Genomic DNA, 42,809 nt, shown 5'->3' with positions numbered 1-42,809 from the left:
CTTTTGCCAGTCGTTGTTGAGCGCGGCCCAGCTTTGGCTGTCGATACCGTCGATGAACAGATTGGGGTCGAAGCCCGGCTTGGACAGAAAGGCCAGCACGCCGCCGCTTTGCGGGTCGATGGCCACCAGTGCGCCACGGCGGTTGCCGAACAGCTTGTCGGCCACTTCCTGCAGGCGGATGTCCAGCGCCAGCTTGAGATTATTGCCATTCACCGGCGGCGTGCGGCGCAGGCTGCGGATGGCGCGGCCGCCGGAGTCGGTTTCCACTTCCTCGAAACCCACCTGGCCGTGCAGGTCATCCTCGTACACCGCTTCCAGGCCGGTTTTGCCGATGTAATTGCTGCCTTTGTAATTGGTGGTTTTATCTTCGTCGTCCAGCCGCTCCTGGTCTTTCTGGTTGATGCGGCCGATATAGCCCAGCACATGGCTGGTGAGTTCCTTGTAGGGGTAGTCGCGGAACAGGCGGGCCTTGACCTCGACGCCGGGATAGCGCCAGGCATTGGCGGCCACGCGGGCGGCTTCCTCCTCGGTGAGCTTGACCTTGAGCGGGATGGATTCGAAATCCTTGGACTCGGCCAGCAGTTTCCGGAACAGCTTCTCGTCACGCGGCGTGATGTTCACCAGCTTGGCCAGCTCGGCAATGGTGGCGTTCATGTCCGGCATCTTGCTGGGCACCAGTTCCAGCGTGTAGGCCGAGTAGTTTTGCGCCAGGATCACCCCGTTGCGGTCCATGATCAGGCCGCGGTTGGGCAGGATGGGCAGCAGGGAGATGCGGTTGTTCTGTGCCAGCGTGGCAAAGTGCTCGTACTGGTAGACCTGCAGCCAAACAAAACGGGCAATCAGGATGCAGAACATCAGCAGCATGAAGCAATAGGCCACGATCAGCCGAAGCTGGAACTGGCCGTCTTCAGCCTGCGGATTCTTGAAGCGGGTAGGGCGCACGTCTTACACCGAATGATGACGGTAAGGCAGCAACAGCAGCTTGGTCAGCAGCGGCCACAACAGCGCGCCGATCAAGGGCGGCAGGAAATAGCTCCAGCCGACAAAGGCCGAGCCGCTGAGCATGCGTGCCACCACCATGATGCTCTGGTTGCACAGCATCAGCCCGAGTACGGCCAGGGCTTGCTGGCCCAGATTGAACATCACCAGCTGGCGCTGGCGGCTGAGTGCCAGATAAGCGGTGGTGGAATAGGCCAGTGCATGCTGTCCCAGCATGCCGGCGGTGGCGATGTCGGCCACCAGCCCCATCAGGAAGGCGATGCCGACATTGACCCGGCGCGGCTGGTTGATCAGCCAGTACAGCAGCACCAGGCTGATGAAGTCGGGCAGCCAGCGGGTTGAGCCATGCGGCAGCGGAATCATTTCCACCAGCACCGCCAGCAGCAGGGTCATGAAAATGAAGCGGCGCTTGACCGGCTTGAGCAATTCCTTGGGACGGTCGAACGACATGCTTACTCCGAATCGGCGGGCTTTTTGCCCTTGGTCTTTTTCACCGGCACAACCGGCTCGGCCGGACGCGGCGGCGTCTGGCCCTTTTGCTGCAGTACCAGCACGAAACGGGTTTGCTGCACGCCAGCCACCGGCTCGGTGGTGATGCGGCTGAAAGCCGCGCCGGCATTGCGTTCCACCTTGCTGACCCGCGCCACCGGCGTCCCTTCCTGATACAGGCCGTCGATGCCCGAGGTCACCACCATGTCGTTTTCACGCACATCGGCATGCAGCGGCAGATAGCGGATTTCCACGCCGCCGCCATAGCCGTACAGGATGGCGCGTTCGCCGGTACGGGCAATCATCACCGGCACCATCTGGTTCTTGTCGATGATCAGCGACACTTCGGCGGTCAGCGGCTGCACGCGGGTGATCTGCCCCAGCAGGCCACGGCCGTCCACCACCGGCTGCCCCGGCTGCAGATGGGCGTCGGCACCCTTGTCGATGATGATCTTGTACGAAAAGGGGTCGCGCCCGGTATACAGCGTTTCGGCCAGCTGGGCGGCATCATTGCGGCTGGCCTTGATGGCATTCAGGCTGCGCAGCTCGTTCAGCTCGCGCTCCAGTGTTTCCAGCCGGGCCAGCCGGGCCGACATTTCCAGCTGGCGCGTGCGCAACTGGTCGTTTTCGCTTTTGAGATCGGCCTGCACGGTAAAGTAGTCGCTGACATGGCGCACCAAGCCCAGTGGCAGGTTGACGGCGCGCTGCAGCGGATACAGCACCAGCGACATGCCGTCGCGAGCCTGCTCCATCAGCCCATAGCGGCTGTCGCCCACCAGGAGTGCGATGGAAGCCAGGGCACAGAGAAGCAGGCGCGTGCCAGGCTTGGGCCCGGAGCGGAAAAAGCTGGGGGTGTTGGCGAAGTCCATCAGGCGGTATGCCGCCCCTTGACGGGGCAGCCGCAGGTCCGTTTAGGGAAGAATCAGGGTACGTTGGTGAAGATGGTGCCGATCTTGTCCATCTTTTCCAGCGCCTTGCCCGAGCCGCGTACCACGCAGGTCAGCGGTTCTTCGGCCACGAATACCGGCAGACCGGTTTCTTCGGCCAGCAGGCGGTCGATGTCCTTGAGCAGCGCACCACCACCGGTCAGTACCATGCCCTTGTCGGCAATGTCGGCACCCAGTTCCGGCGGCGTCTGTTCCAGCGCGATCTTCACGGCGGAAACGATCTGGTTCAGGGGTTCGGTCAGCGCTTCCAGGATTTCATTGGACGACACGGTGAAGGCGCGCGGAATGCCTTCGGCCAGGTTGCGGCCCTTGACTTCCATTTCACGCACTTCGGCACCGGGGAAGGCCGAGCCGATGGTTTTCTTGATTTCTTCGGCGGTGGTTTCGCCAATCAGCATGCCGTAGTTGCGGCGAATGTAATTGATGATGGCTTCGTCGAACTTGTCACCGCCCACGCGTACCGAGTTGGAATACACCACGCCACCCAGCGAGATCACGCCCACCTCGGTGGTGCCGCCACCGATGTCCACCACCATGGAGCCGGTCGGCTCCTCTACCGGCAGGCCGGCACCGATGGCGGCGGCCATCGGCTCTTCGATCAGCTCCACGCGGCGCGCACCGGCGGCCAGGGCGGAATCGCGGATCGCCTTGCGTTCCACCTGGGTGGAGCCGCAGGGCACGCAGATCACGATGCGCGGGCTGGCAGCAAAGAAGCGGTTGGGGTTCACCTTCTTGATGAACTGCTTGAGCATCTGCTCGGTGACGGTGAAGTCGGCGATCACGCCATCCTTCATCGGACGAATGGCCTGGATGGAGCCCGGAGTACGTCCCAGCATGCGCTTTGCTTCCAGGCCGACGGCCAGGATGGATTTCTTGTTGGTGGGCACATCGCTGTGAATGGCGACCACGGATGGTTCGTCAAGCACGATGCCCTTGCCACGCATGTAAATGAGGGTGTTGGCCGTGCCAAGGTCGATGGCAAGGTCGTTGGAGAAGTATCCGGTGAGCGAACGAAACATTGGGCGGTCCTGGTTCAGTTTCCGTCAGTCGGGCGCGATGCGCGTCCGGCAAATTCTTGCATGGGCTTGGGTTCCCGGTTCCCGTCGCAGCGCACGCCCAGGCTGGCCTGAGGCGGCGGACGGCGGCCTTCCGGGGGACATCATTGTTGCATCACCTCGCATAAATAAACAGCAAGGCCGGCTGGCAGAAAACCCTAGCCCGGCAGCAGGATTCATGGTGCGAAGTGTGATGTCGATCTTGGGAGAATCAAACCCGTTATGATACCCTATAAAGCTTGAAATATTAAAGGTTTTAACGAGGACGCCATGTCTCTGACCCACCAGGATGTCGCGCGGATTGCCAAGCTTGCCCGCATCAACGTAAGCGATGAAGAAATCGCCGAGGTTGGCAACCAGCTTAACAATATTTTTGGCCTGATCGAGAAGATGCAGGCCGTCAACACCGATGGCATCGAACCGATGGCCCATCCGCAGGATGTAAGCCTGCGTCTGCGTGAAGACATCGTGACCCAGACCAACCAGCGCGAGGCGTTTCAAGCGGTCGCCCCGCAGGTGGAAAAGGGCCTGTTCCTCGTTCCCAAGGTGATCGAGTGAGTTTCAGAGCAGCACGGTTTTGGATGGTTCCCGTTGGGGAATGGCTTTTTTCCGCCCTCGTGCTGCCGGCCTGCCATGGCAGGCACACCCGCTCACTGATCCCAGCTTAACCGGATATCAAGACAAAATGACGAACGCCACCCTCAAGCAACTGTCGCAACAACTGGCGGCGGGCGAGGTGTCGAGCGTGGAATTGGCCACGCACTACCTCGACCGCATCGAGGCGCTGAACCCGCAGCTGAACGCCTTCATCACCGTGGACCGCGCCCGCACCCTGGCCGATGCCGCTGCCGCCGACGCCGCCCGTGCTGCTGGCCAGGCCGGCCTGCTCACCGGCGTGCCGATGGTGCACAAGGACATCTTCTGCCAGCAGGGCTGGAAAACCAGCTGCGGCTCGAAGATGCTGGACAACTTCATCTCGCCTTACAGCGCGCATGTGGTGGAGCAGTGCCATGCCGCCGGCCTGGTGACGCTGGGCCGCGCCAATATGGACGAATTCGCCATGGGCTCGTCCAATGAAAACAGCTACTACGGTGCGGTGAAAAACCCGTGGGACCTGAACGCCATTCCGGGCGGCTCGTCCGGTGGTTCCGCTGCTGCTGTCGCTGCGCGCCTGACCCCGGTGGCCACCGCCACCGATACTGGCGGCTCCATCCGCCAGCCGGCCAGCCACTGCGGTGTGACCGGCATCAAGCCGACTTATGGTGTGGTGTCGCGCTACGGCATGGTGGCCTATGCCTCCTCGCTGGATCAAGGCGGCCCGATTGCCCAGACCGCCGAAGACTGCGCGCTGATGCTGAACGTGATGGCCGGTTTCGATGAGCGTGACTCCACCAGCCTGGAACGTGCGCGCGAAGACTACACCCGCGAGCTGAACCAGCCGCTGTCCGGTTTGCGCGTGGGCCTGCCGCGCGAGTACTTTGCCGACGGTCTGGATGCCGACGTGGCCAAGGTGATCGAAGACGCGGTGGCCGAGCTGAAAAAACAGGGCGCGCAGGTGGTGGAGATCAGCCTGCCCAATACCGAGCTGTCCATCCCGGCCTACTACGTGATTGCCCCGGCCGAAGCCTCCACCAATCTGTCGCGTTACGATGGCGTACGCTACGGCCATCGCGCCGCCGAGTACAAAGACCTGGTGGACATGTATGAAAAGACCCGTGCCGAAGGCTTTGGCGCCGAGGTCAAGCGCCGCATTCTGGTAGGCAGCTATGTACTGTCGCACGGCTATTACGATGCCTACTACCTGAAGGCGCAGAAAATCCGCCGCCTGATTGCCAACGATTTCAAGGCCGCGTTTGAGCAGTGCGACGTCATCCTGGGGCCGGTGGCACCGACTGCCGCCTTCAATATCGGTGAGAAATCCGGCGATCCGGTGCAGATGTATCTGTCCGACATCTACACCCTGTCGGTCAACCTGGCCGGCCTGCCCGGCATGAGCGTGCCGGCCGGTTTCGACCGCCGTGGCCGCCCGGTGGGTCTGCAGATCATCGGCAACTATTTTGGCGAAGCAAAAATGCTGAATGTGGCGCACCAGTTCCAGTTGGCCACCGACTGGCACACCCGCGCCCCCGCCCTGTAATCAAGACCGTAGCGGGGGCGGCGCAGCGTCCGTCCCTGTCGGCATAGCAAAAGGATTTCTCCGCGATGAAATGGGAAGTCGTCATCGGTCTTGAGGTGCATGTGCAGCTCAACACCGCTACCAAGATTTTTTCCGGCACCAGCACCGCCTTTGGTGCCGAGCCGAACACCCAGGCTTCGGCCGTGGAACTGGCCTTTCCCGGCGTACTGCCGGTACTGAACAAGGCGGTGGTGGAAAAAGCCATCCGCCTGGGCCTGGCTTTGGGTTCGAAAATCAACCAGAAGAACGTGTTTGCGCGCAAAAACTACTTCTACCCCGATCTGCCCAAGGGCTATCAGATCAGCCAGATGGAGCTGCCGATTGTCGAAGGCGGCGCGCTGCCGATTCTGGTGGGCGAAGAAGAAAAGCTGGTCAAGCTGACCCGCGCCCACATGGAAGAAGATGCCGGCAAATCGCTGCATGAAGACTTCAGCGGCATGACTGGCATCGACCTCAACCGTGCCGGCACCCCGCTGCTGGAAGTGGTGTCCGAGCCGGACATGCGCTCGCCGGAGGAAGCCGTGGCCTATGCCCGCGCCCTGCACAGCCTGGTGATGTGGCTGGGCATTTGCGATGGCAATATGCAGGAAGGCAGCTTCCGCGTGGATGCCAACGTCTCCGTGCGCCCGTTCGGCCAGCAGGAATTCGGCACCCGCCGCGAAATCAAGAACCTCAACTCCTTCCGCTTCCTGGAGCAGGCCATCAAGTATGAAATCCAGTGGCAGATCGACACCCTGGAAGATGGCGGCCGCGTGGAGCAGGCCACCGTGCTGTTCGACCCGGACAGCGGCGAAACCCGCATGATGCGCAGCAAGGAAGACGCGCACGACTATCGCTACTTCCCCGATCCGGACCTGCTGCCGGTACGCATTGCCGACGAGCAGATCGAACGCATCCGCAGCGAAATGCCGGAACTGCCGGCCGCCATGAAAGCCCGCTTTGTCGAAGCCTTCGGCGTGTCGTCTTACGATGCCGCGCTGCTGACCGGCAGCCGCGCCACGGCGGAATACTTCGAAGCGGTGGCCCAGGCCTCGGGCCAGGGCAAGCTGGCGGCCAACTGGGTGAATGGTGAAATCGCCGCCCGGCTGAACCGCGAAGGCAAGGATATTGACGAATGTCCGATTGCCGCCGAGCGTCTGACTGGCCTGATCCAGCGCATTGCCGACAACACTCTGTCCAGCAAGCTGGCCAAGCAGGTGTTCGATGCCTTGTGGGAGAGCGACTTGTCCGCCGATGCCATCATCGAGCGTGATGGCCTGAAACAGGTGTCCGACGTCGGTGCCATCGAGAAGATGGTGGAAGAAGCCATCGCCGCCAATCCCAAGGCGGTGGAGGAATACCGTGCCGGCAAGGAAAAGGCGCTCAATGCGCTGGCCGGTCAGGTGATGAAGGCTTCCAAGGGCAAGGCCAATCCGGCTCAGGTGCAGGACATCCTGAAGCAGAAACTGGCCTGATCCAGCCGCCGCCACCCCCTGGCGGCGGTGTTGAGCGAACGGCATGCGGCAGCATGCCGTTCTGTTTTTGCAGTTTAAATAGGCAATTTCAACTGCGGGCCGGCTTTTTTTGCAGACTGGCGACGGCCGTGCATTTGATTGTCATGAAAAATCATTGTGTTGTCTTCCCGCACCATTTCAGCTCACAGCTCACTTTGACTGCCGGTATTAACCCACTGATTTGACACGGAAAGCGCTTTTTGAGGCTGTCGCTAAGTCATTGTCGCAAAAGGTGAATTAGCGCCGAGTGATGTTGACCGTGGTGAAGTTCTTTCTTATAGTGGCGAAAAGTGGGGTGAAGTGGGTAAATGTGGGGCGACGGCCCCTCAACTTTCAGCGGTGGTGTCCAGCTCATGATCGGCGGCGTCAGTATTGTCTCTCTTGATAGCAAGGGTCGTTTGGCCATTCCGGCCAGACACCGTGAGACACTGCTGTCCGCGTTTGGCCACAAGCTGGTCGTCACCCTCGAATCACCCGACCATCTGCTGATTTACCCCGAACCCAACTGGCGTCCGGTCGAAGCCCGCCTGCTTGCACTTCCCACCGGCAATCCCACGCTGAAACGCTACCAGCGCCTCGTGCTTGGCCACGCAGAAACGCTGGAAATGGACAGCGCCGGACGCATCCTGCTGCCTTCCCGCCTGCGCGAACTGGTCGGTCTGGACAAGGACGTGGCACTGGTCGGCATGGGCAACCGCTTCGAGCTGTGGAATGCCGAGGAATGGGACAGCCAGACCACGGAAGCACTGGCCATCGACCAAGCCGATCTGGCACAACATCTTGGAGACTTTACCCTGTGAGTTCCACCCCGTACGTGCACCGCACGGTGCTGCTAGCCGAAGCTGTAGCCGCGCTCGCCATCAAGCCTGATGGCGTGTATGTGGACTGCACCTTCGGTCGCGGTGGCCACAGCCGGCTCATCCTGTCGCAGCTGGGGCCGCATGGCCGCCTGATTGCCTTCGACAAGGATCTGGAAGCCATTGCCGAAGCGGAGAAGCTGGCGGCAGAAGACAGTCGTTTTACCATTGTTCACAACGGTTTCGAGACCCTGGGTCAGGAGCTGGCCCGTCTGGGCGTGGCCGTGGTGGACGGTGTATTGATGGATCTGGGCGTGTCCTCGCCACAGATCGACGACGGGCGTCGCGGCTTCAGTTTCCGCTTCGACGCGCCGCTGGACATGCGCATGGACACCACCCGCGGCATCACTGCCGCGCAGTGGCTGGCCACTGCGGAAGAAGACGAAATCAAAGAGGTCATCAAGACTTATGGTGAAGAGCGGTTTGCTCGCAAGATCGCAGCAGCCATTGTTGCGCAACGGGAGCTCGCTCCCATCCAGACCACGCGTGAGCTCGCCCTGCTCGTTGGGCAAAACGTCCGTACTCGGGAACCGGGTCAGGACCCAGCCACGCGGACCTTCCAGGCGATCCGGATCTTTGTGAACCGCGAGCTGGACGAGCTGAAGGCGGTATTGCCGCAAGCAGCCCGTCATCTGGCTGAAGGCGGCCGGCTGGCCATCATCAGCTTCCACTCGCTGGAAGACCGTATCGTCAAGCAATACCTGCGTGATGCCAGCAGCGTGGAAAAGCTGCCCAGCTGGGTCATGGTGCGTGCCGACGACATGGCGCGGCCGCCGCTGGAAACCGTGGGCAAGCCGGTGCGCGCCAGCGAGGAAGAGGTGCGTGAAAACGCCCGTTCGCGCAGTGCCATCATGCGTATCGCCGAACGCACCGCCGCGCCGTGGCGCGAGGGGGATGCATGAACCGTCTGTGCGCGATCCTTCTGGTGCTGGTCGTGGTGTCCGCCTGGTCGGTGGTCACCTCGCAGCACGTATCGCGCAGGCTGTACAGCGACCTGCAGAAAGAGCAGAAATCCGCCCAGCAGCTGGAAGTGGAATTCGGCCAGCTGCAGCTCGAGCAAAGTACCTGGGGTGCCCACGCGGTGATTGAAAAGGCTGCCAGCACACGGTTGGGCATGCACACGCCGGATCCGCGACAGATCCAGGTGCTTTCTGCGCGGGGAGGTGCCTGATGCGCACCAGCTACTCCGCCCATCAGCGTGAACGTCTTGCCGATGCCAGCCCTGCCCTGAAAATGACGGCAGGGCGTGTGCGTTTTGTACTGGTGATGCTGGGCATGCTGTTCCTGGCGCTGATTGGCCGGGCCATTTACCTGCAAGTGGTGCAGCAGGACTTCCTGCAAGGCCAGGGTGAGGCGCGTTTCCGCCGGGCGATGACGCTGGAGGCCAACCGCGGGGTGATCACCGATCGCAATGGCGAACCGCTGGCCATCAGTTCGCCGGTGCAGACCATCTGGGCCAGCCCGGCCGACATGGAGCCGGTGCCGCCGGCCAAGCTGCGCGAGCTGGGCAAGCTGCTGGACATGTCGCCGGAAGAACTGGCCACCAAGCTGTCCGACCGCAAGAAAGAATTCGTCTACATCAAGCGTCAGATCAATCCGGAAGTGGCGGACAAGGTGATGGCCCTGGGCATCCCCGGCATTGCCAAGCAGCAGGAATACCGCCGTTTCTATCCGGCTGGCGAGATCATCTCCCACATCATCGGCTTCACCGGGGTGGACGGCAAAGGCCAGGAAGGCGTGGAGCTGGCGCGTGAGAAAATGCTGTCCGGCAAGGATGGCCGCCGCGTGGTGATCAAGGATCGTCGTGGTCACATCATCGAGGATGTGGCCGCCATCGAGCCGCCGCGCGATGGCCAGACCCTGGCGCTGGCCGTGGATCATCGCATCCAGTACCTGGCTTATCGCGAAATCAAGGCCGCGGTGGAAGAGAACAAGGCCAAGGCAGGCAGCGTGGTGGTACTGGATGCCAAGACCGGCGAACTGCTGGCGCTGGCCAACTACCCCTCGTTCAATCCCAACAACCGGGTCGGCACCACGCCGGAAATGCTGCGCAACCGGGCGGTGATCGACCTGTTCGAACCCGGCTCCACCATGAAGCCGCTGTCGATCTCGCTGGCACTGGAACACGGCAAGGCCAACGTCAACACCGTGCTGGACACCCACAGCTACATGATCGGTCCCGCCACCATCCGCGACGTATCGGCCCAGCCCAGCCTGAACATTCTGGGCATCATCCAGAAATCCTCCAACGTGGGCACCAGCAAGCTGGCGCTGCTGAGCTCGCCACAAGATTTCTGGACTTATTACGATTCACTGGGCTTTGGCCGTGCGCCCAATACCGGCTTCCCCGGCGAGGCGGCCGGGCGCTTGCGTGACTGGAAAAGCTGGCGACCCATCGAGCAGGCCACCATGTCTTTCGGCTATGGCGTGTCGGTCAGCCTGCTGCAGATGGCGCGGGCTTATACCATTTTCACCAATGACGGCGTGATGCTGCCTATCTCGCTGTACAAGACCAGCACCCCCATGCCCGGCAAGCGCGTGCTGAGCGAAAAAACCGCGCATGAAATGCACGACCTGCTGGTAGCCAATAGCGAACCGGGTGGTGGCGCTGTCGGTGGCCGCATCATCGGTTACAGCATCGGCGGCAAGAGCGGCACCGCGCGCAAGCTGGAAGGCCGTACCTATGTGGCCAACAAGCACCGCGCCCTGTTCATCGGTTTTGCCCCGGGCAAGAGCTCACGATTGATCGTGGCGGTGATGATCGATGAGCCCACGGCCGGCAAATACTACGGCGGTGCCATTTCCGCGCCGGTGTTTTCCCAGGTGGCTGGCGGCGCGCTGCGCGTGCTGAATGTGCAGCCGGACGAGCCGTCCAACAACAGCTTGCTGCCGGACTCGACCCCGGTCCCTGCGGATTTTTAAAGAAACAGAACATGAAAAGTCGCCTGACAAGCTTGCCGGACTGGGATCCGGCACAACTGAACCAGCTGGGCCTCCCCATCAAACGGGTCGAGGCTGACAGCCGCCGTGTGCTACCCGGAGATGTCTTCCTGGCCTGCCACGGTGAGTATGCTGATGGCCGCGACTTCATTCCTGCTGCGCTGGAAAAAGGCGCGGCAGCCGTGCTATGGGACAACGCTGACGGATTTGCCTGGAATCCGGACTGGACCCTGCCCAACCTGCCGGTGCCGGCGCTGCGCGAACGCGCCGGCATGGTGGCGGCGCATGTCTATGGCCAGCCCAGCCTGGCGATGACGGTGATCGGCATTACCGGCACCAATGGCAAGACCTCGATTTCCCACTGGCTGGCGCAGGCGTTTTCGCTGCTGGGGCAGAAAGCCGCGCTGATCGGCACCGTGGGCAATGGTTTTTATGGCGAACTGACCGAAACCACCCACACCACGCCGGACCCGGTCACCGTGCAGCAAAAGCTGGCGGAATACCGCCGCCAGGGCGCACATGTGGTGACCATGGAAGTGTCCAGCCATGGGCTGGACCAGTCGCGTGTCAATGGCGTGAGCTTTGCCACCGCGGTATTCACCAACCTGACCCGTGACCATCTGGACTACCACGGCAGCATGGAAGCCTACGGCGCGGCCAAGGCCAAGCTGTTCCACTGGGAGGGCCTCAAGCACGCTGTCATCAATGTGGACGACCCGTTTGGCCGCCAGCTGGTACAGGAGATTGATGCCAGACAGACGCAGGTAGTCAGCTACGGACTGACCCAGGGCGATGTGCGGCCGCTCAGCCTGACGGCCAATCTGGACGGCCTGCAGTTGCAGGTGACTACACCCTGGGGTGAGGTGGAAGTACGCACCGGCCTGGTGGGCCGCTTCAATGCCAGCAATCTGCTGGCCTGTCTGGCCACGCTGTGCGTCAACGGCATCAGCCTGGCCGATGCCGCCGCGGTGATGGCACGCATCCAGCCGGCGCGTGGCCGCATGCAAAGCATAGGCGGCAGCCACGAACCGCTGGTGGTGATCGACTATGCCCACACCCCGGATGCGCTGGAAAAGGCACTGGCCACGCTGGCCGACATCCGTCCGGCCGGCAGCCGCCTGTACTGCGTGTTCGGCTGCGGTGGCGACCGCGATCCGGGCAAGCGCCCGATGATGGGGGCGATCGCCGAGCGCATCGCCGATGTCGCCGTCGTCACCAGCGACAACCCGCGTACCGAAAATCCGCAAACCATCGTCGACCACATCCTGGCCGGCATGAGTCATCCGGGCCATGTCGAGCTGGACCGCGCTGCCGCCATTCACTGGGCAGTCAGCCGCGCCCAGGCCGGCGACATCGTACTGATTGCCGGCAAGGGCCATGAGGAATACCAGGACATCGCCGGGGTCAAGCACCCCTTCTCCGATTTCCGCATCGCCGAAGAAGCGCTGACGGCCTGGGGAGACCAGGCATGATGACCCTGCAACAGGCGGCGCAACTGGCTGGCGGCATCCTGGTGGGTGGCGACGGATCGGCGCGTCTGGCCCGCGTGGTCACCGACAGCCGCGCCGTGCAGCCGGGCGATCTGTTTGTCGCGCTCAAGGGCGAGCGCTTCGATGCCCACGATTTCGTGGCCGATGTACTGGCGCGCGGTGCGCTTGCTGCGCTGGTAGACGAAGGTTTTGCACTGGAAGCTGCCAGCCTGATCAAGGTGGACGACACCCGGCTGGCGCTGGGCCGTCTGGCTGCCGGCTGGGCTGCCGCCCTGCCTGCCGTGCGGGTGGGCATCACCGGCTCCAATGGCAAGACCACGGTCAAGGAAATGCTCACCGCCATTCTCAAGGCCCATGCCGGAGATGCCGCCGTGCATGCCACTGCCGGCAACTTCAATAACGACATCGGCCTGCCGCTCACCCTGCTGGGGCTGAAGCCCGCCCATCGCTATGCGGTGCTGGAAATGGGCATGAACCATCACGGCGAGCTGACTTATCTGAGCAGCCTGGCCCGGCCGCAAGTGGCGCTGGTCAACAATGCCATGCGCGCGCATATCGGTTATTTCGCCGATACCACCGATGTGGCCCGCGCCAAGGCGGAAATCTTCTCCGGCCTGCAGGCGGGTGGTGTGGCCATCGTCAATGCCGACGACGCCAATATTGCGCTGTTCCGCGCCGCTGCCGGCAGTCATCGGCAATGCAGCTTCGGCTTGCAACAGCCAGCGGACATCCGTGCGCGCGACATCAGCCTGCAGGCGCTGGATAGCCAGTTCATCCTGTGCTGCCCGCAGGGTGAGCAAGCCATCAGCCTGCCGGCACCGGGCGAACACAATGTACGCAATGCGCTGGCTGCCGCCGCCATGGCGCTGGCGCTGGACGTGCCGCTGGCGGCCATTGCTGCCGGTCTGGCGGTGTTCGGCAATGCCAAGGGCCGTCTGCAGCAGAAAACCGGCCTGCATGGTGGCGTGGTGATCGACGACAGCTACAACGCCAATCCGGATTCGATGAAAGCCGGCATCGATGTACTGGCCCGCCTGCCGGCACCGCACTGCTTTGTCATGGGCGATATCGGCGAACTGGGCGAGTCGGCCGTGCAACTGCATCGCGAAGTGGGTGAACACGCCCGCCTACGCGGCATTGCCCAACTGGTGACGCTGGGCGAGCTCAGCCATCACGCCGCGGCCGCCTATGGCGAGGGCGCGCACAGTTTTGATGATTTCACGGCGCTGGCCAGCTGGCTGGGCGCCAATTTGCAAGCGGGAGCCTCAGTGCTGGTGAAGGGTTCGCGCTTCATGCGTATGGAACGGGTGGTGGAACACCTGACGACCGCAAAACAACAAGAAGAGGGAGTGTAAGGTGCTGCTCTGGCTAGCTGAATTGCTGGGTTCTCATATCCGGACCTTTAACGTTGTGTTCTACGTCACCCTGCGGGCGGTGATGGCAGCGCTGACTTCGCTGACCATCTCGCTGCTGCTGGGGCCGTGGGTCATCCGCAAGCTGACCGAACTGAAAGTCGGCCAGGCGGTGCGCAACGACGGCCCGCAAAGCCATCTGGTCAAGGCCGGAACGCCGACCATGGGCGGTTCGCTGATCCTGCTGTCCATCACCATCACCACCCTGCTGTGGGCTGACCTGTCCAACAAATACGTCTGGCTGCTGCTGGCGGTGATGCTGGGCACCGGCGCGCTGGGCTTTTACGACGACTGGCGCAAGGTGGTGTACAAGGACCCGAAAGGGGTGTCGGCCAAATTCAAGATGGTATGGCAATCCACCATCGCCATTGCCGCGGGCATCTTCCTGATCGCCACCGCCAAGCTGCCGGCCTCCACCGAATTCATCGTGCCCTTCTTCAAGACCGTGGCCTATCCGCTGGGCGTGGTGGGCTTTTGCGTGCTGACCTATCTGGTGATCGTCGGTACCTCGAATGCGGTCAACCTGACCGACGGTCTGGATGGTCTGGCGGCACTGCCGGTGGTGATGGTGGCCTCCGGCCTGTCGATCTTTGCCTATGTGGCTGGCCACGTGGTGTTTTCCCGTTATCTGGGCCTGCCCTTCATTCCCGGCGCGCATGAGGTGGTGGTGTTCTGCGCCGCCATCTGCGGCGCCTGTCTGGGCTTTTTGTGGTTCAACGCCTATCCGGCCCAGGTATTCATGGGCGATGTCGGCGCACTGGCACTGGGCGCGGCACTGGGCACCGTGGCGGTGATCGTGCGTCAGGAAATCGTGCTGTTCATCATGGGCGGCCTGTTCGTGATGGAAGCGCTGTCGGTGATGATCCAGGTGACCTCGTTCAAGCTCACCGGCAAGCGCGTGTTCCGCATGGCACCGCTGCATCACCACTACGAATTGAAGGGCTGGAAAGAAACCCAGGTGGTGGTGCGTTTCTGGATTGTCACCATGATGCTGGTGCTGGCTGGCCTGGCATCGTTGAAATTGCGTTAAGGAACAGGGCTCATGGACTTTGCTGATCGACACATCGCGGTAGTGGGGCTGGGAGGCTCGGGGCTGGCTGCCGCGCGCTATCTGGCGGCCCACGGTGCACGCGTGGTGGTGGCCGATAGCAAGCCCGCGCCCGAGCGCGTGGCCGAATTGCAGCGCCATGTGCCGGATGCCGAACTGCGCGTCGGCGCATTCGATGCCAGCACCTTTGCCGGTGTCGACATGCTGGTGCTCAGCCCCGGCGTACCGTTGAAGAACCCGGCCGTGGATGCTTTCCGCCGTGCCGGTGGCGAAGTGGTGGGCGATGTGGAACTGCTGGCCCGCGCCATCAAGGGCAGCGGCAGCAAGGTGATTGCCATTACTGGTTCCAATGGCAAGACCACCGTCACCAGCCTGGTGGGCCATCTATGCCAGCAGGCCGGGCTGGATACCATTGTCGCCGGCAATATCGGCCTGGCGGTACTGGAAACCCTGCTGGAACGCGAACAGTCCGGCAAGCAGCCGGACGTATGGGTGCTGGAACTGTCCAGCTTCCAGCTGGAAACCACGTACAGCCTCGCGGCCGATGCCGCCACCGTGCTGAATATTTCCGAAGACCACCTGGACCGCTACAACGACCTGCTGGACTACGCCCACGCCAAGACCGCCGTATTCAATGGCCTGGGTGTGCAGGTGCTGAACCGCGACGACATCCTGGCCCCGGCCATGGTGCGCCCCGGCCATCAGGTCAAGTGGTTCTCGCTCAAGCAGCCGGTGGAATACAGCCTCACCCGGCAGGACGGCCAATACTGGCTGAGCGCGCAGGGCGAGGCCGTGCTGCCGCAAGCCAGCCTGCAACTGCAAGGCCTGCACAATGCCGCCAATGCACTGGCGGCGCTGGCCTTGTGCGACAGCATCGGACTGGACCGTGCCGCCCTGCTGCAAGGCTTGCAAAGCTTCCAGGGCCTGGCGCACCGCGTGGAGCTGGTGGACGAATTTGATGGCATCGCCTGGATTGACGATTCCAAGGGCACCAATGTCGGCGCCACCGAGGCCGCCCTCAATGGCATGACCCGCCAGGTGGTACTGATTGCCGGTGGCGATGGCAAGGGCCAGGATTTCAGCCCGCTGGCACCGGCTTGCCAGCGTATTGCCCGCGCTGTGCTGCTGATTGGCCGCGATGCTGGCCGCATCCGTACCGCCCTGGCGGATAGCGGCGTGCCGCTGCACGACTGCGCCACGCTGGAAGAGGCCACACGCTTTGCCGCCAGGCTGGCCCAGCCGGGCGATGTGGTGCTGCTGTCGCCGGCCTGTGCCAGCCTGGACATGTTCCGCAACTACGCCCATCGCGCCCAGGTGTTCATCGACACCGTGGCACAGATCAAGGCCGTATCCGGAAAGGGGCTGCCATGATCGTGCACTCGGCGCGCCGCTACACCGCCATCAAACCCTTCGACGAGGCATTGGCCTGGGCCCTGGCCCTGCTGCTGTCCATCAGTCTGGTGATGGTGTATTCGGCGTCGATTGCCTATGCCGAGGCCGATGCTGCCACGCAAAACCGCTACTTCTACCTGATCCGTCACATCATCTTCATGGTGATCGGCCTCTGTGCCTCTTACATCCTGTTCCAGGTGCCCACCCGTATCTGGCAAAAGTACGCCGGCAAGCTGTTCCTGCTGGGCATCGTGTTGCTGGTACTGGTGCTGGTGCCCGGCATTGGCCGGGTGGTGAACGGTTCGCGCCGCTGGATCAACCTGTTTGTGCTGAACCTGCAGCCGTCCGAGATCATGAAATTCGCCACGGTGATCTATGCCGCTGACTACACCGTGCGCAAGACCCACAAGCTGCACAGCCTCAAGGAAGGCTTTGCGCCGATGTTCGCCGCCATGGTGGCCGTGGCCTTCCTGTTGCTGCGCGAACCGGACTTCGGCGCGCTGATGGTGGTGATGTCCATTGCCATGGGCGTGCTGTTCCTGGGCGGCATCAATATGCGCATTTTTTCCGGGCTGGCGGTGATGGCGGCCGTGGCCATCGTGCTGCTGATCATTTCCTCGCCATACCGGCTCAAGCGCGTGCTGGGCTTCATGGACCCGTGGGATGACCCGTATGGCAAGGGCTACCAGCTGTCGCACTCGCTGATCGCCATTGGTCGTGGCGAATGGTATGGCGTGGGGCTGGGCTCCAGTATTGAAAAGCTGTTCTACCTGCCCGAGGCGCACACCGACTTCATCATGGCGGTAATTTCGGAAGAATTCGGCTTTGTCGGCATCTGCGTGGTGATCGGCCTGTATGCCTGGATTGTACGGCGTGCGTTTCACATCGGCGTGGAATCGAAAAAGCTGGAGCGTTTTTTCCAGGCGCTGGTGGCACAGGGCATGGGCATCTGGCTGGGGATTCAGGTGTTTTTCAACATCGGCGTGAACATGGGCCTGTTGCCCACCAAGGGCCTGACCCTGCCGCTGATGTCGTTTGGTGGTTCGGCCATGTTGATGAATCTGGTAGCCATGGCCGTACTGCTGCGGGTTGATTATGAAAACCGCCGCATCATGCGCGGCTACAAGGTTTGATGAAGATGACGAACAGAACGGTCATGGTAATGGCAGCCGGTACGGGTGGACACATTGTCCCCGGCCTTGCCGTGGCCAAAGAGCTGCAACAGCGCGGCTGGAAAGTGGTGTGGCTGGGTACCGAGCGCGGCATGGAAAACAAGCTGGTGCCGCCCACCGGCATTCCGCTGGAGCGGCTGGCTTTTCATGGCGTGCGTGGCAAGGGCCTGCTGGGTTCGCTCAAGGGTGTGCTGCAACTGTGCGGCGCCTTTGTGCGGTCGGCACAGCTGTTGTTCCGTCACCGTCCGGACGTGGTGCTGGGCATGGGCGGCTATGTCTGCCTGCCGGGCGGGGTGATGAGCGGCCTGTTGTGGAAGCCGCTGGTGCTGGTGAATGCCGATGCCAGCCTGTTGCTGAGCAACAAGGCATTGCTGCCGTTTGCCCGCAAGCTGGTGTGCGGTTTTGACGGCAGCGCCGCCAAGAGCAGTCCCAAGGCGCTGGTGACCGGCAATCCGGTACGCCAGGAAATCGAAGCCCTGCCCGCTCCGGCACAGCGCATGGCAGGCCGTAGTGGCCCGCTGCGGGTACTGGTGGTGGGTGGCAGCCTGGGGGCGCGGGTGCTGAACCAGACCCTGCCGCAGGCAATGGCGCAGTTGCCGGCAGCACAGCGGCCGCAGCTGACCCACCAGACTGGCGAAGCCAACTTTGCCGAGGTGCAGGCCGCCTATCGTGCCGCCGGGCTGGAACAGGAGGTGACGCTGTTGCCGTTTATCGATGACATGCCCAGCCGCCTGGCCGATTGCGACCTGATCATCTGCCGCGCCGGGGCCATTACGGTAAGCGAGCTGTGCGCCGCTGGTGTGGCCAGCATTCTGGTGCCGCTGGTGGTGTCCACCACCGCGCATCAGCGCGACAACGCCAAGTGGATGGCGGCAGCAGGTGCGGCGATTCATCTGCCGCAAAGCGAACTGACAGCACAAAAGCTGGCAGACGTGCTGGCCGGTCTTGACCGGCCCCGTCTGCTGGAACTAGCCAGCCACGCCCGTGCATTGGCCAGACCGGGCGCGGCCGCCCGGGTGGCCGATGTGTGCGCCGCCCTGGCAGACGAACAGTAATACGGCAGCCACAAGCGGCCGGAAGCAACGAGAAAGAACATGAAACACAGGGTCAAACACATTCACTTCGTCGGCATCGGTGGTGTCGGCATGTGCGGCATCGCCGAGGTTCTGCTGAACCTCGGTTACAGCGTGTCCGGTTCGGACATGGCTGATGGTGCCGCCACCCAGCGCCTGGCGGCGCAGGGCGCACGCGTGTTTTTTGGCCATGACGCCACCTATATGGAAGGTGCCGATGTGGTGGTGACCTCCACCGCGGTGAAGGCGGACAATCCGGAAGTGCTGTGCGCCCGTGAGCGCCGCATTCCGGTGATCCCGCGCGCCATGATGCTGGCCGAGCTGATGCGCTTCAAGCAGGGCATCGCCATTGCCGGCACCCACGGCAAGACCACCACCACCAGCCTGACGGCTTCGGTGCTGGCGGCAGCCGGGCTGGACCCTACTTTCGTGATCGGCGGCAAGCTGACTGCCGCGGGGACCAACGCCAAGCTGGGTTCCGGGGAATTCCTGGTGGCCGAGGCCGACGAATCGGACGCGTCTTTCCTGCACCTGACGCCGGTGATGGCGGTGATCACCAATATCGACGCCGACCACATGGACACCTACGACCACAGCTTTGACAAGCTCAAACAGGCTTTCGTCGATTTCCTGCACCGCCTGCCGTTTTATGGCCGGGCCGTACTGTGTGTGGACGACCCGAACGTGCGCGAAATCCGCAGCCGCATCACCAAGCCGGTGACGACTTACGGCCTGGACGATTCGGCCGACATCTATGCCGAAAACGTGGTGGCTGCCGCAGGCCAGATGCATTTTGACGTGGTGGTCAACAATGGCAGCCAGCAGCGTTTCCCGGTAGTGCTCAACCTGCCGGGTCGTCACAACGTGCTGAACGCCTTGTCGGCCATTGCCATTGGTCTGGAATGCGGCGCGGACATCCCTTCCATCCAGCGCGGACTGGCCGAGTTTGCCGGGGTGGGCCGCCGCTTCCAGCGTTATGGCGAAGTGGCCCTGCCGGATGGGGGCAGCTTCACCCTGGTGGACGATTACGGCCACCACCCGGTGGAAATGGCTGCCACGCTGGCGGCGGTGCGTGGCGCCTTCCCGGACAAGCGACTGGTACTGGCCTTTCAGCCACACCGCTACAGCCGCACCCGTGATCTGTTCGAAGATTTCGTCAAGGTATTGAACGGCGTGGATGCGCTGTTGCTGTCCGAAGTCTATGCCGCGGGCGAAACCCCCATCGTGGCGGCGGATGGCCGGGCCCTGGCGCGCGCGGTGCGCGTGTCCGGCAAGGTGGAGCCGCTGTTTGTCGAGCAGATTGCCGACATGCCGCGCACCATCATGGACATCGCGCGGGACGGCGATGTGGTCATCACCATGGGTGCCGGTTCCATTGGCGCGGTGCCAGGCAAGCTGGTGGCGGGCAAGCTGTAAGTAGCAGGCGAATTTTGGCGGGAGGGGGCAGACCCTCCCAGTAAGGAAGAGCAATGAAGCAGTACGGCAAAGTGGCAGTGATGATGGGCGGCAGCTCCGCCGAGCGGGAAATCTCGCTGATGAGCGGCAATGGCGTGTTGAACGCGCTGCGTTCGCGCGGCGTGGATGCCCACGCCTTCGACCCGGCTGACAAACCGCTGTCGGCACTGAAGGACGAAGGCTTCGAGCGCGTGTTCATCATCCTGCACGGCCCGTTTGGTGAAGACGGTACCTTGCAGGGTGCGCTGGAAACGCTGGGTATTCCGTATACCGGCTGTGGTGTGATGGCTTCGGCCATCTGCATGGACAAATGGCGCACCAAGCTGTTGTGGCGCGGTGCCGGCCTGCCGATTCCGGAATTCGAACTGCTGGACGAAAACAGCGACTTTGCCGCCGTGGAAGCACGCCTGGGCCTGCCGCTGTTCGTGAAGCCGGCAACCGAAGGCTCCAGCATTGGCGTGACCAAGGTAAAACAGCCGGGCGAACTGCAAGCCGCGTTTGAGGAAGCCCGCAAGTACGACCCGCTGGTATTGGCCGAGCGCTTTGTCGGTGGTGGCGAATACACCTGTGCCGTGATAGATGGCCAGGCTTATCCCACGATCAAGATCGAGCCGGCTACCGAGTATTACGATTATCAGGCCAAGTATTTCCGCGACGACACGGTCTACCGCTGCCCGTCCGGCCTGAGCGAAGAAGTGGAACAGCGCGCCCGCGCCCTGTGCCTGCAGGCTTTCCGCGTGCTGGGCGGCCAGGGCTGGGGCCGGGTGGATTTCCTGATGGACGAGGATGGTGGCATCTATCTGCTGGAAGTGAATACCAATCCGGGCATGACCAGCCACAGCCTGGTGCCGATGGCGGCACGCGCCCAGGGCATCAGCTACGAGGACCTCTGCCTGAACGTGCTGGATATGGTGCATGTGGGATAACCATCAGCTGCTGAAAGGCCTGGCCAATTTCCTGCTGGGCGCCTCGCTGCTGATGCTGATGTATGCAGGTGGATTCTGGGTGACGCATGCGCCGGTGTTTCCGGTGAAGAAGATCCAGATCCAGGGACAGATGAAAAGGGTGACGCCGGAACAGCTGCGCTTCATTGCCGAGCATGAGCTGACCGGGACTTTCTTCACGCTGGACATCGACAAGACGCGGGCCGCATTCGGCAAGCTGCCCTGGGTGCGGGATGCCCAGGTGCGGCGGCGCTGGCCGGATGCCCTGGAAATTGCAGTGGAAGAACATGTGGCGCTGGCGCGCTGGGGCGAAAACGGGCTGGTGGACAGCCACGGCGACCGCTTCGATGCCGCCAGTGATCAGCAACTGCCGGTGTTTTACGGACCGGCAGGCGCAGAAAAGGACATGACAGCTATGCTGGCGCGTTTGCGCCAGGGCCTGAAACCGACGGGGCTGGCCCCCAAGGACATCTGGCTGTCGCCACGCCGTGCCTGGCAGGTCGGGCTGGATAACGACATCAAGCTGGACCTGGGTCGTGGCGACGTGGATTTGCGGGTGGAGCGATTCGCCCAGTACTGGAAAGACAAGCTGGCAGCGCTGCCCTACCACATCGATTACGTGGACATGCGCTACCCCAATGGATTTGCCGTGCGGATGCCTGATTACAAGGCGCCGCCGGCTCAAGTGAAAAAGTAATACCAAGCTGGAGCGACAGGTGAGCAAACCTAAGGAAAGCAAGAACATGCTGGTCGGCCTGGACATCGGCACATCCAAGATCGTGGCGATTGTCGCGGAGGTCCTGGATGACGGCCAGCTCAACATCATCGGCATGGGCCAGACCCCGTCTCGCGGTCTGAAGCGCGGCATGGTGGTGAACATCGAATCCACGGTGCAGGCCATCCAGCGTGCATTGGAGGAGGCCGAGCTGATGGCCGACTGCAAGATTCACGAGGTGTTTGCCGGCATTGCAGGCAGCCACATCAAGAGCATCAACTCGCACGGCATGGTGGCCATCAAGGACCGCGAAGTCATGCAGATGGACATCGAGCGCGTGATTGAAACCGCCCGCGCCGTCACCATCCCGCCGGATCACCAGGTGCTGCACATCCTCACCCAGGAATACAGCATCGACGGCCAGGAAGGGGTGCGCGAACCCCTGGGCATGAGCGGTGTGCGCCTGGAAGCCAAGGTACACATCGTCAGCGGTGCGGTGTCTGCCGCGCAGAACGTCACCAAGTGCGTGCGCCGCTGCGGGCTGGAAGTGTCCGACCTGGTGCTGCAGCCGATGGCCTCGGCCATTGCCGTGCTGTCGGAAGACGAAAAGGAACTGGGCGTGTGCCTGATCGACATCGGTGGCGGCACCACCGACATCGCGGTGTATGCCAACGGTGCCATCCGCCATACCGCGGTGATTCCGATTGCCGGTGACCAGATCACCAACGACATCGCCATGGCGCTGCGCACCCCGACCAAGGAAGCGGAAGACATCAAGATCCAGCACGCGGTGGCACTGGTGACCATGGCCGATCCGGGCCAGATGATCGAAGTGCCGGGCGTGGGCGAGCGCGGTCCGCGCCAGATGTCGCGCGCCACCCTGGCCGAAGTAGTGGAACCACGGGTGGAAGAACTCTTCCAGCTGGTACAGCAGGAGCTGCGCCGCAGCGGCTTCGAGGACTTGCTGTCCTCCGGCATCGTGCTGACCGGTGGCGCCAGCCTGATGCCGGGCATGGTGGAACTGGCCGAAGAGGTGTTCCACATGCCGGTGCGCGTGGGCGTGCCCAAGTATGTAGGCGGCCTGGCCGAAGTGGTGAAGACCCCGCGCTTCTCCACCGGTGTCGGTCTGTTGTTGTACGGCAAGGACCAGATCCAGACCCATAGCGGCCCCAAAGTGGAAAGCGCGGGTGTCGGTCATCTGTTCGGCCGCATGAAGGCCTGGTTCGCCGGGAATTTTTAAGCCCGGGCGGCCGGGTGGCCGCCGGGCTGTCGTGTTTTATCGGGCAGCAGTAAATATCGGAAATGCAAGCTCATCTTAAACTTGAGGAGAGGCAAATGAGCGGAATGGTTTTTGAAGTCATGCAAGAGACCGCCAACGCGGCCGTGATCAAAGTGATCGGCGTGGGTGGTGGTGGTTGCAATGCCATCGACAACATGATCAGCAGTCATGTGCATGGTGTGGAATTCATCTGCGCCAATACCGATGCGCAATCCCTGCAGCGCAACAAGTCGCCGCAGAAACTGCAACTGGGCAACAACCTGACCCGTGGTCTGGGTGCCGGTGCCAACCCGGAAGTGGGCCGCAGCGCCGCGCTGGAAGACCGCGAACGCATCGCCGATGCCCTGCGCGGCGCCAATATGGTGTTCGTGACTGCCGGCATGGGCGGTGGTACCGGTACCGGTGCCGCCCCGGTGGTGGCCGAAGTGGCCAAGGAACTGGGCATCCTCACCGTAGGCGTGGTCACCCGCCCGTTCGACCACGAAGGCAAGCGCCTGAAAGTGGCCCAGAGCGGTATCGAAGACCTGAAAAAGCATGTCGACTCGCTGATCGTCATCCCCAACGAAAAGCTGATGGAAGTGCTGGGCGACGATGTCACCATGCGCGAAGCCTTCCGTGCCGCCGATGACGTGCTCAAGGGCGCGGTAGCCGGTATCGCCGAAGTGATCACCTGCCCCGGCCTGATCAACGTCGACTTTGCCGACGTACGCACCGTGATGTGCGAAATGGGTCTGGCGATGATGGGTTCGGCTTATGCATCGGGTATCGACCGTGCCCGCGTGGCCGCCGAGCAGGCCGTGGCCAGCCCGCTGCTGGACAACATTACCCTGGAAGGTGCCCGCGGCGTGCTGGTGAACATCTCCACCGCACCGGGTTGCCTGAAGATGAGCGAATACCGCGAAATCATGGGCATCATCCGTCAGTACGCCGACGAAGATGCCCAGATCAAGTTCGGTACTGCCGAAGTGGAAGAAATGCCGGAAGACACCATCCGTGTCACCCTGATTGCCACCGGCCTGGGTCAGCAAAAGCCGGTACGCGAAGAGCGTCCGGAATACATCAAGATCGTCAAGACCGGCACCGACGACCGTGCTGTCGAGGTCATCAACTACGACGATTTCGATACCCCGGCCATCATGCGTCAGGGCCGTCGCCGTGCGGCGCCGTCCACCGACTTCTCCAACCCGGAAGTGAGCGACAGCTACGATATTCCGGCCTTCCTGCGCAAGCAGGCAGATTAAGAAAGGTCTGCCAGGATAAATAGTTAAATACTATTAACGTGTGACGAGCAATCAATAAAGCATGGCGCAAGCCTGTGCTAGAATCGGGTTTTCCCGATTGCCTGAAAGCTTCACATGATATTCCAGCGCACGCTGAAACAAGCGATCAGCGCCACAGGTGTCGGCTTGCATTCTGGCGAGCGGGTGAAACTCACCCTGCTGCCGGCAGCACCCGACACCGGCATCGTCTTTCGCCGCACCGACTTGCCCGAGTCGGAGGATGTGAAAGCCGAGCCTGCGCTCGTCAACGACACGCGCCTCTCCTCCACGCTGGTGACCGCCACCGGCGTGCGTGTCGGCACGATCGAGCATTTGATGTCAGCCTTTGCCGGCTTTGGCATCGACAACCTCATTGTCGAGGTGACGGCGGCGGAAATGCCCATCATGGATGGCTCCGCCGCCCCCTTCATTTACCTGCTGCAAAGTGCCGGGGTGGTCGAGCAGACCGTGCCCAAGCGCTTCATTCGCGTCAAACAGGTGGTGGAAATCGTCGAAGGGGACAAATGGGTCAAGCTGGAGCCGATGGATGGCTTCAAGATCACCCTGTCCATCGAGTTCAACCATCCCGCTTTCAATCTGGCACCGCAAAAAGTCACGGTGGATTTCGCCAGCAGCTCTTATCTGGACGAAATCAGCCGCGCCCGCACCTTCGGCTTCATGCACGAAGTGGAATACATGCGCCAGCACGGGCTGGGGCTGGGCGGCAGCCTGGATAACGCCATCGTCATCGATGACGAGTACGTGCTGAATCCGGAGGGACTGCGTTTTCCCGACGAATTCGTGCGCCACAAGATTCTGGACGCCATTGGCGACCTCTACATCATCGGCCACCCGCTGATTGCCGCCTTCTCCGGCCATAAATCCGGCCATGCGCTCAATAACAAATTGCTGCGCAAGCTGCTGGATACGCCGGATGCCTGGGAATACGTCAGCTTTACCGACCCGCTGGATGCCCCGTCCAGCTTCCACCGCCTGCCCGAGGTGGTGTAGACATGCTGGCGCTGTGGCGGCTGTGGGCCATTGTCATCATTCTGGCTTTTGGCTGGTCCGCCATCAGCTATGCGCTCACCCGCAACCCGCGTTATTTGCATATCAGCCTGCGTCTGTGCAAGTGGACTGGCGGCCTGGGCCTGCTGCTCACCCTCTTCTGGCTGATTGGCAAACTGCTCCGTTAACCGCACACTGCCAGCCATTTCAATCTGCTGGCAGCCAGCGGCTGCCACTTGCTGGAGGTTTACATGTCCGGACTGACCCATTTCGATGCCAGTGGCCAGGCCCATATGGTGGATGTCGGTGACAAAGAGCACACCCGCCGCCGTGCGGTGGCCAGCGGCAGCATCCGCATGCTGCCGGCCACCCTGCTGCTGATCCGCGATGGCCATCATAAAAAAGGCGACGTGCTGGGCATTGCCCGCATCGCCGCCATCATGGCCTCCAAACGTACCGCCGACCTGATCCCGCTCTGTCACCCCATCTCCCTCACCCGCGTGGCTGTTGAATTTGCGCTGGACGAAGCCAGCAGCAGCGTCAGCATTACGGTGACTGCCGAGTGCAGCGGCCAGACCGGTGTGGAAATGGAAGCGCTGACAGCTGCCAGCGTTGGCCTGCTCACCATTTACGATATGTGCAAGGCGGTGGACCGTGGCATGGTGATTTCCGCCGTGCAGCTGCTGGAAAAAGAAGGCGGCAAGAGCGGGCACTGGCAGGCGGGGGCCTGAGCCGCCGGCATATTCATGCCTGCCTTGTGGCGTTTTATTGCAAAGCAGGGCAGTCCAGATCGCCTTCCTGGCATTGCAGCAGTTTTTGCAGCTCCTTGATGCGGTTCTCCGTCTTGCCGGTCAGGCACTGTAACCAGATGGTGGGGAAAATGCTGCCACCACTGACCTGGGCGGTTTCAAAGCGGCAAGCGGCATCCCGGTAGCCTATCCAGGCACGCTGGGCGATGGTCAGCCGTTGCTGGTCGTCGGCAGCCAGCCGTTGGCGATACTGTTGGTAGAGGCTGTTCAGCTGCTTATCTGCCAGCTCATGCGCCTTGGCCGCGCACACATTCATGTCCGCCTGCGTCATGGCATGCTGGCAGCTGTCGCCGGCAGCCTGCACCAGGTTGCTACACAGTCCTGCCAGCAGCAGGGCGGTCAGACCGAATTTCATTGATGCTTCCTCCCGTATCACCCGGTTTCAGTCATGTAGCTCGGTCAGCTGCACCTGCTCCGGCCGTGCTTCGCGGCTGATCAATACCACCGCGGCCAGAATCAGCGCGCCGCCCACGGCCTGGCTCCAGCCCAGCTGCTCGCCCAGCAATAGCCAGGCCAGCAGGATGGTGACCACCGGCTCAGCGGTGGAAATCAGCGAGGCCTGGGTGGCCCCGGTACGCGCCAGGCCGGACAGGAACAGCGCCAGCGCCGCCACCGTGCCAAAACAGGCAATGCCCAAGACCGCCAGCCAGCCGTGCAGGCTGGCCGGGCCATGAAAACCGGTGATGCCCAGATAGATGCCATAGCAAGTGGCCGCGGAAAACACCACCACGCAAGCCGAAGTCAGTGGATCACATGCGCTGGTATAGCGGCTGCCGGCCAGGATATACAGCGAATAGATCAGCGCCGAGGCCAGCCCCAGCAGCAGGCCCAGTGGCTGGGCCGACAGTTCCAGGCCGATGGTGATGGTCAGGCCGCCCAGCGCCAGCAGCAGGGCCAGCAGTCGGCGCGTGCTGAAGCGTTCGCCCAGCAGCAGGGTGGACAGCACCAGCACGATGGCCGGGAACAGGTAGAGCAGCAAGGCGATAGTGCCGGCACTGGCATAGTGCAGGCCGGAAAAATAGCAGGCCGCCATGCCGGCATAACCCAGGCTGCCCATGCCCATCAGCACCAGCAGGGCGCGGCCGCGTGGCCAGGGCAGCTTTTTCCAGAATACCCATGGCAAGAGCAAGAGCCCGGCCAGGAAAAAGCGCAGGAACAGCAGGCTGGCGGTGGACACGCCGTCGGCATAGGCAAAGCGCGCCAGGATGGCCATGCTGCCAAAACCGATGGCGGAAAGCAGGATCTTGAACTGGGCCAGCGTCAGGGCGCTGCGTGGGGAGGGGGCAGGTGAAGACACAATACGGCCAAAGAATGGGTAAAGCCATATTGATAACCCAAATTCACTTGCTTGTCATGACCAATGCACCGGGCTGGTGCAAGCAGGGCAATAGCCGTCGGGGATGACGGATATTGCCCTTGCGCTGTTTGGTGCCGTGTTGTTGTCAGCGCCAGGGCGCGGCGCGCAACAGCTTGACGGCCTGTTCGGCGGATTTCGGTGCGGTCTTCTCCACGCACAGGTCTTCGCGCAGGGTGCGGCGCGCCTTGTCGTCGTAGGCAATCTTGCGCCAGTCGGCACGCATGGATTCGATCCAGCGCTTGTTGATGCTGTCGCCAAAGGCGTAGCTGCGATACGTACCCTCGGCGCACTGTATGCCTTCCACGCTCAGGTTTTCCGCACCGGACGGGCTTTGCACGCGCAGAATCAGCCGGATCACGCCATCTTCACCCACCGTCATGCTCTTGCTGTCGGCAAAGTATTTGTTGGCTACTTCCGGGCCGACATAAAAGCCGATCCAGTCCGGTGCTGCCGGATAGTCGGGGATGCTGAACTTGCCTTCGGCCCATGGCTGAACATCGTCCAGCGCGTAATTGGTATTGTTGAAGCTTTTGCTGTATTCGCTGGCCTGGGCGTTCAGCGCCAGCAGCAGTCCGGCCACGGCCAGACCATATCGGGACAATTTCAAGCACGTCTCCTGCTTCAAAGCTTGGCCGGGTGTTGTACCTGCCCCGGCCGGATGGTGTAACGGCGGCGGCCGGCTTCGCGGCCGGCCAGCCCCCAGGAAAGTTCGGACAAGCTTACATCACCGCGTGCGGATACGTTGAGCAGCATGGAAGAGCGGGTGCCGTAGTCGCGGCCCTGAATGAATACCGGCGACAAGACTTTTTCCAGTGCCAGTCCCACCCCGGTATTCGGCAATTGGCCGGGTCCGGCGGCGGTGGCATCGGCCAGCCAGGCAAAGGCTTGCTCTTCGGTGGGCGGACGGCGCAGGCCGCGCAGATGCTCGGCCAGCCGTTCGCTCTTGAACCAGGGCGTGTCCAGCGTGGCATTGGACAGGGTGTGTATGCCGGGTGTCACGCGGGCGATGCGGGCGCCGCGGCTGTGAAAGTGGAACAGGTCGTCCACCTTGCCGTACAGCAGGTTGAACGGCGCATAGTGCTGGTGGTTGTCGCGCAGCCAGTCGGCAAAGGCAAACGGGTCGTCATCACCGGTGACAAAGCGCTGCACCAGCTCGCCACGCGAGCGCTCGCCGCTCTTGCCATAGCCTTCGCGAAAATTGGTCAGCGCAGCAAAGCGGCCACGGCCATCCACCATCAGCCAGCTGCCACCCGCCTGCAGGTCACGCCCGCCCAGGGTGTCGGTAAAGCCATCCCACCAGTCCAGCGCTGCGGACGGGCGGGCGTAGTATTCGTCGCGGTTGGCCAGCAAAACCAGCTGGCCCAGGCCGGGCATCTTGTAGGCAAAGGCAATCACGCACATGGCGGGTGTCCCGATTTTGGGGGGCTTGACGAGTGGCGTACACTAAGCGGATACAGAGCCGGTAGAATACCGCCTCCGATTGGCATTGTAACGTAAGACTGAGCGAAACCCCCATGACTCCCGACCGCCTGATTGACCTGTCCGGCCTGAACTGCCCCTTGCCCATCCTGCGTGCCAAGAAGGCACTGGCGGAAATGGACAGCGGCACGGTGCTGGAAGTGATTGCCACCGATCCCGGTGCGCCCAAGGATTTCGAGGCCTTCTGCCGCCAGACCGGCAATGCCTTGCTGGAGTCCACCACCACGGCGGCAGGCAAGTTCCGCATGGTGTTGCGCCGCAAATGATGTGGGCGGCGGCGCACCCGGTCGGTGGCCGCCTGCCTGTCCTGATCCCGATAGCCCAGCGATAGAGCGAAACCGCATGCAGACCCTTACCCTCATCCGTCCCGACGACTGGCACTTGCACCTGCGCGATGGCGCAGCCCTGGCGGCCGTGCTGCCCGACACCGCGCGCCAGATGGGCCGCGCCATCATCATGCCCAATCTGAAGCCGCCGGTGACCACGGTGGAAGCTGCTGCTGCCTACCGTGAGCGCATTCTGGCCGCACTGCCGGCCGGCAGCCGTTTCGAGCCGCTGATGACGCTTTATCTCACCGACAACACCAGTGCCGAGGAAGTGCGCAAGGCGCGCGCCAGTGGTTTCGTGCATGGCATCAAGCTGTATCCGGCCGGTGCCACCACCAATTCAGACTTTGGCGTCAGCAGCATCGACAAGGCCATGCCGGCACTGGAAGCCATGGCCGACTGCGGCATGCCGCTGCTGGTGCATGGCGAAGTGACCGATCCGGCCATCGACATCTTCGACCGCGAAGCGGTGTTCATCGAACAGGTATTCCAGCCGCTGCTGGCGCGCCTGCCGTCGCTGCGCGTGGTGTTCGAACACATCACCACCAAGGATGCCGCCGAATACGTGGCCAGCGCGCCGGATAACATTGCCGCCACCATTACCGCCCATCACCTGCTGATGAACCGCAATGCCATTTTTGTGGGCGGCATTCGCCCGCATCACTATTGCCTGCCGGTACTCAAGCGCGAGCTGCACCGCCAGGCGCTGCTCAAGGCCGCGACATCCGGTTCGGCCAAGTTCTTCCTCGGCACCGACAGCGCACCGCATGCCCGTCACGCCAAGGAAGCCGCCTGTGGCTGTGCCGGCATGTATACCGCCAATGCCGCCATCGAGCTGTATGCCGAAGCCTTTGAAGCCGCCGGGGCGCTGGACCAGCTGCAAGCCTTTGCCAGCCTGAATGGCCCGGCTTTCTACGGCCTGGCCCCCAATGCCGACACCATCACCCTGGTCAAGGAAAGCTGGACCGTGCCGGCCGAACTGAGCTATGGCGATGATGTGCTGGTGCCGCTGCGTGCCGGCGAAGCCATTCACTGGCGCATGCAAGACTGAAGCCGACCGGCTGCTCCTGCTGATGAAAGCTCCCTGCGGGGAGCTTTTTTCATGGTTTTTTCGCCTGGTATTGTCGGGCAATCCAACGCCTTGCCGGCGAATGGCCGCGGTTTGCCATGGCATGCCGTAGTGGTCGGGAGCCTTTTACCGTGGGCAATCCGGCAGTATTCAGCTTGTTATCGTACTGATATTTAGTCTCAGTCAACGGCTGATTAATATGCTGCCGGCCTGAATGGGCAAATGAAAGTCGCGGCTGGCGCCATATCTGCCGCTTAAATCAGTCCATGCATGCAAGATAATAATACCTGCCAATATAATTACTCATGGCAGGGGTGGTAAATTTTGTGGTTCAGCCGAAAATCCTGTGAAAAATTGCTGGCAAAAGCGCTAACGTCGTTGAAATGACACGGGTTTTGCAAAACGCTTGTCATATTGTTCTGATTCACACTTGAAGAATTGAAAAACGCTGGCGCATAATGGCCCGGCCCGTTTCGGACAGTTAATCGGGAAGTTCCGGACATAATTCGGATAAAAGAATTTGCGCACCCGCAATAAGCGGGGCTCTACAGAACAGGAGAATAGGCGAATGTCACACAATAAATCGCTGCGCGTGGCCGCGGCAGCCGTAGCCCTGGCACTGGCTGGTACGACCGGTTTCGCCATGGCCGCCCAGGTGCCGGCTGGCGTCAAGCTGGCTGCCAAGCAGGAGCTGACCCGCAACACCGGTTCCGAGCCGGAGTCGCTCGATCCGGTACTGGCCGAATCGGTACCGGCCAACACCATTACCGCCGACCTGTTTGAAGGCCTGACCGCCACCGACAGCTTTGGCAAGGTGGTGCCGGGCGTGGCCGAGTCCTGGAAGCAGACCAGCCCCACCACCTGGGTATTCAAGCTGCGCAAGAATGCCAAGTGGTCGGATGGTTCCGCGGTGACCGCAAGCGATTTCGTGTATGGCTGGCAGCGTTTTGTCGAGCCCAAGACCGCCTCTCCCTATGCCTCCACCTATGGCATCTTCATCCTGAACGGCAAGGAAATCACCGAAGGCAAGAAGCCCGCTTCTGCCCTGGGCGTGAAGGCCGTGGACAAGTACACGCTGGAAGTGCAAACCCCCTACCCGGTACCGTTCATGCCGTCGCTGGTGGCCAATACCCAGCTGGCACCGCTGCCCAAGGCCACCATCGACAAGTTTGGCAAGGACTGGACCAAGCCGGGCAAGATGGTCTCCAACGGCGCTTTTGCGCTGAAGGACTGGCAGGTCAACAGCAAGGTGGTGGTGGAAAAGAACCCGCAGTACTGGGATCTGAAGAATGTGCAGCTGGGCAAGATCACCTATCTGCCGATCGAAGACCACAATGCCGATGTGAAGCTGTATGAATCCGGCGAAAACGACTGGGTGCTGGAACTGCCGTCCGGCACTTACGACAAGTACAAGACCCAGTATCCGAAGGAAATCCGCAATGCGCCCTTCCTGGGCCTGCGTTACTACTCGCTGAACAACAAGGACCCGCTGCTCAAGGACGTGCGCGTGCGCAAGGCCCTGTCCATGGTGATCGACCGTGACATCCTGGCCAAGAAAGTGACCGCCGACGGCCAGGCTCCGGCCTACAGCGCCATCGTGGCCGGCACTGCCGGTGCCGATGTCACCAGCTACGACTGGGCAAAATGGCCGATGGCCAAGCGGGTGGAAGAGGCCAAGAAGCTGCTGGCCGAAGCGGGCGTGAAGCCCGGCACCAAGCTGAAGTTTGCCTACAACACCAGTGACTACCACAAGAAGATGGCCATCTTTGCCGCTTCCGAATGGAAATCCAAGCTGGGCCTGAATACCGAGCTGGAAAGCCTGGAATTCAAGGTGCTGCTGAAGAAGCGTCACGATGCCGACTACCAGATCGCCCGCAATGGCTGGGTAGCCGACTACAACGACGCCACCACCTTCCTGGCGCTGGTGCAGTGTGACAACGACCAGAACGACAACAAGAACTGCAATGCCAAGGCCGAAGCCCTGATCAAGCAGGGTAGCGATACCACCGATCAGGCCAAGCGCAAGCAGCTGTTCACCCAGGCTGTGAAGATGATCATGGATGACTATCCGATGATCCCGCTGCTGCAATACACCGCACCGCGTCTGGTGAAGTCCTATGTGGGTGGCTACGGCAAGAACCCGATGGACCGCTACCGCGGCAAGGACCTCTACATCATCCAGCACTAAGCCTTGCGCTTGACTGAGTGATGCAAGAGGAGGGGGCTGCGGCCCCCGGTTGAACAGAGGCCGGATGTCCGCCAGACGGACATCCGGCTTGTGATGTAGAGCATCATGCCGGAGCTTCGCCCTGCAGGCGCGTTGACCAGACGTGCGCCCTGCCGGCGGCTGCCCCTGGCTGGAGTATCCCCATGTGGTCCTATACTTTCCGACGCGTGCTGGCCACCATTCCCACGCTGCTGGCCGTCATTACCGTTTGCTATCTGCTGCTGCACCTGACGCCGGGCGGCCCCTTTGACGGGGAGCGCAAGGTGTCTGCCGCGGTGCTGGCCAATCTGCAGGCCAAATACCATCTCGACCTGCCCTTGTGGCAGCAATACCTGTATTACATCAAGAGCCTGTTGCAGGGCGACCTGGGCGCTTCCTTCCGCTATGCCGACTGGAGCGTGAACGATCTGGTGGGCAAGGCCCTGCCGGTATCGGCGGCCATCGGTGGTGGTGCCATCGTCATTTCGCTGTTTATCGGCGTGGCGCTGGGCATTGTCGCCGCACTGCGCCAGAACAGCCTGATCGATTACTTCGTCATGCTGCTGGGCAATATCGGCGGTGCCTTTCCGTCCTTCGTGCTGGGTCCGGTGCTGGTGATGGTGTTTGCCATTGGCCTGGAATGGCTGCCGGCCGGCGGCTGGGATGATTTCTCGCTGCGCTACATGGTGTTGCCGATTGCCCTGCTGGTGTTCATCAACATCTCCACCATCGGCCGCGTGATGCGCGGCAGCATGATCGAGGTGCTGGGCAGCAATTTCATCCGTACCGCCCGCGCCAAGGGCTTGCCCATGCGCACCATCGTGCTGCGCCATGCGCTCAAGCCGGCGCTGATGCCGGTGGTGTCGGTGATCGGCCCGCTGGCCATTTCCTCGATTACCGCTGCCGTGGTTACCGAAACCGTGTTCGGCCTGCCTGGCCTTGGCAAGCTCATCGTCAATGGCGCCGCCAACCGCGACTACACCCTGGTGCTGGGGCTGGTGGTGCTGGTGACGGTGATTACCGTTGTTCTCAACCTGCTCGTGGATCTGGCCTATGCGCTGCTGGACCCGAAGATTCGCTACTGAGCGGGAGGAAGCAATCATGATGCAAAGCAAACAGAAAGCCATGACGGCTGCGCTGGACAATGGCCTCGCCGATGCCGCCGTGGAAGGCCGCAGCCTGTGGCGCGACGCGCGCCTGCGCTTTTTCCGCAACAAGGCCGCCGTGCTCAGCCTGATCGTGCTGGCCTTTATCACCCTGGCCTGTGTGTTCGGGCCGATGGTGTTGCCGCACACTTATGAAGACACCGACTGGGACGCCATGGGCATCGCCCCGACGCTGGCCAATACCCACTGGTTCGGCACCGATGCGCTGGGCCGCGACCTGCTGGTGCGCTGCCTGATCGGCGGACGCATTTCGCTGATGGTGGGCGCGCTGGCCACCATCGCCTCGGTGGCGCTGGGCATCGTCTGGGGTGCCACTGCCGGCTTCATGGGCGGCAAGGTGGACGCGCTGATGATGCGCGTCGTCGACATGATGTATGCCGTGCCCTACCTGCTGATTGCCATCCTGATGGTGACCCTGCTGGGCCGCGACTTCTACCTGGTGGTGCTCACCATTACCGTGTTCTCGTGGATGGACATGGCACGGGTGGTGCGCGGCCAGACGCTGGCAATCAAGTCCAAGGAATATGTCGAGGCCGCCCACGCCATCGGCGTGTCCACTCCCAAGATCATCTTCCGCCACATCGTGCCCAATCTGCTGGGCATCGTGGTGATCTACACCACCGTTACCGTGCCGGGCGTGATCCTTACCGAATCGGTGCTGTCCTTCCTGGGCCTGGGGGTGCAGGAGCCGATGACCAGCTGGGGGGTGCTGATTCAGGACGGTGCCGGCGTGATGGATGCCAGTCCGTGGATTCTGCTGTTCCCGGCCGGCCTGCTGTCGGTCACCTTGTACTGCGCCAACTATATCGGCGACGGCCTGCGCGATGCGCTCGATCCGAAAGATCGTTGAGGTAGCAACAGATGAGTCTATTGAAAGTAAGTAATCTGGGCGTGCAGTTCCAGACCAACGACGGTGTGGTCAGTGCCGTCAACGGCGTCAGCTTCGAGCTGGAAAAAGGCCAGACCCTGGGCATCGTCGGCGAATCCGGTTCCGGCAAGAGCCAGACCGTGCTGGCCGTGATGGGCCTGCTGGCCAAGAACGGCAAAACCACTGGCGAGGCGCTGTACCAGGGCCAGAACCTGCTGGCCATGAGCCCGGCCGAACTCAACCGCATCCGCGGCGACCGGCTGGCGATGATCTTCCAGGACCCGATGACCTCGCTCAATCCCTATCTGACGGTAGAACGCCAGATGACCGAGGTGCTGGAGCTGCACAAGGGCATTAGCCGCCGTGACGCCAAAAAGCGCGCCATCGAGCTGCTGGATGCCGTGCGTATTCCGGAAGCCGCCCGCCGCATCAATATGTATCCGCACGAATTCTCCGGCGGCATGCGCCAGCGGGTGATGATTGCCATGGCCCTGCTGTGCGAACCGGAAGTGCTGATTGCCGACGAACCGACCACCGCGCTGGACGTGACGGTACAGGCGCAGATCCTCACCCTGCTCAAAGACCTGCAGCGTGATTTCGGCACCTCCATCGTCATGATTACCCACGATCTGGGCGTGGTGGCCGGGCTGTGCGAAAAAGTGATGGTGATGTATGGCGGTCGCGCCATGGAGTATGGCAGCGCCGACAATATCTTCTATCAGCCCAGCCATCCCTACACCATCGGCCTGCTCGGCGCCTTGCCGCGGCTGGATCACGATGGCAGCGAGCTGGTGAGCATTCCGGGCAATCCGCCCAATATGGCCAGAATGCCCAAGGGCTGCCCGTTCTCCGAGCGTTGCACCCATGCCAGCAGCCGCTGTGCCAACGAACTGCCGGCACTGGCTGCCAGCAGCGTCAATCCGCAGGTGCTGCGCGCCTGTCACAAACCGGCAGACGAATTGCAGCAGGCAGCACAGGAGGTGGCCCATGTCTGAACAAAGCAAGCAGCCGATTCTGTCGGTACGCGATGTCAAGGTGCACTTCCAGGTGAAGGGCGACGGCAAGTGGCCGTGGAGTGCCAAACGCACGCTGAAGGCGGTGGACGGGGTCAGCTTTGACCTGTATGCCGGCGAAACCCTGGGCGTGGTGGGCGAGTCCGGCTGTGGCAAGTCCACCCTGTCACGCGCCATCCTCAACCTGATTCCGGCCACCGCGGGCGAGATCGTGTGGATGGGCAAGGACCTGACCCGTGGCACGGACAAGGACTGGCACGCGGTGCGCAAGGATATCCAGATGATCTTCCAGGATCCGCTGGCCTCGCTCAACCCGCGCATGACGGTGGCGCACATCATTGGCGAGCCGCTGCGCGTGCACAAGCCGGAGCTGTCGGAAGCCGAGGTGATGAAGCGGGTACGCGCCATGATGGCGCGGGTGGGCCTGCGCGAGCAGATGATCAACCGCTATCCGCACGAGTTCTCCGGCGGCCAGTGCCAGCGTATCGGCATCGCCCGCGCGCTGATTCTGGAACCCAAGCTGATCATCTGCGACGAGCCGGTGTCGGCACTGGACGTGTCGATCCAGGCGCAGATCATCAATCTGCTGAAAGAGCTGCAACGCGAGATGGGGCTGGCGCTGATCTTCATCGCCCACGATCTGGCGGTGGTCAAGCATATTTCCGACCGCATCCTGGTGATGTATCTGGGCCGCGAGATGGAACTGGCGCAAAAGCATGCCTTGTATGATGCGCCGGCGCATCCTTACACCCGTGCGCTGCTGTCGGCCATTCCCATCCCCGACCCGAAGCTGGAAAAGGGCAAGGTGATCCAGATCCTGCAAGGCGATCTGCCCAGCCCGATCAACCCGCCGTCCGGCTGCGTGTTCCGCACCCGCTGCCCGCAGGCCGAGGCGCGTTGCGGCACGGAGAAAATCCAGCTGCGCCGGATCAGTGAGCAGAGCCAGAGTTCCTGCCTGCTGGCTTGATTCGCTTCTGCAAAAACCAACGCCCGGCCTGTTGCCATGCCGGGCGTTTTTTATGGTCTGCCGGATGTTTCAGTTTTTCTTTTTCGCCTTGGCCAGCTGCTTCAAGGCATGCGACACCGCCACCAGGCCAAAGCTGGCGGTCACCACCATGCCCGCGCCAAAGCCGGCGCAGGACAGGCCCTGCGGGCCACGGCTGCTGTCGGCATCGCAGCTTTGCGTGTCGGGATAAACCAGCTGTTCGGTGGAGAACACGCAGGGAACCTGCAGCTTCTTGCCAGCATCACGCGGGAAACCGTGATAACGGCGCAAGTTGTAACGCAGCTTGGACAACAGCGGGTCGTAAGTCACTTCACCCAGGTCAGCCAGCTGGATCCTGGTCGGGTCCATCTGGCCACCGGCACCGCCGGACACGATAAAAGGCTGACGATGGCGCACGCACCAGGCCGCCATGGCGGTTTTCACCCGCAGATTGTCGATGCAGTCGATGATGAAGTCGAAGCCCTGGCCCAGCATGGCGTCCAGATTGTCTTCGGTAACGAAATCCTCGATTTCCTGCACCACGCAGGCCGGATTGATGGCGCCTACCCGCTCGGCCAGCGCCGTCACCTTGGCCATGCCGTAGTGCGGGTCCAGCGCCGGCAGCTGGCGGTTGGTGTTGGACTCGGCAATATTGTCCAGATCAATCAGTGTCAGGCGGCCGATTGCGCTACGGGCCAGCGCCTCCACCGCCCAGGACCCCACGCCGCCCACGCCGACCACGCAGACATGAGCCTGCTGGAAACGGCTTAGCGCCTCTGCGCCATACAGGCGGGCAATACCGCCAAAGCGGCGTTCAAGATCAGCATCGTGCGACATCGGGACATCCGGTACGGAAAAACGGCCAAGCATAACCAAGCCGGGGCCGGCTGACCAGCGCTGTGGCAGAAAAACGGCTGCGTCCTGCCTGCAACAGTGCACAGTGGCAGCTGCTGAACAAGCAGCTGATTTATTGGAACTTTCCCCGGCCTTGCCTATCCTTGTCTGTGGGCCTGTCAAGAATGCATGTCGGCATTCCTCTGATCCGGGCCAGCCTGTGTGATCTCAAGGGAGTTCCCCATGAAGCACCCGCGTTTCGATATCGATCTGGACAAGCATTACAACGCCACCGTGGTGATTGCCTGCGTGGCCTGCGGTCATGAAAACCGCCATCATCTGAAAGCCCTGTCCCCCGACCATACCCTGCGCTGCCAGTGCGGCAGTGATATCTCGATGAACAGCACGGCCATGCTGGCCGCCCAGCGCCGCGTCAGCGAACTGAAGCAGGCATATCGAATACCCTGATGGAGTGATTCCCACAACCCGCGCAATACCCCCGGCAACCCGTTTGCTGGCACAATCAGGCAGGGCCTGATTCATCATTTTCCCCATGCGGCGGCCTTCTGGCCGCCGCTTTCATTTGCAGGAGCACAGCATGCAGTGGATTGATATGCGCAGCGATACCGTCACCCAACCCACCCAGGCCATGCGCCACGCCATGGCCCACGCCGTGGTGGGCGACGATGTCTATGGCGACGACCCGACCGTGGTCGAACTGGAAACCCTGGCAGCCCGTCTGCTGGGCAAGCAAGCCGCGCTGTTTGTGCCCACCGGCAATTTTGGCAACCAGCTGGCCATTTTCACTCACTGCCAGCGTGGCAACGAGGTGATTCTGGGCGACGACTGCCATATCGTCTGGCATGAAACCGGCGGTGCTGCGGTGATCGGCGGGGTACAGCTGCGCACCATCGCCAGCAACAAGGGGGTGCTGGACCCGGACGAAATCGAAGCGCGCATCCGGGTCGGGCAGGATGTGCATTGGCCCAAAACCGGGCTGATCTGCCTGGAAAACGCCCACAGCAATGGCCGGGTGATTCCACTGGACATCATGCAGCGCACCGCCGACATGGCCCGCCGCCACGGTGTGCCGGTGCATCTGGATGGTGCGCGCGTGTTCAATGCCGCGACGTATCTGGGCTGCAATGTGCAGGACATCACCCGTCATGCCGATACGGTGATGTGCTGTCTGTCCAAGGGCCTGGCCGCACCAGTCGGTTCCATCCTGGCCGGTTCGGCCGAATTCATTGCCCGCGCCCGCTACAATCGCAAGCTGCTGGGCGGTGGCTGGCGTCAGGCCGGCGTGCTGGCGGCACCCGGCCTGCTGGCGCTGACCGAGATGACGCAACGCCTGGCGGAAGACCATGCCAATGCCCGCTATCTGGCCGAGCAGCTGGCTGGCATGCCGTGTATTGAAGTCGATCTGGATGATGTGCACATCAATATGGTGTGGTTCCGTTTTCTGGCCGATATTGATGTCAGCGAACTGATGGCCGCGCTGGCCGCGGCCGGCATCAAGGTTAACCCGCCCGAGGCCGGGCGCATGCGGCTGGTGACACACTGGCAGGTCGGTCGTGAAGCCATTGACCGCGTGCTGGAGGTGTTTCAGCGGGTGTTGAGCGACTGAGCAGTCGCGCCGGGTGCGGCTGGCGAAACAGGAGGGGCGAGATGAAAAGCGTATTGATCTGCTTGCTGGCATTGTGTTGTGGCCGGGCGCTGGCCGATGAACAGATGCTCACGCTCAGCACCCGTCCCGGCGTGACGCAGCGGCTGTTGTTGCTGGAGCCGCCCGGCCAGCCGCTGGCCAGCCTGATCCTGTTCACCGGAGGCGAGGGCACGCTGAAACTGAGCGATGGCGGCCAGCTGCGCGCCGGTGCCGGCAATTTTCTGGTCAGGACCCGCCAGCGCGGGGCCGGGCAGGGTTTCCAGGTGGCGGTGGTGGATGCGCCGTCCGACCATCCGGACAATATCAGCCGTAACGATTTTCGCAGCAGCGCCGAGCATGCGGCAGACATGGCGGTGGTGATCGATGAGCTGCGCCGCCGGGCGGATGTCCCGGTATGGCTGGTGGGTACCAGCCGTGGCACCACCTCGGCGGCGGCCATCGGCATCCGTCTGCAAACGCGTGTGGCCGGGCTGGTGTTGACCTCCACCATCAATCACGACCGGGGCAATGTCGCGGCCATGGATTTGTCACAGCTCACCCTGCCGGTCCTGCTGGTGCAACACCGGCATGACCAGTGCAAGGAAAGCCTGCCGGCCAATGTGCAGCCGGTACTGGACGGGCTGCTCAAGGCCAGGCCGCGCGCCCTGCTGGAGTTTGATGGTGGACAGGACCGGGGCGACCCCTGTCAGGCCTGGGCCGCACACGGCTATAACGGCATAGAGGATGAAGTCATCAGCCAGGTCGCGGCCTGGATCAAACAGCATCAGCCCTGAGCTTGGCCTGGCCGTCGTCATCCGTGGACGAGCAATCGGCAGTCATGCACAGGGCTGGTCATGGTGTGTTCAGTCGTACACCACGGTAACGATGGCCTTGGCCGGGCTGACCGTCAGCGTGGTGCTGGTCATGGATGCCGGGATATAGCGCGAGACCCGCACCGACTGGGTTGCCGCCGGGCCGGCACAGCTGGGATTGGCCGCGGCCGTACGGGCCATTTTGTAATTGGCCGGGTGCTGGGCGTAGTTCATCCAGGTTTCAGCCGGGATGACGCAGGGTGTATTGACGATGGCGCCACGAAAAGTAATGGTGCCACTGCTGGCCGAGGCAGCATGGCTGAATAACAGGGCAAGCAGGCTGCAGGCAATCAGAATGTTTTTCATGATTTTTCCAATACTTTAAGTAAATAGATAGATATATAAAGAAATTTCTGAACGATTTATAGGAAAATAATCAAATTACCGCCAGCTATTGATTGTTTGTGTTTTCCTATAAATTCTTTTATTCGTTCATATCAAAAACGCGGCTTTAGGTTTTGTATTTACAAAGACGCTGTTATTTGACATCGATGGCTTAATAATTAGAGCGTAAATAGGGCTGATGTGTTGACCCTTTTGCAAGAAATAGAGTTTTTGCACGGAAAATGCCGTACTAAAGGATTGTTTTTCGCCGCCATGCTGTCGCGTGTTTGATTCATGCCGGCCAGGTGTCGGTGCTAAGCTGTGCGCCTGTTAGCATTTCTGGTTCTGTCATGTCCCACCTTCCCGATCCCCATCAGTGGCTGGAAAGCCTCGACGACCCTGCAGTCCTGCAATGGGTTGCTGCGCAAAACAGCCGTACCCAGGCCCTGCTGGATGCCGATGCGCGCTATGCCCCGCTGCAGCGCGACATCCTGGCCCACCTGCGCGATACGCGGCAGATTCCCTTCTTTTCCGAGCACGCCGGCTGGCTGTACAACTTCCATCAGGACGAACACCACCCGCGTGGCATTTACCGCCGCAGCACGCTGGCGGCTTACCGTGCAGGTAGCCAGCAGTGGCAGACGGTGCTGGACGTGGATGCGCTGGCGGCGGAGGCTGGCAAGGACTGGTATCTGGATGGCGTGGCGCATTGCACGGTCGCCCCGACGCGGGTGCTGGTGCACTTGAGCGAAGGGGGCGGTGATGCCAGCCTGGCCTGGGAATACGATCTGGAGGTCGCGGCCTGGGTGGAACAGGGCCTGCGCTTTCCCAAGGGCAAGAACCATATCGCCTGGCGCGATCCGGACAGCGTGCTGGTCTGCCCGGGCTGGCAGGGCGCACCGCTGACCCGCTCCGGTTATCCCTGCGAGGTATGGCTGGTGGAGCGGGCGGCCGATGGCCAGCATCAATGGCAGCAGCTGTTTGTTGCCCCCAAGGGGGCGATGATGGTGGCGGCCTGGCGCTATCTGGATGGCACGGACGGCGTCCTCGACCTGATCGAAGCGGCCGACGGCTTTTACAGCAAGACCTATCATCTGATCGATGCCGAGCTGCAAACCCGACCGCTGCCGCTGCCGGCCCGAGCGGATATCGAGGGCTATCTGCATGGCCAGTTCATCGTCAAGCTGGCAGAAGACTGGTCGTGGCAGGGCGTGCTCCATCTGGCCGGCAGCCTGCTGGCGGTGCCGCTGGACCACTTGCTGGGCGGTGATGGCAGGGTGCAGTGCCTGGTGCAGCCGGCGCCGCGGCTGGCCATCGAGTCGGTGGAAACCACCCGCAGCAGCGTGGTGGTAAACCTGATCGACAATGTGCGCAGCCGTCTGCTGGCCTTTGACCTGCATGGCGCGCAGTGGCAGCCGCGCAGCCTGCCGGTGCCGGATTCCGGGGTGATCGAGTTTGCCGACCAGCCCTGGGACAGCGAAGTGCTGTGTTATAGCTTCAGCGATTTTCTCAATCCCACCGGCCTGTACCGGCTGGATGTGGCCAGTGGCCAGCAGGAATGCCTGCGTCAGCAGCCCGCCGCCTTCGATGCCAGCCGTTTTGTCGCCGAGCAATGCTGGGCGACGGCACCGGACGGAGTGGCCATTCCCTATTTCGTGGTACGTGCCCGCGATATGGTGCCGGATGGCAGCACGCCCACCTTGCTGTATGGCTATGGCGGTTTCGAAGTGCCGATGATGCCCTACTACGTGGAAAACTTTGGCGCACACTGGCTGGAAAAGGGTGGAGCTTTCGTGCTGGCCTGCATCCGTGGCGGTGGCGAATTCGGCCCCGCCTGGCATCAGGCTGCGCAAGGCGTGAAGCGCCCGGTTTCCTTTGATGACTTCTGCGCCGTGGCCGAAGCGCTGATGGCCAGCGGCCTCACTAGCCCGGACAAGCTGGGTATCGAAGGCGGCAGCAATGGCGGCTTGCTGGTGGCCGCCTGCATGCTGCGCCGACCCGAGCTGTTCAAGGCCGTGGTGTGCGAAGTGCCGCTGCTGGACATGCTGCGCTACACCGAGCTGCTGGCCGGTGCCAGCTGGATAGACGAATACGGCGATCCGGCCAATCCGGAGGAGGCCGCCGCGCTGGCCGCCTACTCGCCTTATCACCAGATCAAGCCAGGGGCGACCTATCCGCTGGCGCTGTTTACCACCAGTGCGCACGACGACCGGGTACACCCCGGCCATGCCCGCAAGATGGTGGCGCGCCTGCAGGAACTGGGCCACGCGGCACTGCTGATCGAAACAGCTGCCGGCGGCCATACCGGCAATGCCGGTCAGCAACAGACGGCCGAGGAACTTGCGCGGGTGCTGGTGTATCTGTACCAGCAACTGATGGACTGAAGCCATCGTCATCCTGCGCCGGTGGTGCTAGTCTGAACGCCTTGCCACCCCGCGGAGTGCTGCCCGTGATCACCCTGTATGTGTTTGGCCCGGCCTTTGGCTTGCCCGATGCCAGCCCCTTTGTCATCAAGGCCGAAATGCTGCTCAAGCTGTCCGGACTGCCATATCGCAAGCAGCCCGGCAGCATGCGCCGGGCGCCCAAGGGCAAGCTGCCTTATCTTGATGACGATGACCGGCGCGTGCCGGACTCCACGCTGATCCGCCTTTAT

Annotated in this window: 42 protein-coding genes and 1 pseudogene; 33 read left to right on the top strand and 10 right to left on the bottom strand. The window is 62.1% G+C overall.

Annotation, left to right across the window (positions count from 1 at the left end; translation table 11 throughout):
* The 4 genes and pseudogenes from JHD64_RS15275 to JHD64_RS15260 form a co-directional block, all read right to left on the bottom strand.
* Nucleotides 1-942, bottom strand: a pseudogene (locus JHD64_RS15275) (penicillin-binding protein 2); the annotation flags it as partial.
* A 3-nt stretch (nucleotides 943-945) separates the two neighbouring features.
* Nucleotides 946-1,449, bottom strand: a complete 504-nt coding sequence (mreD, locus tag JHD64_RS15270; protein WP_059284574.1) for a rod shape-determining protein MreD — start codon at nucleotides 1,447-1,449, stop codon at nucleotides 946-948.
* A 2-nt stretch (nucleotides 1,450-1,451) separates the two neighbouring features.
* Nucleotides 1,452-2,357 carry a rod shape-determining protein MreC gene (gene mreC, locus JHD64_RS15265; protein WP_110313056.1) on the bottom strand — a complete coding sequence of 302 codons (906 nt, stop codon included), beginning with the start codon at nucleotides 2,355-2,357 and terminating at the stop codon, nucleotides 1,452-1,454.
* A 53-nt stretch (nucleotides 2,358-2,410) separates the two neighbouring features.
* On the bottom strand, nucleotides 2,411-3,454 hold the full coding sequence (locus tag JHD64_RS15260; RefSeq protein WP_103522960.1) for a rod shape-determining protein: 1,044 nt from the start codon (nucleotides 3,452-3,454) through the stop codon (nucleotides 2,411-2,413).
* Between the two features lie 306 nt (nucleotides 3,455-3,760).
* On the opposite strand from JHD64_RS15260, the gene gatC reads away from it, so the two are divergent.
* From gatC to moaC, 21 genes are all read left to right on the top strand, one after another.
* Nucleotides 3,761-4,048, top strand: a complete 288-nt coding sequence (gatC, locus tag JHD64_RS15255; protein WP_199053911.1) for an Asp-tRNA(Asn)/Glu-tRNA(Gln) amidotransferase subunit GatC — start codon at nucleotides 3,761-3,763, stop codon at nucleotides 4,046-4,048.
* A 127-nt stretch (nucleotides 4,049-4,175) separates the two neighbouring features.
* On the top strand, nucleotides 4,176-5,627 hold the full coding sequence (gene gatA / locus JHD64_RS15250; protein ID WP_199053909.1) for an Asp-tRNA(Asn)/Glu-tRNA(Gln) amidotransferase subunit GatA: 1,452 nt from the start codon (nucleotides 4,176-4,178) through the stop codon (nucleotides 5,625-5,627).
* A gap of 65 nt (nucleotides 5,628-5,692) precedes the next feature.
* Nucleotides 5,693-7,120, top strand: coding sequence for an Asp-tRNA(Asn)/Glu-tRNA(Gln) amidotransferase subunit GatB (gatB, locus tag JHD64_RS15245; protein ID WP_199053907.1), 1,428 nt, complete (start codon nucleotides 5,693-5,695; stop codon nucleotides 7,118-7,120).
* Between the two features lie 392 nt (nucleotides 7,121-7,512).
* Nucleotides 7,513-7,959 (top strand): division/cell wall cluster transcriptional repressor MraZ, encoded by a 447-nt coding sequence (gene mraZ, locus JHD64_RS15240; protein ID WP_059284570.1) that lies wholly within the window; start codon nucleotides 7,513-7,515, stop codon nucleotides 7,957-7,959.
* Complete coding sequence (gene rsmH, locus JHD64_RS15235) at nucleotides 7,956-8,918, top strand: 16S rRNA (cytosine(1402)-N(4))-methyltransferase RsmH (protein ID WP_059284569.1); 963 nt, start codon at nucleotides 7,956-7,958, stop codon at nucleotides 8,916-8,918. Before mraZ ends, rsmH begins: the two co-directional genes overlap by 4 nt.
* Complete coding sequence (ftsL, locus tag JHD64_RS15230) at nucleotides 8,915-9,187, top strand: cell division protein FtsL (protein WP_199053904.1); 273 nt, start codon at nucleotides 8,915-8,917, stop codon at nucleotides 9,185-9,187. Before rsmH ends, ftsL begins: the two co-directional genes overlap by 4 nt.
* Nucleotides 9,187-10,938 (top strand): penicillin-binding protein 2, encoded by a 1,752-nt coding sequence (locus tag JHD64_RS15225; RefSeq protein ID WP_059284567.1) that lies wholly within the window; start codon nucleotides 9,187-9,189, stop codon nucleotides 10,936-10,938. Before ftsL ends, JHD64_RS15225 begins: the two co-directional genes overlap by 1 nt.
* Before the next feature lie 11 nt (nucleotides 10,939-10,949).
* Nucleotides 10,950-12,428, top strand: coding sequence for a UDP-N-acetylmuramoyl-L-alanyl-D-glutamate--2,6-diaminopimelate ligase (locus JHD64_RS15220; RefSeq protein WP_199053897.1), 1,479 nt, complete (start codon nucleotides 10,950-10,952; stop codon nucleotides 12,426-12,428).
* Nucleotides 12,425-13,801 carry a UDP-N-acetylmuramoyl-tripeptide--D-alanyl-D-alanine ligase gene (gene murF / locus JHD64_RS15215; RefSeq protein WP_199053895.1) on the top strand — a complete coding sequence of 459 codons (1,377 nt, stop codon included), beginning with the start codon at nucleotides 12,425-12,427 and terminating at the stop codon, nucleotides 13,799-13,801. The genes JHD64_RS15220 and murF overlap by 4 nt, the downstream gene beginning before the upstream one ends.
* A 1-nt stretch (nucleotide 13,802) precedes the next feature.
* Entirely contained in the window at nucleotides 13,803-14,888 is a 1,086-nt protein-coding gene (gene mraY / locus JHD64_RS15210; protein ID WP_059284704.1) for a phospho-N-acetylmuramoyl-pentapeptide-transferase, read from the top strand.
* 12 nt (nucleotides 14,889-14,900) lie between these two features.
* Nucleotides 14,901-16,277, top strand: a complete 1,377-nt coding sequence (murD, locus tag JHD64_RS15205; RefSeq protein ID WP_199053893.1) for a UDP-N-acetylmuramoyl-L-alanine--D-glutamate ligase — start codon at nucleotides 14,901-14,903, stop codon at nucleotides 16,275-16,277.
* On the top strand, nucleotides 16,274-17,431 hold the full coding sequence (gene ftsW / locus JHD64_RS15200) for a putative lipid II flippase FtsW (RefSeq protein ID WP_110313051.1): 1,158 nt from the start codon (nucleotides 16,274-16,276) through the stop codon (nucleotides 17,429-17,431). Before murD ends, ftsW begins: the two co-directional genes overlap by 4 nt.
* Before the next feature lie 5 nt (nucleotides 17,432-17,436).
* The gene (murG, locus tag JHD64_RS15195) at nucleotides 17,437-18,525 is read left to right on the top strand and encodes an undecaprenyldiphospho-muramoylpentapeptide beta-N-acetylglucosaminyltransferase (protein WP_059285670.1); all 1,089 of its coding nucleotides are present in this window, start codon (nucleotides 17,437-17,439) and stop codon (nucleotides 18,523-18,525) included.
* A 39-nt stretch (nucleotides 18,526-18,564) separates the two neighbouring features.
* The gene (gene murC, locus JHD64_RS15190; RefSeq protein ID WP_059285652.1) at nucleotides 18,565-19,959 is read left to right on the top strand and encodes a UDP-N-acetylmuramate--L-alanine ligase; all 1,395 of its coding nucleotides are present in this window, start codon (nucleotides 18,565-18,567) and stop codon (nucleotides 19,957-19,959) included.
* 53 nt (nucleotides 19,960-20,012) lie between these two features.
* Nucleotides 20,013-20,924 (top strand): D-alanine--D-alanine ligase, encoded by a 912-nt coding sequence (locus tag JHD64_RS15185; protein WP_059285653.1) that lies wholly within the window; start codon nucleotides 20,013-20,015, stop codon nucleotides 20,922-20,924.
* Nucleotides 20,914-21,639: a cell division protein FtsQ/DivIB gene (locus JHD64_RS15180; protein WP_059285654.1), complete on the top strand. Its 726-nt coding sequence runs from the start codon at nucleotides 20,914-20,916 to the stop codon at nucleotides 21,637-21,639. Before JHD64_RS15185 ends, JHD64_RS15180 begins: the two co-directional genes overlap by 11 nt.
* A 46-nt stretch (nucleotides 21,640-21,685) precedes the next feature.
* Entirely contained in the window at nucleotides 21,686-22,897 is a 1,212-nt protein-coding gene (ftsA, locus tag JHD64_RS15175) for a cell division protein FtsA (protein WP_220272880.1), read from the top strand.
* A gap of 95 nt (nucleotides 22,898-22,992) precedes the next feature.
* On the top strand, nucleotides 22,993-24,177 hold the full coding sequence (gene ftsZ / locus JHD64_RS15170; protein ID WP_059285656.1) for a cell division protein FtsZ: 1,185 nt from the start codon (nucleotides 22,993-22,995) through the stop codon (nucleotides 24,175-24,177).
* Between the two features lie 117 nt (nucleotides 24,178-24,294).
* Nucleotides 24,295-25,206 (top strand): UDP-3-O-acyl-N-acetylglucosamine deacetylase, encoded by a 912-nt coding sequence (gene lpxC, locus JHD64_RS15165; RefSeq protein WP_199053913.1) that lies wholly within the window; start codon nucleotides 24,295-24,297, stop codon nucleotides 25,204-25,206.
* 2 nt (nucleotides 25,207-25,208) lie between these two features.
* A complete protein-coding gene (locus JHD64_RS15160; protein ID WP_059285657.1) occupies nucleotides 25,209-25,391 on the top strand; it encodes a hypothetical protein in 183 nt (60 codons plus the stop codon).
* 63 nt (nucleotides 25,392-25,454) lie between these two features.
* Nucleotides 25,455-25,934, top strand: coding sequence for a cyclic pyranopterin monophosphate synthase MoaC (moaC, locus tag JHD64_RS15155; protein WP_199053891.1), 480 nt, complete (start codon nucleotides 25,455-25,457; stop codon nucleotides 25,932-25,934).
* A 34-nt stretch (nucleotides 25,935-25,968) separates the two neighbouring features.
* Here moaC and JHD64_RS15150 read toward each other — a convergent pair whose 3' ends face one another.
* The 4 genes from JHD64_RS15150 to JHD64_RS15135 all read right to left on the bottom strand — a co-directional run bounded on the left by JHD64_RS15150 (nucleotide 25,969) and on the right by JHD64_RS15135 (nucleotide 28,770).
* The gene (locus tag JHD64_RS15150) at nucleotides 25,969-26,367 is read right to left on the bottom strand and encodes a lysozyme inhibitor LprI family protein (RefSeq protein WP_059285658.1); all 399 of its coding nucleotides are present in this window, start codon (nucleotides 26,365-26,367) and stop codon (nucleotides 25,969-25,971) included.
* A gap of 27 nt (nucleotides 26,368-26,394) precedes the next feature.
* Entirely contained in the window at nucleotides 26,395-27,309 is a 915-nt protein-coding gene (locus tag JHD64_RS15145; RefSeq protein ID WP_059285659.1) for a DMT family transporter, read from the bottom strand.
* 145 nt (nucleotides 27,310-27,454) lie between these two features.
* Nucleotides 27,455-27,976 (bottom strand): CNP1-like family protein, encoded by a 522-nt coding sequence (locus tag JHD64_RS15140; RefSeq protein WP_199053889.1) that lies wholly within the window; start codon nucleotides 27,974-27,976, stop codon nucleotides 27,455-27,457.
* A gap of 14 nt (nucleotides 27,977-27,990) precedes the next feature.
* Nucleotides 27,991-28,770: an NRDE family protein gene (locus JHD64_RS15135; protein ID WP_059285661.1), complete on the bottom strand. Its 780-nt coding sequence runs from the start codon at nucleotides 28,768-28,770 to the stop codon at nucleotides 27,991-27,993.
* 113 nt (nucleotides 28,771-28,883) lie between these two features.
* Between JHD64_RS15135 and JHD64_RS15130 the strand changes: the two genes are divergently transcribed.
* The 7 genes from JHD64_RS15130 (at nucleotide 28,884) to oppF (ending at nucleotide 36,463) form a co-directional block, all read left to right on the top strand.
* On the top strand, nucleotides 28,884-29,114 hold the full coding sequence (locus JHD64_RS15130; RefSeq protein WP_059285662.1) for a sulfurtransferase TusA family protein: 231 nt from the start codon (nucleotides 28,884-28,886) through the stop codon (nucleotides 29,112-29,114).
* 76 nt (nucleotides 29,115-29,190) lie between these two features.
* Nucleotides 29,191-30,225 carry a dihydroorotase gene (gene pyrC, locus JHD64_RS15125; protein ID WP_199053888.1) on the top strand — a complete coding sequence of 345 codons (1,035 nt, stop codon included), beginning with the start codon at nucleotides 29,191-29,193 and terminating at the stop codon, nucleotides 30,223-30,225.
* A 586-nt stretch (nucleotides 30,226-30,811) separates the two neighbouring features.
* Nucleotides 30,812-32,431 carry a peptide ABC transporter substrate-binding protein gene (locus tag JHD64_RS15120; protein WP_110313048.1) on the top strand — a complete coding sequence of 540 codons (1,620 nt, stop codon included), beginning with the start codon at nucleotides 30,812-30,814 and terminating at the stop codon, nucleotides 32,429-32,431.
* A 182-nt stretch (nucleotides 32,432-32,613) separates the two neighbouring features.
* On the top strand, nucleotides 32,614-33,534 hold the full coding sequence (gene oppB / locus JHD64_RS15115) for an oligopeptide ABC transporter permease OppB (RefSeq protein WP_059285663.1): 921 nt from the start codon (nucleotides 32,614-32,616) through the stop codon (nucleotides 33,532-33,534).
* Nucleotides 33,535-33,550: 16 nt separating this feature from the next.
* Entirely contained in the window at nucleotides 33,551-34,465 is a 915-nt protein-coding gene (locus tag JHD64_RS15110) for an ABC transporter permease subunit (RefSeq protein ID WP_199053887.1), read from the top strand.
* Nucleotides 34,466-34,476: 11 nt separating this feature from the next.
* Complete coding sequence (locus tag JHD64_RS15105; RefSeq protein WP_199053886.1) at nucleotides 34,477-35,478, top strand: oligopeptide/dipeptide ABC transporter ATP-binding protein; 1,002 nt, start codon at nucleotides 34,477-34,479, stop codon at nucleotides 35,476-35,478.
* On the top strand, nucleotides 35,471-36,463 hold the full coding sequence (gene oppF, locus JHD64_RS15100; protein WP_059285665.1) for a murein tripeptide/oligopeptide ABC transporter ATP binding protein OppF: 993 nt from the start codon (nucleotides 35,471-35,473) through the stop codon (nucleotides 36,461-36,463). Before JHD64_RS15105 ends, oppF begins: the two co-directional genes overlap by 8 nt.
* Before the next feature lie 69 nt (nucleotides 36,464-36,532).
* On the opposite strand, the gene tcdA is transcribed toward oppF, so the two are convergent.
* Nucleotides 36,533-37,318 (bottom strand): tRNA cyclic N6-threonylcarbamoyladenosine(37) synthase TcdA, encoded by a 786-nt coding sequence (gene tcdA, locus JHD64_RS15095; RefSeq protein WP_059285674.1) that lies wholly within the window; start codon nucleotides 37,316-37,318, stop codon nucleotides 36,533-36,535.
* Between the two features lie 240 nt (nucleotides 37,319-37,558).
* On the opposite strand from tcdA, the gene JHD64_RS15090 reads away from it, so the two are divergent.
* The 3 genes from JHD64_RS15090 (at nucleotide 37,559) to JHD64_RS15080 (ending at nucleotide 39,754) form a co-directional block, all read left to right on the top strand.
* Entirely contained in the window at nucleotides 37,559-37,783 is a 225-nt protein-coding gene (locus JHD64_RS15090) for a hypothetical protein (RefSeq protein ID WP_059285666.1), read from the top strand.
* Nucleotides 37,784-37,913: 130 nt separating this feature from the next.
* Entirely contained in the window at nucleotides 37,914-38,942 is a 1,029-nt protein-coding gene (gene ltaE / locus JHD64_RS15085; RefSeq protein ID WP_199053884.1) for a low-specificity L-threonine aldolase, read from the top strand.
* A gap of 41 nt (nucleotides 38,943-38,983) precedes the next feature.
* Entirely contained in the window at nucleotides 38,984-39,754 is a 771-nt protein-coding gene (locus JHD64_RS15080; protein ID WP_199053882.1) for an alpha/beta hydrolase, read from the top strand.
* Between the two features lie 69 nt (nucleotides 39,755-39,823).
* Here the strand turns inward: JHD64_RS15080 and JHD64_RS15075 are convergent, their stop codons facing one another.
* A complete protein-coding gene (locus tag JHD64_RS15075; protein ID WP_082693386.1) occupies nucleotides 39,824-40,138 on the bottom strand; it encodes a fimbrial protein in 315 nt (104 codons plus the stop codon).
* 368 nt (nucleotides 40,139-40,506) lie between these two features.
* On the opposite strand from JHD64_RS15075, the gene JHD64_RS15070 reads away from it, so the two are divergent.
* Nucleotides 40,507-42,540 (top strand): prolyl oligopeptidase family protein, encoded by a 2,034-nt coding sequence (locus JHD64_RS15070; RefSeq protein ID WP_199053880.1) that lies wholly within the window; start codon nucleotides 40,507-40,509, stop codon nucleotides 42,538-42,540.
* Between the two features lie 65 nt (nucleotides 42,541-42,605).
* Nucleotides 42,606-42,809 (top strand): glutathione S-transferase N-terminal domain-containing protein (locus tag JHD64_RS15065; protein WP_199053878.1); only part of this gene is annotated, 204 nt, incomplete at its 3' end.

The organism is Aquitalea sp. ASV15, assembly GCF_016429115.1.
GTDB classification, from domain to species: domain Bacteria; phylum Pseudomonadota; class Gammaproteobacteria; order Burkholderiales; family Chromobacteriaceae; genus Aquitalea; species Aquitalea magnusonii.
Note: the sequence above shows the minus strand (reverse complement) of the source record. Positions and strands in the feature narration are given on the sequence as shown.

Bases quoted from the DNA above. Each gene is read 5' to 3' on its own strand.
- tcdA (WP_059285674.1), bottom strand. From the start codon at position 37,318: ATGTCGCACGATGCTGATCTTGAACGCCGCTTTGGCGGTATTGCCCGC.
- mreD (WP_059284574.1), bottom strand. From the start codon at position 1,449: ATGTCGTTCGACCGTCCCAAGGAATTGCTCAAGCCGGTCAAGCGCCGC.
- moaC (WP_199053891.1), top strand. From the start codon at position 25,455: ATGTCCGGACTGACCCATTTCGATGCCAGTGGCCAGGCCCATATGGTG.
- ftsA (WP_220272880.1), top strand. From the start codon at position 21,686: ATGCTGGTCGGCCTGGACATCGGCACATCCAAGATCGTGGCGATTGTC.
- ftsZ (WP_059285656.1), top strand. From the start codon at position 22,993: ATGAGCGGAATGGTTTTTGAAGTCATGCAAGAGACCGCCAACGCGGCC.
- JHD64_RS15260 (WP_103522960.1), bottom strand. From the start codon at position 3,454: ATGTTTCGTTCGCTCACCGGATACTTCTCCAACGACCTTGCCATCGAC.
- JHD64_RS15225 (WP_059284567.1), top strand. From the start codon at position 9,187: ATGCGCACCAGCTACTCCGCCCATCAGCGTGAACGTCTTGCCGATGCC.
- JHD64_RS15180 (WP_059285654.1), top strand. From the start codon at position 20,914: ATGTGGGATAACCATCAGCTGCTGAAAGGCCTGGCCAATTTCCTGCTG.
- gatC (WP_199053911.1), top strand. From the start codon at position 3,761: ATGTCTCTGACCCACCAGGATGTCGCGCGGATTGCCAAGCTTGCCCGC.
- JHD64_RS15080 (WP_199053882.1), top strand. From the start codon at position 38,984: ATGAAAAGCGTATTGATCTGCTTGCTGGCATTGTGTTGTGGCCGGGCG.
- JHD64_RS15075 (WP_082693386.1), bottom strand. From the start codon at position 40,138: ATGAAAAACATTCTGATTGCCTGCAGCCTGCTTGCCCTGTTATTCAGC.
- oppF (WP_059285665.1), top strand. From the start codon at position 35,471: ATGTCTGAACAAAGCAAGCAGCCGATTCTGTCGGTACGCGATGTCAAG.
- murF (WP_199053895.1), top strand. From the start codon at position 12,425: ATGATGACCCTGCAACAGGCGGCGCAACTGGCTGGCGGCATCCTGGTG.
- ltaE (WP_199053884.1), top strand. From the start codon at position 37,914: ATGCAGTGGATTGATATGCGCAGCGATACCGTCACCCAACCCACCCAG.
- murC (WP_059285652.1), top strand. From the start codon at position 18,565: ATGAAACACAGGGTCAAACACATTCACTTCGTCGGCATCGGTGGTGTC.
- pyrC (WP_199053888.1), top strand. From the start codon at position 29,191: ATGCAGACCCTTACCCTCATCCGTCCCGACGACTGGCACTTGCACCTG.
- ftsL (WP_199053904.1), top strand. From the start codon at position 8,915: ATGAACCGTCTGTGCGCGATCCTTCTGGTGCTGGTCGTGGTGTCCGCC.
- JHD64_RS15185 (WP_059285653.1), top strand. From the start codon at position 20,013: ATGAAGCAGTACGGCAAAGTGGCAGTGATGATGGGCGGCAGCTCCGCC.
- ftsW (WP_110313051.1), top strand. From the start codon at position 16,274: ATGATCGTGCACTCGGCGCGCCGCTACACCGCCATCAAACCCTTCGAC.
- mreC (WP_110313056.1), bottom strand. From the start codon at position 2,357: ATGGACTTCGCCAACACCCCCAGCTTTTTCCGCTCCGGGCCCAAGCCT.
- JHD64_RS15135 (WP_059285661.1), bottom strand. From the start codon at position 28,770: ATGTGCGTGATTGCCTTTGCCTACAAGATGCCCGGCCTGGGCCAGCTG.
- mraZ (WP_059284570.1), top strand. From the start codon at position 7,513: ATGATCGGCGGCGTCAGTATTGTCTCTCTTGATAGCAAGGGTCGTTTG.
- JHD64_RS15110 (WP_199053887.1), top strand. From the start codon at position 33,551: ATGATGCAAAGCAAACAGAAAGCCATGACGGCTGCGCTGGACAATGGC.
- JHD64_RS15220 (WP_199053897.1), top strand. From the start codon at position 10,950: ATGAAAAGTCGCCTGACAAGCTTGCCGGACTGGGATCCGGCACAACTG.
- JHD64_RS15070 (WP_199053880.1), top strand. From the start codon at position 40,507: ATGTCCCACCTTCCCGATCCCCATCAGTGGCTGGAAAGCCTCGACGAC.
- gatB (WP_199053907.1), top strand. From the start codon at position 5,693: ATGAAATGGGAAGTCGTCATCGGTCTTGAGGTGCATGTGCAGCTCAAC.
- JHD64_RS15090 (WP_059285666.1), top strand. From the start codon at position 37,559: ATGAAGCACCCGCGTTTCGATATCGATCTGGACAAGCATTACAACGCC.
- JHD64_RS15130 (WP_059285662.1), top strand. From the start codon at position 28,884: ATGACTCCCGACCGCCTGATTGACCTGTCCGGCCTGAACTGCCCCTTG.
- gatA (WP_199053909.1), top strand. From the start codon at position 4,176: ATGACGAACGCCACCCTCAAGCAACTGTCGCAACAACTGGCGGCGGGC.
- JHD64_RS15105 (WP_199053886.1), top strand. From the start codon at position 34,477: ATGAGTCTATTGAAAGTAAGTAATCTGGGCGTGCAGTTCCAGACCAAC.
- JHD64_RS15160 (WP_059285657.1), top strand. From the start codon at position 25,209: ATGCTGGCGCTGTGGCGGCTGTGGGCCATTGTCATCATTCTGGCTTTT.
- murD (WP_199053893.1), top strand. From the start codon at position 14,901: ATGGACTTTGCTGATCGACACATCGCGGTAGTGGGGCTGGGAGGCTCG.
- JHD64_RS15150 (WP_059285658.1), bottom strand. From the start codon at position 26,367: ATGAAATTCGGTCTGACCGCCCTGCTGCTGGCAGGACTGTGTAGCAAC.
- murG (WP_059285670.1), top strand. From the start codon at position 17,437: ATGACGAACAGAACGGTCATGGTAATGGCAGCCGGTACGGGTGGACAC.
- oppB (WP_059285663.1), top strand. From the start codon at position 32,614: ATGTGGTCCTATACTTTCCGACGCGTGCTGGCCACCATTCCCACGCTG.
- JHD64_RS15120 (WP_110313048.1), top strand. From the start codon at position 30,812: ATGTCACACAATAAATCGCTGCGCGTGGCCGCGGCAGCCGTAGCCCTG.